This window comes from Pseudarthrobacter enclensis, assembly GCF_030811655.1.
GTDB classification, from domain to species: Bacteria; Actinomycetota; Actinomycetes; order Actinomycetales; family Micrococcaceae; genus Arthrobacter; species Arthrobacter enclensis_A.
On record NZ_JAUSRE010000018.1, the window covers coordinates 1 to 56,821 of the forward strand.

Annotated in this window: 52 protein-coding genes and 1 pseudogene (1 of these 53 cut by a window edge); 16 read left to right on the forward strand and 37 right to left on the reverse strand. The window is 65.6% G+C overall.

Features of this window, described 5'->3' with window-relative positions; translation table 11 throughout:
• Positions 1–131: 131 nt before the first annotated feature.
• Positions 132–911 (forward strand): isocitrate lyase/PEP mutase family protein, encoded by a 780-nt coding sequence (locus tag J2X98_RS15925; protein ID WP_307310062.1) that lies wholly within the window; start codon positions 132–134, stop codon positions 909–911.
• 39 nt (positions 912–950) lie between these two features.
• Positions 951–1,760, forward strand: coding sequence for a YqjF family protein (locus tag J2X98_RS15930; RefSeq protein ID WP_307310064.1), 810 nt, complete (start codon positions 951–953; stop codon positions 1,758–1,760).
• Here J2X98_RS15930 and J2X98_RS15935 read toward each other — a convergent pair.
• On the reverse strand, positions 1,757–2,092 hold the full coding sequence (locus J2X98_RS15935; protein WP_307310066.1) for a hypothetical protein: 336 nt from the start codon (positions 2,090–2,092) through the stop codon (positions 1,757–1,759). The genes J2X98_RS15930 and J2X98_RS15935 overlap by 4 nt on opposite strands.
• 45 nt (positions 2,093–2,137) lie before the next feature.
• On the reverse strand, positions 2,138–4,615 hold the full coding sequence (locus J2X98_RS15940; RefSeq protein WP_307310069.1) for a Tex family protein: 2,478 nt from the start codon (positions 4,613–4,615) through the stop codon (positions 2,138–2,140).
• Between the two features lie 130 nt (positions 4,616–4,745).
• Between J2X98_RS15940 and J2X98_RS15945 the strand changes: the two genes are divergently transcribed.
• Positions 4,746–5,063 (forward strand): hypothetical protein, encoded by a 318-nt coding sequence (locus tag J2X98_RS15945; protein ID WP_141943370.1) that lies wholly within the window; start codon positions 4,746–4,748, stop codon positions 5,061–5,063.
• Between the two features lie 234 nt (positions 5,064–5,297).
• Here J2X98_RS15945 and J2X98_RS15950 read toward each other — a convergent pair whose 3' ends face one another.
• From J2X98_RS15950 to J2X98_RS15960, 4 genes are all read right to left on the reverse strand, one after another.
• Positions 5,298–6,368 carry an alkene reductase gene (locus tag J2X98_RS15950; protein WP_307310075.1) on the reverse strand — a complete coding sequence of 357 codons (1,071 nt, stop codon included), beginning with the start codon at positions 6,366–6,368 and terminating at the stop codon, positions 5,298–5,300.
• A 130-nt stretch (positions 6,369–6,498) separates the two neighbouring features.
• Positions 6,499–7,305 (reverse strand): hypothetical protein, encoded by an 807-nt coding sequence (locus J2X98_RS15955; RefSeq protein WP_307310078.1) that lies wholly within the window; start codon positions 7,303–7,305, stop codon positions 6,499–6,501.
• A 131-nt stretch (positions 7,306–7,436) separates the two neighbouring features.
• Entirely contained in the window at positions 7,437–8,114 is a 678-nt protein-coding gene (locus J2X98_RS22280) for a DUF6318 family protein (RefSeq protein WP_373460908.1), read from the reverse strand.
• Positions 8,115–8,308: 194 nt separating this feature from the next.
• On the reverse strand, positions 8,309–10,036 hold the full coding sequence (locus tag J2X98_RS15960; protein ID WP_307310081.1) for a purine-cytosine permease family protein: 1,728 nt from the start codon (positions 10,034–10,036) through the stop codon (positions 8,309–8,311).
• Between the two features lie 212 nt (positions 10,037–10,248).
• On the opposite strand from J2X98_RS15960, the gene bioB reads away from it, so the two are divergent.
• From bioB to J2X98_RS15975, 4 genes are read left to right on the forward strand one after another with little or no spacing between them, the layout of a single operon-like run.
• Positions 10,249–11,268, forward strand: coding sequence for a biotin synthase BioB (bioB, locus tag J2X98_RS15965; RefSeq protein ID WP_141943375.1), 1,020 nt, complete (start codon positions 10,249–10,251; stop codon positions 11,266–11,268).
• Positions 11,265–11,540: a biotin synthase auxiliary protein BsaP gene (gene bsaP, locus J2X98_RS22330; RefSeq protein WP_444964471.1), complete on the forward strand. Its 276-nt coding sequence runs from the start codon at positions 11,265–11,267 to the stop codon at positions 11,538–11,540. The genes bioB and bsaP overlap by 4 nt, the downstream gene beginning before the upstream one ends.
• A gap of 52 nt (positions 11,541–11,592) precedes the next feature.
• Positions 11,593–12,027: a pyridoxamine 5'-phosphate oxidase family protein gene (locus J2X98_RS15970; protein WP_307310086.1), complete on the forward strand. Its 435-nt coding sequence runs from the start codon at positions 11,593–11,595 to the stop codon at positions 12,025–12,027.
• A 19-nt stretch (positions 12,028–12,046) separates the two neighbouring features.
• Positions 12,047–12,538, forward strand: coding sequence for a very short patch repair endonuclease (locus tag J2X98_RS15975; RefSeq protein WP_307310090.1), 492 nt, complete (start codon positions 12,047–12,049; stop codon positions 12,536–12,538).
• A 108-nt stretch (positions 12,539–12,646) separates the two neighbouring features.
• Here J2X98_RS15975 and J2X98_RS15980 read toward each other — a convergent pair whose 3' ends face one another.
• Positions 12,647–13,858 (reverse strand): glycoside hydrolase family 26 protein, encoded by a 1,212-nt coding sequence (locus tag J2X98_RS15980; protein ID WP_307310093.1) that lies wholly within the window; start codon positions 13,856–13,858, stop codon positions 12,647–12,649.
• Between the two features lie 240 nt (positions 13,859–14,098).
• On the opposite strand from J2X98_RS15980, the gene J2X98_RS15985 reads away from it, so the two are divergent.
• Positions 14,099–14,509: an Hpt domain-containing protein gene (locus J2X98_RS15985; RefSeq protein ID WP_141943383.1), complete on the forward strand. Its 411-nt coding sequence runs from the start codon at positions 14,099–14,101 to the stop codon at positions 14,507–14,509.
• Here J2X98_RS15985 and J2X98_RS15990 read toward each other — a convergent pair.
• The gene (locus J2X98_RS15990) at positions 14,482–15,246 is read right to left on the reverse strand and encodes a response regulator transcription factor (RefSeq protein ID WP_174237535.1); all 765 of its coding nucleotides are present in this window, start codon (positions 15,244–15,246) and stop codon (positions 14,482–14,484) included. The genes J2X98_RS15985 and J2X98_RS15990 overlap by 28 nt on opposite strands.
• Positions 15,247–15,340: 94 nt before the next feature.
• Between J2X98_RS15990 and J2X98_RS15995 the strand changes: the two genes are divergently transcribed.
• Positions 15,341–16,996 (forward strand): sensor histidine kinase, encoded by a 1,656-nt coding sequence (locus J2X98_RS15995; protein ID WP_307310099.1) that lies wholly within the window; start codon positions 15,341–15,343, stop codon positions 16,994–16,996.
• Here J2X98_RS15995 and J2X98_RS16000 read toward each other — a convergent pair.
• The 11 genes from J2X98_RS16000 to J2X98_RS16050 form a co-directional block, all read right to left on the reverse strand.
• Positions 16,974–18,227 carry a 5-methylcytosine restriction system specificity protein McrC gene (locus J2X98_RS16000; protein ID WP_307310101.1) on the reverse strand — a complete coding sequence of 418 codons (1,254 nt, stop codon included), beginning with the start codon at positions 18,225–18,227 and terminating at the stop codon, positions 16,974–16,976. The genes J2X98_RS15995 and J2X98_RS16000 overlap by 23 nt on opposite strands.
• The gene (locus tag J2X98_RS16005; RefSeq protein WP_141943387.1) at positions 18,214–20,445 is read right to left on the reverse strand and encodes an McrB family protein; all 2,232 of its coding nucleotides are present in this window, start codon (positions 20,443–20,445) and stop codon (positions 18,214–18,216) included. Before J2X98_RS16005 ends, J2X98_RS16000 begins: the two co-directional genes overlap by 14 nt.
• Before the next feature lie 81 nt (positions 20,446–20,526).
• Positions 20,527–20,799, reverse strand: coding sequence for a PLD nuclease N-terminal domain-containing protein (locus J2X98_RS16010; protein WP_307310268.1), 273 nt, complete (start codon positions 20,797–20,799; stop codon positions 20,527–20,529).
• 98 nt (positions 20,800–20,897) lie between these two features.
• Positions 20,898–21,314, reverse strand: coding sequence for an acyl-CoA thioesterase (locus J2X98_RS16015; RefSeq protein WP_141943389.1), 417 nt, complete (start codon positions 21,312–21,314; stop codon positions 20,898–20,900).
• Positions 21,315–21,352: 38 nt separating this feature from the next.
• Complete coding sequence (locus J2X98_RS16020; protein ID WP_307310106.1) at positions 21,353–23,431, reverse strand: ABC transporter ATP-binding protein; 2,079 nt, start codon at positions 23,429–23,431, stop codon at positions 21,353–21,355.
• The gene (locus J2X98_RS16025) at positions 23,428–25,161 is read right to left on the reverse strand and encodes an ABC transporter ATP-binding protein (RefSeq protein ID WP_307310109.1); all 1,734 of its coding nucleotides are present in this window, start codon (positions 25,159–25,161) and stop codon (positions 23,428–23,430) included. Before J2X98_RS16025 ends, J2X98_RS16020 begins: the two co-directional genes overlap by 4 nt.
• A gap of 237 nt (positions 25,162–25,398) precedes the next feature.
• Entirely contained in the window at positions 25,399–27,630 is a 2,232-nt protein-coding gene (locus tag J2X98_RS16030; RefSeq protein WP_307310110.1) for an MDR family MFS transporter, read from the reverse strand.
• A complete protein-coding gene (locus J2X98_RS16035; RefSeq protein WP_307310112.1) occupies positions 27,623–28,114 on the reverse strand; it encodes a MarR family winged helix-turn-helix transcriptional regulator in 492 nt (163 codons plus the stop codon). Before J2X98_RS16035 ends, J2X98_RS16030 begins: the two co-directional genes overlap by 8 nt.
• Before the next feature lie 155 nt (positions 28,115–28,269).
• On the reverse strand, positions 28,270–29,958 hold the full coding sequence (locus J2X98_RS16040; RefSeq protein ID WP_307310115.1) for a thiamine pyrophosphate-binding protein: 1,689 nt from the start codon (positions 29,956–29,958) through the stop codon (positions 28,270–28,272).
• 4 nt (positions 29,959–29,962) lie between these two features.
• Complete coding sequence (gene speB / locus J2X98_RS16045) at positions 29,963–31,027, reverse strand: agmatinase (protein ID WP_307310116.1); 1,065 nt, start codon at positions 31,025–31,027, stop codon at positions 29,963–29,965.
• Positions 31,028–31,275: 248 nt separating this feature from the next.
• Complete coding sequence (locus tag J2X98_RS16050; protein ID WP_141943405.1) at positions 31,276–31,851, reverse strand: helix-turn-helix domain-containing protein; 576 nt, start codon at positions 31,849–31,851, stop codon at positions 31,276–31,278.
• 197 nt (positions 31,852–32,048) lie between these two features.
• Here J2X98_RS16050 and J2X98_RS16055 point away from each other — a divergent pair.
• Positions 32,049–32,228 (forward strand): annotated as a pseudogene (locus tag J2X98_RS16055) (sodium:solute symporter); the annotation flags it as partial.
• Between the two features lie 102 nt (positions 32,229–32,330).
• Here J2X98_RS16055 and J2X98_RS16060 read toward each other — a convergent pair.
• A complete protein-coding gene (locus J2X98_RS16060; RefSeq protein WP_141943407.1) occupies positions 32,331–32,558 on the reverse strand; it encodes a hypothetical protein in 228 nt (75 codons plus the stop codon).
• A 264-nt stretch (positions 32,559–32,822) separates the two neighbouring features.
• Here J2X98_RS16060 and J2X98_RS16065 point away from each other — a divergent pair, with 264 nt between their 5' ends.
• Entirely contained in the window at positions 32,823–33,965 is a 1,143-nt protein-coding gene (locus tag J2X98_RS16065; protein ID WP_141943409.1) for a VIT1/CCC1 transporter family protein, read from the forward strand.
• Between the two features lie 39 nt (positions 33,966–34,004).
• Here the strand turns inward: J2X98_RS16065 and J2X98_RS16070 are convergent, their stop codons facing one another.
• Entirely contained in the window at positions 34,005–35,141 is a 1,137-nt protein-coding gene (locus tag J2X98_RS16070; protein WP_141946538.1) for an LOG family protein, read from the reverse strand.
• Positions 35,142–35,456: 315 nt separating this feature from the next.
• Here J2X98_RS16070 and J2X98_RS16075 point away from each other — a divergent pair, with 315 nt between their 5' ends.
• Both J2X98_RS16075 and iolB read left to right on the forward strand, forming a co-directional pair.
• Positions 35,457–36,197 (forward strand): GntR family transcriptional regulator, encoded by a 741-nt coding sequence (locus J2X98_RS16075; RefSeq protein ID WP_141943412.1) that lies wholly within the window; start codon positions 35,457–35,459, stop codon positions 36,195–36,197.
• 17 nt (positions 36,198–36,214) lie between these two features.
• Positions 36,215–37,108, forward strand: a complete 894-nt coding sequence (gene iolB, locus J2X98_RS16080; protein WP_307310128.1) for a 5-deoxy-glucuronate isomerase — start codon at positions 36,215–36,217, stop codon at positions 37,106–37,108.
• An 84-nt stretch (positions 37,109–37,192) separates the two neighbouring features.
• On the opposite strand, the gene J2X98_RS16085 is transcribed toward iolB, so the two are convergent.
• Positions 37,193–38,401 (reverse strand): MFS transporter, encoded by a 1,209-nt coding sequence (locus tag J2X98_RS16085; protein ID WP_307310131.1) that lies wholly within the window; start codon positions 38,399–38,401, stop codon positions 37,193–37,195.
• 164 nt (positions 38,402–38,565) lie between these two features.
• On the opposite strand from J2X98_RS16085, the gene J2X98_RS16090 reads away from it, so the two are divergent.
• Positions 38,566–39,015, forward strand: a complete 450-nt coding sequence (locus J2X98_RS16090) for a MarR family winged helix-turn-helix transcriptional regulator (protein WP_141943417.1) — start codon at positions 38,566–38,568, stop codon at positions 39,013–39,015.
• A gap of 96 nt (positions 39,016–39,111) precedes the next feature.
• On the opposite strand, the gene J2X98_RS16095 is transcribed toward J2X98_RS16090, so the two are convergent.
• From J2X98_RS16095 to J2X98_RS16130, 8 genes are all read right to left on the reverse strand, one after another.
• A complete protein-coding gene (locus J2X98_RS16095; RefSeq protein ID WP_307310134.1) occupies positions 39,112–40,551 on the reverse strand; it encodes a sugar porter family MFS transporter in 1,440 nt (479 codons plus the stop codon).
• A gap of 182 nt (positions 40,552–40,733) precedes the next feature.
• Positions 40,734–41,747, reverse strand: coding sequence for a Gfo/Idh/MocA family protein (locus J2X98_RS16100; RefSeq protein WP_307310137.1), 1,014 nt, complete (start codon positions 41,745–41,747; stop codon positions 40,734–40,736).
• A gap of 32 nt (positions 41,748–41,779) precedes the next feature.
• The gene (locus J2X98_RS16105; RefSeq protein WP_307310140.1) at positions 41,780–42,697 is read right to left on the reverse strand and encodes a sugar phosphate isomerase/epimerase family protein; all 918 of its coding nucleotides are present in this window, start codon (positions 42,695–42,697) and stop codon (positions 41,780–41,782) included.
• 91 nt (positions 42,698–42,788) lie between these two features.
• A complete protein-coding gene (locus tag J2X98_RS16110; protein WP_307310143.1) occupies positions 42,789–44,303 on the reverse strand; it encodes a CoA-acylating methylmalonate-semialdehyde dehydrogenase in 1,515 nt (504 codons plus the stop codon).
• A gap of 32 nt (positions 44,304–44,335) precedes the next feature.
• On the reverse strand, positions 44,336–46,285 hold the full coding sequence (iolD, locus tag J2X98_RS16115) for a 3D-(3,5/4)-trihydroxycyclohexane-1,2-dione acylhydrolase (decyclizing) (protein ID WP_307310145.1): 1,950 nt from the start codon (positions 46,283–46,285) through the stop codon (positions 44,336–44,338).
• A 29-nt stretch (positions 46,286–46,314) separates the two neighbouring features.
• Entirely contained in the window at positions 46,315–47,253 is a 939-nt protein-coding gene (locus tag J2X98_RS16120; protein ID WP_307310148.1) for a Cgl0159 family (beta/alpha)8-fold protein, read from the reverse strand.
• The gene (iolC, locus tag J2X98_RS16125; RefSeq protein WP_307310151.1) at positions 47,250–48,260 is read right to left on the reverse strand and encodes a 5-dehydro-2-deoxygluconokinase; all 1,011 of its coding nucleotides are present in this window, start codon (positions 48,258–48,260) and stop codon (positions 47,250–47,252) included. Before iolC ends, J2X98_RS16120 begins: the two co-directional genes overlap by 4 nt.
• Before the next feature lie 186 nt (positions 48,261–48,446).
• The gene (locus tag J2X98_RS16130; protein ID WP_307310154.1) at positions 48,447–48,851 is read right to left on the reverse strand and encodes a tautomerase family protein; all 405 of its coding nucleotides are present in this window, start codon (positions 48,849–48,851) and stop codon (positions 48,447–48,449) included.
• Positions 48,852–48,997: 146 nt separating this feature from the next.
• Between J2X98_RS16130 and J2X98_RS16135 the strand changes: the two genes are divergently transcribed.
• Positions 48,998–49,354, forward strand: coding sequence for an ArsR/SmtB family transcription factor (locus J2X98_RS16135; RefSeq protein WP_307310156.1), 357 nt, complete (start codon positions 48,998–49,000; stop codon positions 49,352–49,354).
• Complete coding sequence (locus J2X98_RS16140; RefSeq protein WP_307310158.1) at positions 49,351–49,833, forward strand: SRPBCC family protein; 483 nt, start codon at positions 49,351–49,353, stop codon at positions 49,831–49,833. The genes J2X98_RS16135 and J2X98_RS16140 overlap by 4 nt, the downstream gene beginning before the upstream one ends.
• Here the strand turns inward: J2X98_RS16140 and J2X98_RS16145 are convergent.
• The 7 genes from J2X98_RS16145 to J2X98_RS16175 form a co-directional block, all read right to left on the reverse strand.
• Positions 49,791–50,612, reverse strand: coding sequence for a triose-phosphate isomerase family protein (locus J2X98_RS16145; protein ID WP_307310161.1), 822 nt, complete (start codon positions 50,610–50,612; stop codon positions 49,791–49,793). The two genes, J2X98_RS16140 and J2X98_RS16145, sit on opposite strands and share 43 nt — an antisense overlap.
• A 28-nt stretch (positions 50,613–50,640) precedes the next feature.
• The gene (locus tag J2X98_RS16150) at positions 50,641–51,987 is read right to left on the reverse strand and encodes an MFS transporter (RefSeq protein ID WP_307310164.1); all 1,347 of its coding nucleotides are present in this window, start codon (positions 51,985–51,987) and stop codon (positions 50,641–50,643) included.
• Positions 51,988–52,088: 101 nt separating this feature from the next.
• Positions 52,089–52,856, reverse strand: coding sequence for an SDR family NAD(P)-dependent oxidoreductase (locus J2X98_RS16155; protein ID WP_307310167.1), 768 nt, complete (start codon positions 52,854–52,856; stop codon positions 52,089–52,091).
• 47 nt (positions 52,857–52,903) lie between these two features.
• Positions 52,904–53,857: a 3-hydroxyacyl-CoA dehydrogenase family protein gene (locus J2X98_RS16160; RefSeq protein WP_307310171.1), complete on the reverse strand. Its 954-nt coding sequence runs from the start codon at positions 53,855–53,857 to the stop codon at positions 52,904–52,906.
• Positions 53,854–54,348 carry a ribose-5-phosphate isomerase gene (locus J2X98_RS16165; protein WP_141943445.1) on the reverse strand — a complete coding sequence of 165 codons (495 nt, stop codon included), beginning with the start codon at positions 54,346–54,348 and terminating at the stop codon, positions 53,854–53,856. Before J2X98_RS16165 ends, J2X98_RS16160 begins: the two co-directional genes overlap by 4 nt.
• A gap of 12 nt (positions 54,349–54,360) precedes the next feature.
• The gene (locus J2X98_RS16170; protein WP_307310177.1) at positions 54,361–56,082 is read right to left on the reverse strand and encodes a dihydroxyacetone kinase family protein; all 1,722 of its coding nucleotides are present in this window, start codon (positions 56,080–56,082) and stop codon (positions 54,361–54,363) included.
• Positions 56,083–56,118: 36 nt separating this feature from the next.
• Positions 56,119–56,821, reverse strand: partial view of a sugar phosphate isomerase/epimerase family protein gene (locus J2X98_RS16175; RefSeq protein WP_307310180.1) — the 3' portion only. 296 nt of this gene lie beyond the right edge of the window; the window shows 703 of its 999 coding nt (coding positions 297–999); its start codon lies beyond the right edge, outside the window; the stop codon is at positions 56,119–56,121.

The window sequence follows — 56,821 nt, forward strand, 5'->3', positions numbered from 1 at the left end:
CCCCAACCTTCATCCCCCCACCCCACATCGACCCCACCCAAACACCCCAACAAAACCACTACTTCAAACCACCCCCACCACCCCACCCACAAGAATGATCACTGGTGAGAGCCGTCGGTTAGGCTTCACGCATGACTGAATCCAGCAGCGCCAAAGCCTCGGAACTTCTCCGCCTCCACCGCGCCCCCGGGATCCTCCAGGTGGTCAACGTCTGGGACGCCATCACCGCCAAAGTCATCACCGAAGTTCCCGGAACCACTGCCCTCGCCACAGCAAGCCACTCAATCGCCGCAACGCTGGGATACGAGGATGGTGAGAACATTCCCGTCGACGAGATGATCAGCTTTGTGGGCCGCATCGCCGCAGCCACCCATCTGCCGGTAAGCGCGGATCTTGAAGCCGGTTACGGCAATCCGGGCGAGACCGCCCGCAAGGCCATGGGAGTGGGCATCGTCGGGGCAAACATCGAGGACCACATGCGGCCGCTGACAGACGCCGTCAACCAGATGGCAGCCGTCGTTCACGCCGGCGCTGCTGAGGGAATTGACTTCGTCCTGAACGCCCGAACCGACGCTTTCCTGAAAGGCAGGGACCGGGAGCCCGGTGACGTACTGGCGGATGCCATCGAACGCGGAAGGGCATTCCTGGACGTAGGTGCCACCACGGTCTTTGTCCCGGGCCTCCTGGACGAAAGGACGGTGGCTGCCCTGGTGGAAGGCATCGGCTGGAACAAGATCTCTGTCATCAACGTCCCCGGATCGCTGCCGCCTGCCAGGCTGCAGGAATTGGGCGTCGCCCGCATCTCGTACGGTCCCTGGACGCAGCGGGTCGCCCTGACCGCGCTGGCTGACGCCGCCGCCGAGCTTCTTGCGGGTGGCCAGCTCCCTGAGAACACGCGTCAGTTGAACTAGCGGCTGCCGCGGCCGTACCGAGCAAAGGAGCCAAAGACCTTGACGAGGAACTTGAGTGCGGCAGAACTGTGGCCGCTGCCGGCCGCCTTGCCGCAGCCGGTGTTCTCGGACCAGCGGTGGCTCGACGCCGTCTTCCTCCACTGGCGCATCCCGGAAGAAGTGGCCGCCGGCTTCATGCCTGACGGTGTACAACCGGATGTGTTCGACGGCAGCTCGTGGGTTGGCCTTATCGGATTCCGCATGGAGCAAGCCGGGCTCGGACGCGGACCCGGCATCCCCTATCTGGGAAGCTTCAACGAGGTCAACGTCCGGCTCTACTCGCGGGAGCCGGACGGGACCCGCGGGGTAGTGTTCCTGACCCTGGATGCAAATCGGCTGCCCGTTGTCCTTGCCACCAGGGCAGCGGGGATCCCCTACGTGTGGTCGCTGATCCGGCACTGGCCGCCCTTTCCCGGGAACGGCGGCCAGGTCCAGGGGACCACCGGCGAAGCCGCTGGCGGCAACCGTGCCGGTGACTTTCCCCTGGGCTATTCCGTCCACAGGTTCGGCGGCTCGGGGGCACGAAGCGACTTCACTGTGATCCCCAGGCTCCGCACCGCAGCAAGCGATCCGCTGTCCATCTTCCTGACCGCCAGGTTCGGGATGCACGGCCGGTTCCACGGCAGGACAATTTACGTTCCGAATACCCACCACGAGTGGCCACTCTTCGAGGCTGACGTCCACCAAATCAGCGACGAATTGGTCGGAGCGGCGGGCATCCCCGTTAGCGGGCCGCCGGAATCTGTCTTGTACTCTCCGGGGGTCCGGACGAGATTCGGCAGGCCGCGCCTGCTCGGAAAGGGCGGCTAGAAAGTGGCGTCCTGAACGTCCTGCCAGCCGCTGCCCTCCGTGTAGGTACTGACCAACGTGCCAATCCCTGACTGCAGAGAGTTGGAAGGGTCGAAGTACAAGGACGCTGTTGACGCACGGCTGTGGGTGATCAACTGCTCAGCCTCAAGCTTCGCTTCGGGTACGGTGGCACCGATAATTCCGGTCCGCGCCGGCAGATCGGGCGTATGCACACGTTCGGCGTGTGTCTGGGTGAGCGGGACCGTCGTGCCGGAGTTGATTTCGTCGTGCGGGAACTCGAATTCGGCTTCGCCAGGGACGGCAGGAACGCTGTACTCCAGGAAATAGGTCATACCCCACCCTCGCAGAAAAGCCGTCCGCACCAAAAGCCCACTCCGCTACTTCCCCAGCCCAGCCTTCCTCAGCGCCTCGGCCATTGCGGTGTTGACGGGCTGGGGTTTCGGGGCGGGACGCCCACCGCTACCGCCGCTGCCCGGCACTTGCTTTCCCTGCTGCTGCCGGTCCGGCCGGCCGCTGCGCCCAGCCTTTTGGTCCACCGCTCCCCCACGGTTCCCTTGCCCGCCCGGCTTGCCCTGGCCGGCCGGCGCCGTCGTGCCTTGTCCGGAAGGACGGCGGCTGGAACCCGAACCGACGGCGGCAGGTTCGTCGTCGAGCCTTAGTGTCAGGGAGATGCGCTTCCGCTCCGGGTCAGCCTCCAGGACCTTGACGCGGACGACCTGCCCGGATTTCACCACCTCGCGCGGGTCGGACACAAAGCGGTTGGACAGGGCCGAGACGTGGACCAGGCCGTCCTGATGGACCCCCACGTCCACGAATGCGCCAAAGGCGGCAACATTGGTCACCGTTCCCTCGAGAACCATGCCCGGCCGCAGGTCCGAGATCTTTTCGATTCCTTCGGAGAAGGTTGCGGTAGTGAAGGCAGGACGCGGGTCGCGGCCCGGTTTGTCCAACTCGGCGAGGATGTCCTTGACGGTCGGCAGGCCAACGGTATGGTCCACGAACTTGTGCGGGTCCAGGGACGACGCGGGTGCCGGGCCGGCGGCCACCAGGATCTTCCGCGCGACCGCGTAGGACTCCGGGTGCACGCTGGAGGCATCAAGCGGCTCCGCTCCCCCGGTGATCCTTAGGAACCCGGCGCACTGCTCGAACGCCTTGGCGCCCAACCGCGGCACCTTCTTGAGGTCGGTCCGCTTCTTGAAGGGTCCATGTTCGTTCCGGTAGGCCACAATGTTTTCGCTGAGCAGGGGCCCGACGCCGGCCACCCTGCTTAGCAGCGCGGGCGACGCCGTGTTGACGTCCACCCCCACGGCGTTCGCGCAGTCCTCAACCACGGCATCCAGGCTGCGGTCCAGTTTCGATGCCGTTACGTCGTGCTGGTACTGGCCCACGCCGATGGATTTGGGGTCGATCTTGACCAGCTCCGCGAGCGGGTCCTGCAGGCGTCGGGCGATGGAGACGGCCCCGCGCAGGGAAACGTCCATTCCCGGCAGTTCGGCGGCAGCGAGCGCCGAGGCGGAGTACACGGACGCGCCGGCTTCGGACACCACGAGTTTTTGCGGCTTCCGGTCCACTTCGGCCAGCAGTTTGATCAGTTCGGCGGCGAGCTTGTCCGTCTCCCGGGACGCCGTCCCGTTGCCGATGGCCACGAGTTCGACGGCGTGCTGCCGCGCCAAACGGACCAGAGTGGCCAGGGCGTCGTCCCATTTACGTGCCGGTGCATGCGGGTAGACCGTGTCAGTGGCTACCACCTTGCCGGTGCCGTCCACCACAGCAACTTTCACGCCGGTCCGCAGCCCCGGATCGAGGCCCAGCGTGGGACGGTTTCCCGCCGGGGCGGCCAGCAGCACGTCCCTCAGATTGGCGGCAAATACCCGGACTGCTTCGTCTTCGGCTGCCATGAACAACCTGGAGCGGAGGTCCGAGGTGAGGCGTGCCAGCACCCTGGTGCGCCAGGCCACCTGTGCAGTCTGCATCAGCCACGCGTCGGCGGCCCGGCCGCGGTCGGCGACCCCGAGGAACCTGGCCACAGCGGACTCGTAGCGGGCGCGGGCGGCGGTGAGGGCGGCGTCGTCGGACGGGTCGGCTTCGGCAAGGTCCAACTCAAGGATGCCGTCCTTCTCGCCGCGGAACAGCGCGAGCACCCGGTGCGAAGGCATGCGATCGGGCGACTGGGCGAACTCGAAGTAGTCCGCGAACTTCTGGCCTTCCGCTTCCTTGCCCTTTTTGACGCGTGACACCATCCGGCCCTGCGTCCACATCCGGTCCCGGAGGTTCGCGGCGAGGTCGGGATCCTGCGCTACCCGCTCGACCAGAATGGCCCGCGCGCCCGCCAGCGCGGCAGCGGCGTCACCAATTGAGTGTTCGCTGTTGAGGTACTTTCCGGCCTCAAGCTCGGGATCCAGGTCCGGGCGCTTGAGCAGCGAGTCCGCGAGCGGCTCAAGGCCCGCTTCCCGGGCGACCTGGGCCTTAGTCCGGCGCTTGGACTTGAACGGCAGGTAGATGTCCTCGAGCCGTGATTTGGTGTCTGCTGCGAGGACGGCCTCGCGCAGTTCCGGCGTCAGTTGCCCTTGCGCCTCGATCGCTTCGAGAACGGCGCGACGCCGGTCCATGAGTTCGCGGAGGTAGCGGAGCCGCTCGTCGAGGTCACGGAGTTGGGTGTCGTCCAGCGTCCCGGTGGCTTCCTTGCGGTACCGGGCGATGAACGGCACTGTTGACCCGCCGTCGAGCAGTTCCACCGCCGCCTTCACCTGCCAGGCCTTCACGCCCAGCTCTGCCGCGATCTGCGTGAAGATTGCGTGTTCCTCCGAGGCATCGGAGGAAGTGGGAACGGGAGAAGGTGCAGGCACTTGAGTCACCAGAACATCTTGCCCTACCGGCTTGCCGGGCTCCACCGGACGCTGCCTCTATGTGGATGGCGCGGCTGGGAGAGGGTATTCCTTTGGGCCCTGCAAAGTGCTGTAGTGGACATGCCGTTACTGGCGTTCCGTGCTCGAGGAAGAGGCCGTCATGCGGGAGCTGCTTGTGGTGTTTCAGGAGGGGTTCGAGGACGCCAACATCACCATGACCGTCAACGGCAAGGAGGTGCGCAGGGAAGTGGGCGTCTCCACGAATCCCCTGCTGGGCATCGCGTCGGAGGTGTCCGTGGAGCTGCCGGCGAAGGGTGCCCAGGTGGGAGTGGAGGTCACCAACCGGGGACTGAAGGCCATTACCAAGGTCAGCGGCAAGCCTAAGAGTGTGCTGGTCTCCATTGAGGACGGGCGGCTGCAGATGAAGGAAGGCACCGGCCGCGAAGCCGTGCTCTAGACAGTTTTCCCGGTCCGGAAACTGGCTCTGGTAAGAGTCCATTCGTTGGAGTAGCATCTGATCACCGCCGGCTTCCGTTGGAGTCCGGCGGGCCACATGAGTCTTCAGCCGGGGGTCGTCGGATGGCCTCCGGCGCCGCTGCCCGGGACCAGCACCCCAGACAGCCAACGACGGCGGCACCCGTGGTGGGTGCCGCCGTCGTCGTTTTGATGCGGTTGGCCGGTGGGCCCTACTTTAGCCCTGGTACACCGGGTAGTCCGTGTAGCCGGTGGCGCCCTCGGCGTAGAACGTGGAAGCGTCGGGCTCGTTGAGCGGAAGGCTTTCCTTCCAGCGGCGGGCAAGGTCCGGGTTGGCGATGGCGGGCCGGCCAACGACGACCGCATCAGCGTGTCCCCCGTCGACCAGGCTTTCGGCTTCTTCCCGTGTGGTGATCACGCCGAAGCCGGTGTTGACCAGGAAGGTGCCGCCGAAGCGTGCGCGGAGGTCCTGGACAAGCTCACCGGTTGGCTCGTGGTGCAGGATGCTCAGGTAGGCCAGGTTGAGCGGGGCGATGCTGTCCACCAGGACTTCGTAGGTGGCACGGACATCTGCGGCGTCAGTCTCGGCAATGCCCTGGACGTTGTGCTCCGGGGAGATGCGCAGGCCCACCCGGTTCGCACCGAGTGCAGCCACCACAGCATTGACCGTTTCGATGACGAAGCGGGCCCGGTTTTCCGGCGACCCGCCGTAGCTGTCGGTGCGGACGTTGGAGTTCGGGGCCAGGAATTCGTGCAGGAGGTAGCCGTTGGCGGAGTGCAGTTCCACACCGTCAAACCCTGCCTCGATGGCGTTCAGCGACGCGTTGACGATTTCCTGGATGACCATGGGCAGCTCGTCGGTGGTCAGCGCGTGCGGAACCGGGTACGGCTGCTTGCCGGCGGGAGTTCGGACGACGCCGTCGATTGCCACAGCGCTGGGAGCAACGATGGGAAGCCCACCGGTAATGTCGGAGTGGGACACCCGGCCGCCGTGCATGATCTGGGCGAACATGCGGCCGCCCTCGGCGTGGACCGCGGCGGTGACCTTCTTCCAGCCGGCAACCTGCTCCTGGGTCACGATTCCCGGCTGTCCCGGGTAGGCCTGGCCTGCAGGAGTGGGGTACGTTCCTTCGCTGACAATGAGGCCGAGGGAAGCGCGCTGGCGGTAGTGCTCCACCAGCAGCGGGCCCGGGATTCCCTTTTCGCCGGCGCGGAGGCGGGTCAGGGGCGCCATCACCAGGCGGTTGGGAAGTTCAAGTTCGCCGAGGGTGAGCGGGGAAAACAGCATGCGCAGTTCCTTTCAGAGGCTGAAAACGTACTGCCTATGCCAACTGTGGGGCGCGTGCAACTATTCCGATATCGCGCTCATGCGACGGGGATCACAGTATCCGGTGGTCGGGTCTACCGTTCTGCGGCTCTCAGCGGACGCCCCCGGCTCCGACACCCGGGCAGCCCTGGCCTTGCGGATTCACGTGGCAGTCGTCGGCGTAGTTGCGGGTGAGCGAGCGCCACACACTGATGGTTTGCGGCGGGGCGCTGAACTGGCCCTGGCCTGGGATTTGCAGCGGCGGCCCGGAGTTCACGGAATAGGTGCCTTGGAATGAGGTGGTCAGGACAACCTGGAAATCTCCCGTGGCACCGTAGGCGTGGCTGGTCCGCGTCTTCTCACCCCATCGGTCCTGGGGCAACGGGCCCCCCATCGATGGTTGCGGCCCGAATACCGTCCCGTCCCCATAGTTCCAGGCGTACTGGACTGGCGTGGCCACTACGTGAACTTTCTGGCCAAACATGGTGATATCGAACTGCTGCTCAACTGCGTCGGCATAGAAGTTCGTTTCTGCGCCGCGGAGGGTGTTCGGGCTGGGCTGCGCGACGACCCGCCCTGCACTGACCGGGAGGTTCTGGAACTGACGCTGGATGTCCGCGGCGATCCGGGGCAACAGGTCTTCAGGCTTTGGATCGTATAGGCAGGTCGGTCCCGAATGATGTGCCCAAACCGCGCCTGGCACGCCTCGGGGCCGGGACAGCCACATGACGGGGATGCCCTTGGCGCCGTCCTCCCGGTCCTTGCAGTCGAGCTGGCGTGCGAGGCAGGGAGTGTCAAAGTCTCCTCCACCGAGGTGGCACTGGAGTTCGTATTTGTACTCGTTGGGGTCGGTGGAGAGGACATTGGGATTTGCCAGAATAAATTCGTTTCGTTCAGGGTCCCAGGTGTGCCCACCCATACTGAGGCCGGGACTCCAAGCACCACCAAATTCTGGGTCGTCACCGCCTTCCGCATGCGCTGGGTAAGCAGTAAACAGGGCAGAAATGACAACTAGGAGGAAGAGGAGGAGCAGTCGCGAGGGGGACACGTTTATCCAACTATGCTTCCGAGCTCAACCGCTGACCATTTACCCTCGCTAAAGGAAAGGATGAGCAGGTTTCCTTGGTCTGGCGCCTGAGGGTCTGTTCGAGCCACGGTCCCATCAGCCCGCATATACGACAAGGGATCCTGGTGAACTTGGGCTGCGACTTGATACGTACCCTTCGGACCTTTCGTGAACGTCGTATTTGCGACAGGCGTTGATAGCTTCCCCCCGACCAACCAGCGCCCCTCCGAGTGCCAGTCCTTGATCACCTTGCTAACCTTCTGGCACGCATCGGAAGGGCTCGGAGCAATACTCTCGAAGAGTGCAGCATCTCCCGTCTCGTACGCATAGCTCAACACGGAGAACCAATATTTGGTGAAGGCCTCTGCACCCTCCTTCGTCTCCGTCTTAGCGACCTCCGGGAGCACAGGAACGGGGACGTTTTGGGCGGGCCCTGACGCGTCGGCGGGCTTGTAAACAGCGCTGGGTGTCGGAGTGGGAGTGGCAGAGGGGGTGCTCGTTGCGCCGTCTGTTGTAGGAGGCGAGGCGCTGCCGGGGTCTGCAGGGGCTCCGCCCGAGCACCCGGTCAGGCCGAGCGCAGCAGCGACGAACAATGCTCCTGCGCCGGAGCGAAAGGCTCCCGTCGGCACAGCGAGGGACGTAAGGAAGTTCTGTAATGTCATGGGCCGCTATTTCCCCCAGTAGTTTCAAGACGGCTTGCTCCGAACAGTGAGTTAAGGGTAGCCCACGTCACAATTTCGCAATCAAACTTATCCACAGGCACCGCCACCGTTGTAGCACCACAGCCGCACGCACAGAAGTCAAAAAGGAAGCCGGCGCAAAAGCTGCGCCGGCTTCCCCTGGGATGGAAACAAATTTATTGCTGCCTCGGCAGCACCAATTCCCCCGTCTTATCCGTCGACAGGGCGAGCGATGAAACATACTGGGGGCCGCCGTCGGGAGCGTCCTGGGCGGAACGAACCATGTCCGGACGTTCGAACTCCAACCCGGTCACGTGGCACAGCAACTTGGCGTCGCTGGGGTTCCCGTCGGTATCGAACATGGGCAGATCGATTCCGTCGTCAGCACGCCGCAGGTAGTACCGCCCGCGGGTCAGTACCGCCAGGACCGGCGGCAGCACCAGCGCCAGGCCCACCGCGAAGATGGGTGAATACGGCTGGATCATGGCACCAAACGCCCCGAAGAACACCGCGATGGAGACCCCCGCCGACACCAGCATGGACACAAAACCCACCGGGTTCACGGCGTACAGCATGCCGCGGCGGAACTCCGGCACTTTCGGGGAAATCTTGAGGAGGTACTTGTTGATGGCGATGTCGGACGCCACGGTGACCACCCAGGCCATGGCGCAGTTGGCGTAGAACCCAAGGATGGTGTTGAGGAAGTCGAACATGTTCGCTTCCATGAGCACCAGCGCGATCAGCAGGTTGACCACTACGAACACCATCCGGCCCGGGTACGTCTTGGTGATGCGCGTGAAGGAGTTGGTCCAGGCCAGCGAGCCCGAGTAAGCGTTGGTGACGTTGATCTTGATCTGGGAGATGACCACCAGCACCACGGCCAGGGTCATGGCCAGCCACGCCGGCATCATCTCCTGGTAGACGCCCAGGAACTGGTGCACGGGCTCATTGGCGGTGGCGGAAGCGGCGGGGTCGAGCGTGGCGATCAGGTAGATGGCAATGAACATGCCCACGGTCTGCTTAACAGCACCGAAGATCACCCAGCCCGGACCGGCAAGGATCACCGCGCGCCACCACGCTGACCGGTTGGCATCGGTGCGGGGCGGCATGAAGCGGAGGTAGTCGATCTGCTCGGCGATCTGCGCCATGAGGGACAGGCACACACCCGCCGCGAGCATTACAGACGCCAGGTTCGGTCCGCCGTCCCCGGATGCGCCCGTGTAGGCGAAGAAGCTGTCGATGCTTTCCGGATGGGAGACCAGCAGGTACCCCACGGGAACCACCATCAGCAGCAGCCACAGCGGGGTGGTCCACACCTGCAGCTTGGCCAGCGTGTTCATCCCGTAAATTACCAGCGGGATGATGACCATGGTTGACGCCGCGTACCCCAGCCACTGCGGAATGCCGAGTCCCAGCTCCAGCCCCTGCGCCATGATGGAACCCTCGAGCGCGAAGAAGATGAACGTGAACGTGGCGAAGATGACGTTGGTGACCACCGAGCCGTAGTAGCCGAAGCCGGAGCCGCGGGTAATCAGGTCCAGGTCGATGTTGTAGCGCGCGGCGTAGTAGGCCAGCGGAAACCCCGTGGCGAAGATAACGACGGCTGCCACCACAATCCCCAGGATCGCGTTGACCGTGCCGTAGGAGATTCCGATGTTCGCACCGATCGAAAAGTCGGCCAGGTAGGCGATACCCCCGAGTGCGCTGGTGGCCACCACCCCGGCGCTCCACTTGCGGTAGGACCGCGGAGCGAACCGGAGCGTGTAATCCTCAAGGCTTTCCTTCGTGGCGTTGAGCGCGGCCGTGCTGGCCGCCGTCGGGGTTGCCGGAGGATGTCCGACGACGGCGGCACCACCAGGTGCCCCCGGTTCCAGCAGTTGGGTTGTTTCCAAGTCGTTGCCCATGGGGTGCGTCGCTTTCGTTTGGGTCCGGGATTCTGCGACTGACGCTATCCATCCCAAAAGACAGCCCGATCACCGTCCTGTTTCTGCCGTGTAAAGCCTTGACTGGACTTGTCAACAAAACGGTGGGGCCGGCATTGTTCCCACCCAACAAAACTGGCCCGCGACGGCCGAACTAGCGTCGGAGGAGACTTATCCCGAGCAAAAGGACGGCAATGACCATTCCGCATCATTCGGTGGAGCACCCCATCCTGGAAACAGCCCGCCAGCAGGTCCTTGAACAGGGCATCGGCCTGACGGAGACACAACTTGTGGACGTCCTGCGACTGCCCGATGACGCCCTCCCGGCTGCCCTTGACCTGGCACATCAGGTGCGCCTGCGCCACTGCGGGGAGGACGTGGAAGTGGAGGGCATCGTCTCCATCAAGACAGGCGGCTGCCCGGAGGACTGCCACTTCTGCAGCCAATCCGGCGTCTTCGACAGCCCCGTCCGAGGCGTCTGGCTGGATATTCCGGAGTTGGTCAAGGCCGCAAAGGAAACAGCCGCGACCGGGGCGACCGAGTTCTGCATCGTGGCAGCCGTCCGGGGGCCCGACGTCAAGCTGATGAACCAGATCAAATTTGCCATCGACCGGATTCGGCAGGAAGTGGACATCAACATTGCCTGCTCCCTTGGCATGCTCACCCGCAAGCAGGTGGACCAGTTGGCTTCGTGGGGTGTGCACCGCTACAACCACAACCTCGAGACCGCGCGCAGCTACTTCGCCCACGTGGTCACTACCCACACTTATGAGGAACGGCTGGAAACCTGTGCCATGGTCAAGGACGCCGGAATGGAGCTTTGCTGCGGCGCGCTGATCGGCATGGGGGAAACCCTGGAACAGCGTGCCGAACTCGCCGCCCAGCTCGCAGCGCTGGAACCGCACGAGGTTCCCCTGAATTTCCTCAACCCCAGGCCCGGCACACCGCTGGAAAACCAGCAGGTCATGGACGGGAAGGACGCCCTGCGCGCGATCACGGCCTTCCGGCTGGCCATGCCCCGGACCGTACTGCGCTATGCAGGCGGAAGGGAACTCACCCTCGGCGACCTTGGCACCCGGGAAGGCCTCCTTGGTGGCATCAACGCCGTGATCGTGGGGAACTACCTGACCACCCTGGGCCGCCCCGCCTCTGCCGACCTCAACCTCCTGGTGGACCTGAACATGCCCATCAAGGAACTGCAGAAGACGCTATGAGCACGCCGCACCCGTCGCACGCAACTGACGCCCCATACTGCGAACTCTGCGGCCTCCTCCTTCAGCCTCAGCCCACCCAGGTTGACGCGTCCCGGGAGGAGAAGCACGACGGCGGCCACGCACCGCCGTCGTACCACCACTCCAGGTGCGCGGACCTTCTCCAGCTTGAGCCCCCGCGCTACTGTGCCTTTTGCGGCCGCAGGCTCAAAGTCCAGGTTTCCCCAACGGGGTGGTGGGCCAGCTGTGCCCGGCACGGAAGGAACGCCTCGTAACCGGGCCTTCCGGCCTCTGGTGTGTTCCTGCCCGGCTGGGAAGAATGGCCGCATGATGTTTGAACACGCGGACGGCAATCCCGTCCTGGAACTCGATGACGAGCAATCGTGGCGGCTTTTGGCGGCAACCCAGCACGGCCGGTTGGTGGTATCCGTCGCAGGGGAACCTGACATATTCCCCGTGAACTATGTGACCTCCCACCGCAAGGTTTATCTCCGCACGGCGCCCGGCAATAAACTCGCCCAGCTGACAATCAACGCCCAAGTGCTTTTTGAGACAGACGGCATCCTCTCCCAGGAGGCGTGGTCGGTCATCCTCCGGGGGACAGCCCGGGTGCTGAGCAACTCGGACGAGGTCGGCGCTATCGAGGAACTCGGCCTGAAGACCTGGGTTCCAACGCTCAAAGACTTCTACGTCGAGATCGAGCCCAAGTCCGTCAGTGGACGGCACTTCGTGTTCGGCGAACAACCGGAACGGGAGATCTAGGGACTCCTAGACTGGAAGGATGCCGGACCCTTCCAGCGTGGACAAGCGCCCCACAGACAAGCCCAGCGCAGACAGGCTCACACCTGAGCAGCGGAGCTGGAACATGTCCCGTATCCGCGGTAAGAACACCAAGCCCGAGCTGCTGGTCCGGAGGCTCCTGCACGCCAAGGGCTACCGGTACCGGCTGCACGGCAGGTCCGGGGGTGCCAAACTCCCGGGAAACCCGGACCTCGTCTTCGCCGGCCGCCGCAAGGTGATCTTCGTGAACGGCTGCTTCTGGCACTTCCACGAGTGCAGGGTGGGGCTGCACGCGCCAAAGGCCAACGCCGACTTCTGGGCCGCAAAGCGGACCCGGACGCGGGAGCGTGACGCGGGCCAGCGGCGCGAACTGCAGGACGCCGGCTGGGAAGTGCTGACAGTCTGGGAGTGCGAACTTAAGAACCACTCAGCGCTCGAAACCCAGTTGGTGCGCTTCCTCGAAGCCGGCGCCTGGCAGACAGGGAAATCTTGAGGCAATCTTTAGCGGCTGCCGGGGCTGGCCTTGATCCTGGCAAGGCAGGATAAACGGGTTGCCGCGATCAGGCAGCCACTGGAAGTTTCGGAGCAGCTACCCTATCCCCTAGCTCCTCCGGGCCAATAGGGCGGACTTGAAAGCAGCAGCAGACGAATCACTGCTGTTGATGCGCCAGTCTGTTTCCTTCTGCATGTCGAACCAGACGAAGCCCATCACATCGGACTGGGCAGCCAGGTAGGACACCAGGTCCGTGTTCCAGGTGGCTTTGGACCCGCCCAGTTCGCTGGACGCCGTCTCTGCGATCAGGACCGGCTTGCCAGGTGCCAGGCTGCGCAACTGCGAGATGCCGGGGGCGAAGAGATCCACAGGGGAAACCCAGCTGCTCCAGGTTTGTGAGGTGCCCCAGTTGTAGCCGTCCAGGGCCACAATGTCCACGTAACCGGCCCCGGGAAACAATCCGGCAAGGTCGGTGGAGCCCCAGTAGGGCACGTTCGGCGACCAAACCCACTGGACGTTCGTAGCACCGGTGGCGGCGACCACGTCATGCACGTGCCGCCAGGCGGCCACGTAATCTCCCGGCTGGTTGCCGTTGACGCCCTCAGCCCACGGGTACCAGTTGCCGTTCATCTCGTGCGCAAAACGCAACATGACCGGCTTGCCCCAAGCGGCGAAGGACTGGCCCCACTGGGTGATGTACGCATCAAAGTCACCTGCCGTGATCCGGGCCAGAGCGTATGCCGGCTGGTCCACGCCGCCTCCCCATGCCCAGGGTTCCCAGGTGACCAAGGGTGTTGCTCCGCGGGAACGGACAGCGTCCATCTCGGTAATCGGCGGAGACTGCAGGAAGTCCTTGTAGCTCATCACGATGGACGGGCTTTCCCCTGCAAGGGTGGCAACCTCGTCCAGCTCTGTGCTGGCCAGCGGTCCTCCGGCAGTGGCCACGCCAAAGCGCAAGGCTGCTGTGCTTACGGCCGGCGGCTGCGGGGCTGGAGCTGCCTGCACCACAAACGTGGCAGAGGCCTTGATGGAGGATGTCTTGGCTGTGATGGTCAGGTTCCCGGTGGACCCGGCGGGAATCGTGATGCCGGTGCTGAAGGCGCCGGTTGATGTGGTTTGGAACGCGAAGGTAGTGGAGCCCACAATCACGGTGCCTGTGGTAGTGGCCTTGAAGCCTGTGCCGGCAACTGTGACAGCTGAGCCGGCCGGCCCGAGGGGCGGATTGAGCGTGATTTGCGCTGACGCGGCTGCGCTGGCCGGCTGGACGATGGACAGCGCCAACCCAGCCCCGATTATGAGCGCGACAAATAAGGTCCTCATGGTTCGGAACACGGCAATCTATCCCCAGATTGAAAGGCGGCAACGGCCGCAGACGGCATCAATGCAGAAAGCATTGGCCTCGATTTTATGGGCAAAAATCCGCAGTCCCATCAAGAAAGCCACAATTCTTGCCGAGTCTTCTGCCAGGAAAAGGCATCAGTCCTAACCTGAAAAAGTACTCGGCACCACCCCCACAAACCCCTGTTTCCCCCGCCCGCAACACCAGCAGAAAGGAGTGTCATGAGCACATCGGATGATGCGCCCAGGCCGCTGGTGGACCAGTCCGTCCTGGACCGGCTGCGGGAGGAACTCGAAGAGGAAGAAGGCTACAGCCGCGTCTTCGTGGGGAACTTCATCGAGTACCTGCCACAGCGGCTGGGCCGGCTGCGGCTGGCCCTGACCACCGGTGACCTTGAGGGCTCCCTGGACGCCGTCCTGAGCCTCAAGACGTCAAGCCAGATGGTGGGAGCCGAGCGACTGGCTGGACTGGCGCTCGAACTGGAGAACGAGATCCGGGCCGAAGCCCGGCACGCTGACATGGCAGTGGTATTGCCCAGGCTCGCGGCCACATTCCTGCGGCCCATCACGCAGTGCAGCAGGCAGACCATGCACCGGTTGCAGGCTCAGTGCTGTCCCGGTGCCAAGCGGTAACCCACCCCGCGGACGGTCTGCAGCCAGCGCGGCTGCTGCGGGGAGTCGCCCAGCTTTTTGCGCAGGTTCCCCATGTGGACTTCCACGGAGCGTTCGTCGGCTTCGCTGATGTAGCTGCCGACGTCGTAATCCTCGTCGCGGAGCCGGCGCACCAGGTCTGACTTGGTCCGCACCGTCCGGCCAGCTTCGAGGAGCGCATAGAGGAGTTCGAACTCGGTACGGGTCAGGTTCATCTCCCTGCCGTCGACGGTGACGGTGCGTGAGGCGTAGCTCAGGTCCAGCCCGTTGTGGCTGAAGTTTCCACGCTCGGGGTGTGCTGCGCTGTCCGGCGACGAGTCAACAGCCACGTCAGCGGGGTCCGGAACCGACCGCGGCCGGCGCATCATGGCCGCCACCCGGGCCCGCAGCTCACGCGGGCGGAACGGCTTGGTGAGGTAGTCATCGGCCCCGGACTCGAGCCCGATCAGGGTGTCCAGCTCCTCGGTACGGGCCGTCAGCATCACAATGTAGGCATCGGAAAACTCGCGGATCTGACGGGAAACCTCAAAGCCGTCAATGTCCGGCAACCCCAGGTCCAGGGTGATGACGTCCGGGTTGAGGCTCTTCGCCATCAGCACGCCTTCCGCCCCGCCGCTGGCGACGGTGACGTCAAACCCAGCCTGGGTCAGCACAGTGCGAACCAGTTCCCGAATGTCGTGGTCATCCTCGATGACCAGACCCACACGTGCCTCACTCATAGAGCCCCCTCAGTGCCAACGTCAGAAGTATAGCTGCCTGCGGATATCCTGCTGGTATGGTCCCGCACACCCCCACTTCCGCGTGCCCGGCGCCATGACCATCCCCACGGCCTGGTCATCGGGACGGCTGCGGTTTTTCAAGCGCCCCTTTCACGAATACCGCCTGACGGACAGGGTGGCCATGAGCCAGATGCCCCTGTTCGTGACCACCATCCTGACGGCCGCGCTGATGTGGGCGTTCTTCCCGGACACGATGAACAACCCCCTGTTCGTGGCGTTCCTCGTCTCGCAGCTGGCGATCATGGTGCTGTGCTACGCCATCCCGTGGGACCGGCTGCCCTACACCAGTTTCCTTGCCATCCCGCTGCTTGATTTCGTCTCCATTGCCGCGGGCAGGGAAGGCGGCCAGGACGGCCTGACGGGGATCAGCCTGCTCGCCGTGTTTCCGGTCATCTGGTTCTGTGCGTCCGGATACCACGCGCGGGCGGCCCTGTGGTTGTCCTTCCTGGGACCGCTGGCCATCATCTGGGTGCCGCTCGTGCTGAACGGCGACCACAATCCACAGGATTTTGCGCGGTCCCTGTTGCTTCCGGTCATGATGCTGGGCATCGGCGTGTCGGTGAGCGTCCTGACCCTGAGCATGATGCGCCAGCAAAAGCAGCTGGAGGAGAAGGACGAGCTGCTGCGGGCCAACCTCCGCACCAGCAAACGCCAGGAATCACTGCTCAACACCATTCTGGACACCGTGCACCTGGGCGTCCTGGCCGTGGATGCGGACGGCCACGACGTCCTCATGAACCGTAAGCAGCGCGCAAACCATGAGCTGGCCCGGCCCAAAGACATCGCGGACCCCAACGAGTCCCAGCTGCTGGTCTTTGGGCAGGACCGGAAGACGTTGATCCCCGTCCAGGAGCGCCCGGTCCGACGGGCCGTTCTTGGCGAAACCTTCACGGACTACCTGGTGTGGCTGGGTGAAGGGAAGGACCAGCGCGCCCTGGTGACGACGGCGCGTGCCATGAAGGATTCCGACGGCAACTTCACCGGCTCCGTCATCGTATTCAGCGACGTGACGGATCTGGTGAACGCGCTGGCCGCCAAGGACGACTTCGTCTCGAACGTTTCCCACGAATTCCGGACCCCGCTGACGTCCATCCTTGGCTACGTGGAGATCCTGCTCGCCGATCAGCCGGACGAATCGCAGCGGGACATGCTGGAGATCATCCGCCGGAATTCGGAGCGGCTGCTGACCCTGGTCTCGGACCTGCTGTCCAGCCGGAATGGGCAGCTGATTGTCACGCCCCATGCGGTGGACGTGGCCGAACTGGTGCGCAGCAGCGTGTCATCGGCAATGCCACGGGCGGCGGCCGCCGGAGTGGAATTGCGGGCCGAAACCCCCGAGCGGCTGGAAGCCCACGTGGACAGTGCCCGCATTTCCCAGGTCCTGGACAACTTGGTGTCCAACGCCATTAAATACTCGCCCGACGGCGGTGAGGTGGTGGTGTCGCTGGCACAGGAGGACGGGCACCTTGCCTGCCACGTTTCGGATACCGGAATGGGCATGAGCCCGGAGGACGCTTCAGAGGTGTTCGCCAAGTTCTTCCGCACCAGCAGCGTGCGCCGCACGGCCATCCCCGGCGTGGGCTTGGGGCTGCCCATCAGCAAAGCGATCGTCGAGGCGCATGGCGGCACCATTGGCGTCGACAGCAGCCTGGGCAAGGGAACGACCTTTACGTTCCGGGTGCCGGTGTAGTCCCCACCCGTACCCTAACCACTTCGCCCCAGGACTGGCGGGCAAGTTCCTGGATCGAGGCAAGAATGGCCGACGGCGGCTGGCTGAGGTCCAGCGGGTACTCCACGATGTCGATGTCGGTGTTGAGGATGCGGCGGAGCTTGACCTCACCCTTGCCGGCGTAGACGAGCCAGGCAGTGGGCACGGCGAGAGCGGTGCAGTGGGCCAGCATTTGGTAGTGGTCAGCCGTCAGGGAGGCACCGGCGTCCGAGGCGGCCTTGTACTTGGCGTTGTACGCCACCACAGGTCGGCCGCCGAGCATGTGGACCGCGTCCGGACGCACGGACAGGCGGTCGGCGTCGTTTACGGCCTCGCTGAGCAGGACGTTGAAGCGCAGCCGCAGCTCCCCTGGGTACGCGGCCATTGCGCTGCGCAGCGCGGTGCCCACAAAATCGCCGAACACCTGCGCCATGTCCACGACGAACGAGGCCGTCTGCTGCTTGCCCTCGCGGGCTTCCGCCGATGCGTTCCGCAGGATCAGGTCGGCCAGGCGAAGCACGGCGTGGTAGCGCTGGTTCATCCGGGTGGCCTGCCAGGCTGGGACCGGGGCGCCGGACGGAAGGCGGGTGACGCCGTCGAGCTTTCCCTTTAGCTGGCGCAGCCGGCCCAGCACCTCGGGGCGGACACCAGGCACCTGCCCCATCCGCTCAAGCGCGGCGCGCAGTATCCGGTTTTCGGCGATGTCCTCGGTGAATTCGTCGTACGACACCTCCAGGGGAACCAGCATGCCGGGGCGCCGGGAGATCTGGTCGGAGATCCGGATCCGCCCCTTGACCGTCCGCAGCGACTCGTCCACGGTGAGATAGCCCTGCAGGACACCCCGGCCCAGGGCCCGTTCGGCGAGCTGCGCCAGCGATTCGGCCAGCGCACTCCAGAGGTCCTGTTCCTCCTCCGCTGCCACCAGGCCGGGCCGGAAGCCCTGCTCCCCCGCGTAGCTGAGCAGGAACAGGAGCCGGCTGAGGCCCAGCCGGTCCTTGGGCCGCACGTCCAGCTGGATGGTCGGCGTCCGCACCGACCCCACCTTGCCCACCGGCTCGATGCGGTACAGGCCCATGCCCAGGGGCGATGCCTTGGCCAGCCCGCTGGAGTTCAGGAATGAAGCGCTGGGCGCGTCCAGCCGTTCCACCAGGCCGCTGGACAGTTCGTCCAGGACCAGGTGCCGAACAGACGCCCGGGGATCAGCGCGCTGCAATGCGTCCCAGCAGCTGGTCCAGCCCGAACCGCTCCTCCAGCTGCGCCCGCGTCAGCTGGCCGTGGTAATGCTCCTCCAGCAGCGGCATCAGCTCGTACTTCCAGATCCGGCGCAGCCCGGCAGGGGTCTGGGCGGCGGCCTTCATGAAGTAGGACGGTCCGATCATCAGGTCGCGGTCCCATTCGTCAATGGCCCCGTTGAGCGCATCCAGCAGCAGCGCCGGGGTGGGGTCGAGCTGGCGGGCCTGCAGGAACCGGTGGAGGGATCCCTTCACCGGCTCGGTCTGCGGGTGCAGTTCAATGAAGGAGAACCGGCGCCGGATGGCGGCGTCCATCATGGCAATGGACCGGTCCGCGGTGTTCATGGTGCCGATGATGTACAGGTTGTCCGGCAGCGTGAACGGCTCATTGGGGCTGTACTGCAGGTAGATGCGGTCATCGCGGTATTCCAGCAGGAAGTACAGCTCGCCGAACACCTTGGCCAGGTTGGCCCGGTTCATCTCGTCGATGATCAGGAAGTACGGTTTCTTCTCGTTGCCGGGCTTCGCGGCTTCCTCCGCCAGCCGGCGCAGCGGGCCGGCCACGAGTTTGAATGACACCTGGCCTTCGTCGGTTTTGTCCGGCCGGTAGCCCTCGAAGAAGTCCTCGTAGGCGTACGACGGGTGGAACTGGACGAGTTTGACCCGCTCGTCCGTGCTGTCGTCCGCCAGCTCGGCAGCAAGGTGCTTGGCCAGGTATGTCTTGCCGGTGCCGGGTGGACCGTAGAGGACCAGCTGCCGGTTTTCCTCCAGCAGGTCGGCGATCTCCTGAAGCGGTTCCAGTTCCATGTGCAGCGACGCGGCGAACTCCCGGGTCAGCGGGCGGAAGCCCTCCTGCACGGGAGGGACGACGGCGGCGCCCTCCGTGTCGGCGTCAGGTTCGGTCTCCGCTTCCGGCGGCAGCAGCGCCTGCAGCGCCTGGACCACGCGGGTCACGTCCACCACGATGCCGGGGGTGGCCAGCTGGCGCTGGACGTGCCGGGGCAGGCTGGTGGTGGTGTGGCCGTCATCGAACCAACGCACCTTGCGCCGCAGCCGGCGGTTGTCGTCGTTGTACTCGGGCTCCCCCAGCACACCGCCGAGGCGTACCGTTCCGGCGTGCTGGTACAGCACCAGGTCGCCCGGCTTCATGACGGTCAGGAAGGCGAAGACCGCCGTCTTGGTGTCCTCGCGCTCCACGTAGCCCAGGTGCTTGTAGTCCTCGTCCACGGCGTGCTGAACCACACCGGCGGTGACGCCGGGGTCCAGGTGGCGGAGATGTTCGACGTCGAGAGTCACCTTTTCCTCGCCGTGCCACGCGGTGAGCAGCTCGGCATGGTCGCTGTGCGTCCGCAGCAGCCACGCGCGCCGGCCGGGGTCGCCCACCTTCCGCCACTGGCTGACCAGTTGCCGGGAGTACCAGTCGATGCGCTGGCCGGCCTGCTCGTCCAGGTGCCGGCGGATGCGGTGGATATCGGCCGTGATGTCTTCTTCGGTGTCGCCGTTGGCCCCGCCCACCAGCGAGGCGAACGCGTCCCGGATCTCCTGCCGCTCCACGTCCGCCACCACGGGCTCGAAGTAGCTGGGCCACGCCAGGAATTCGATGCTGCGGCGGATGGCGGGCTGGTCCTCCGGGGTGGACGCGGCCAGGTGGTGGAACTGCAGCGGGTCCTTGATGGCGGCCTGCACCACGGCGGCCGGGCGCTGCGCAACGTTCCGGACAAACCGGCACAGCCACTTGAGGTGGTCCCAGATGGTCCAGTTGAACTCGGCGGTCCGGTCGCGGATCACACCGTGGTCCGTCATGCCGGCGTACAGCTCCTCGGGGAGCTCAAGCGGCGGTTCCAGCCAGCCGGCGGCTTCAGCCACGCGGGCGCGTTTGACCTTCAGGGACTTCACTTCGTGGGCCAGCGGCAGTGACTGCAGGAACAGCAGCTCGACGGCGAGCTGCTTGGCCCCGCGCGTGGCACCATCCAGGTTCTCCCGGAGGTTGGTCATCATCGGGGCCTTTGGATCCGGGATGCCGCGGTCCAGCCGGTCAAGCAGCTCGGCGGCCGCCGGAACGGACCAGGTCCTGGTGCGGCCGTCCAGGGGTGACGCTTTTCCCTGCAGGCCGGGCCCCAGCACGAACCATGCAGCGTCCTCGATCTCCTTCGAGATGCCGAGGGCGCGGGTCATGGCAGCAGTGGCAGTGGGGGTCATGCCCTCAAATTTACAGGGTGAAGCTGGACGCCCGCTCCACGGCACCTGGCCGCCCCTGCGCCGCCAGGGTTCCGGACCTGCCTATTTGCCGGTGGCGGACCGCCTCCTGCCGAACACGAAGTACCCCATGGGACCGATGAAGTTAACAAAGGACGCGGCCCGCCACGCAACCTTGGGGCCGTTGATGAGCTCGGCGGGCCGGCGCGAGATGTCCCGCTGGGCGGCAACCAGCAGGGATACCTGCGCCACGGCGCCGAGGATGGTGCCCGCCTTGCGTGAAGGCGACATCTCTTTCCACGTCTTCTTCTGCCTGCCTGCGTGGGCCTTGTTCCTGCGGCTCCTGTTCAGTGCCATCTTGTTCGGGGCCTTGCTCTCGTTCCGGGCCATCGGGCTTCCTTTCGCTCTGGTGGTTGTTCCAGTCCAATGTGTCCGGTGCAGGCCTGACCAGAGTCTTAGTGCCTGTAGGGCGCCATCCGGTCTTTTTGTTCCTGGGTAATCCGCTGCACCCGGCCGGTGGCTTCGTCCACGAACGCGAGGTGGCTGCTGGCCTTCACGCAGTCCTCCCTGGTGACAGGGTCCTGGAGCAGGTAGTGGATATCGAAGCTCGCGCCTTTTACGGCACCAATCCACACCTGCACCACCGCCGGCACGTTGCGGTACTCCAGCGTCCTGACATACCGGATCTTGTGGTCCACCACCAGCGCCAGGGTTCCGTCGGGGACGTCGTTGAACAACGACACGGGAGGTTCGATCCCCGGAAGCCCTGCTCCCCGCGGTGGCCCGAAGGCCGCGATCCTCGCTTCCTCCAGCATCCGCACAATCTGGACGTTGTTGATGTGGCCATAGGCGTCCATGTCACCCCACCGCATGGGTACCAGGACTTCGATCCTCTGGCCGCCGTGCACGCTCAGCTGCGCACCGCCGTCGAATCATCCGCGGTCTCCCCCGCGTCCGCACCCGCAAACTGGGACATGTAGAGGCGATGGTAAGCACCGCCCGCCCCCAGCAGCACCTGGTGGTTGCCCTGTTCCACGATTCGTCCGTTCTCCATGACCAGGATCGTATCGGCATCGCGAATGGTTGAGAGACGATGCGCGATCACGAAGCTGGTCCGGTCCGAGCGCAGGGCCGCCATTGCTTTCTGGACCAGGAGTTCGGTGCGGGTGTCCACGGAACTGGTGGCCTCGTCCAGGATCAGCAGCGATGGGTTGGCCACGAAGGCGCGGGCGATGGTGATCAGCTGCTTTTCGCCGGCGCTTACGTTGTTGCCCTCTTCATCGATGACGGTGTCATAGCCCTCGGGCAGGGCCCGGACGAACCGGTCCACGAACGTTGCCTTGGCCGCCGCCATGACCTGTTCCTCTGTGGCCCCGAGGTTGCCGTAGCGGATGTTGTCGTAAATGGAGCCGCCGAACAACCATGCGTCCTGCAGGACCATCCCCACCTTGGAGCGCAGCTCGGAGCGGCTGAGGTGGGTGATGTCCACGCCATCCAGCAGGATGGACCCGGAATTGAGCTCATAGAACCGCATCACCAGGTTCACCAAGGTGGTCTTGCCTGCTCCGGTGGGACCGACGATCGCCACGGTGTTGCCGGGCTCGGCAGTAAAGGAGAGGTTTTCGATGAGCGGCTTGTCCGGGGTGTAGCTGAAGGTGACGTTCCTGAAGTCGACGTGCCCGTCGGTCTTGGCCGGCAGGTGTTCGGTGGCGGTCTCCTGGTCCTGTTCGTCGGCGTCCAGGAATTCGAAAACTCGTTCCGAGGACGCCACCCCGGACTGGAGCATGTTGGCCATGCCGGCCATCTGGCCCAGCGGCTGGGTGAACTCGCGGGAGTACTGAATGAAAGCAGTGGCATCGCCCAGGGACATGGCCCCGGATGCCACGCGAAGACCGCCCACTACGGCGATGCCCACATAGCTGAGGTAGGAAACGAACTGCATGACGGGGAAGATGATCCCGGACACGAACTGCGCCCCGAAACTTGCCTTGTAGAGCGCCTCGTTGCGTTCCTCGAACCGTTCCAGCATGTCAGCGTCCCGGCCAAAAACGCGCACCAGGTCGTGGCCCGAGAAGGATTCCTCGATCTGGCCGTTCAGTGACCCGGTGTTCTTCCACTGGGCAGCGAAGAGTTTCTGGCTACGGGCACCGATGATGCCTGCTGCCACCCCTGACAGCGGCAGGGCAACCAGGGCGATCAGGGCAAGCTGCCAGGAAACGATGAACATCATGATCACGATGCCCACCACGGTCAGCACGGAGTTGACCAGCTGTGCAAACGCCTGCTGGAGTGCCTGCTGGATGTTGTCGACATCGTTTGTCACCCGGGACAGCACGTCGCCGCGCTGGCGGGTGTCGAAGTAGTTCAGCGGCAGGCGGTTCAGCTTGGTTTCTGTGTCGTCGCGCAGCCGGCGGATGACCTTCATGACGATGCGGTTCAGGACGTACCCCTGCAGCCACATGAAGATGTTCGCCACGAAGTACATCAGCAGGACGATGGCAATGAGCATGGTGAGCTTGTCGAAGTTGATGCCGGTGCCGGGCACCACCTCCATCCTGGACAGCATGTCCGCGAAGTTGTCCTGGCCCTGCTGGCGCAGGCCGGCAACAAACTGTTCCTTGCCCGCGCCGGCGGGCAGTTGTTTGCCCACCACCCCGGCGAAGATGACGTCCATGGCCTGGCCCAGGATCTTGGGGGCAATGACGTTGAGGACCACGGAAATGACTACAAGGCCCACCACTGCGGAGATGCCCGGGGCCTCGGGCTTCAGCAGCCCCATGAGCCGTTTGGCGGAAGGCCAGAAGTGCTGGGCCTTCTTGGCGGGCATGGCGCCGAACATGCCGCCGTCGGCTTCGGTGGGTTGGAATTCATCCTCGATGAAATCGTCGTCCGACGGCTTTTGCGTGGCGGGCTGGGCCTCCCCCGGAACAGGCTGGGCGGTCAGCAGTATCTCCTCTACGGGAGCGGCGTCCTTCTTCCGGAGCCTCATGCCACTTCCTCCACGCTCAGTTGGGATTCGACAATTTCCTGGTAGGTGGGCGACGTTTCAAGGAGTTCCTCGTGCGTGCCGCGGTCCACGATCCGTCCGTTGTCCAATACCAGGATCTGGTCAGCCCCGGTGATGGTGGAGATCCGCTGGGCCACGATGATCACCGTGGCGTCGGTGGTGGTGTCCTTGAGTGCGGCACGGAGCCGGGCGTCGGTAGCGACGTCCAGTGCGGAGAAAGAGTCATCAAAAAGGTAGACGCGCGGCTTCGTGACGAGGGCCCGGGCAATGCAGAGGCGCTGGCGCTGCCCGCCGGAAACGTTGGTGCCGCCCTGGGCGATCCGGGAATCCAGCCCGTTTGTCTTCTCCCGGACAAAGGAGTCGCCCTGGGCCACCCGGAGGGCATTCCAGAGTTCCTGGTCTGTTGCCTCGGTCCTGCCGAACCGCAGGTTGTGCGCAATGGTTCCGGAGAACAGGTAGGGACGCTGCGGGACCAAGGCCACGCGTTTGGTGATTTCGGCACGGTCAAGTTGGTCCACGGGCACTCCGTCCAGCAGCACCTGGCCCTCCACGGGGTCGTACAGCCTCGGCAGGAGGGACAGTAGAGAGGTCTTGCCGGCGCCCGTTGACCCGATGATGGCGATCGTCTGCCCGGGACGGGCAGTGAAACTGATGTTACTGAGAACCGGAGACTCGGCGCCCGGGTAGGCGAAGGTGACGTTGCGGTACTCCACCACGCCGGCGAGCGAGGCCGGCGATTGCGGATGCCTGGGCTCGTGGATGGAGGGTTCGACGTCGAGCACCTCACCGATGCGGTCGGCGCACACTGAGGCACGCGGGATCATCATGGCCATGAAGGTGCCCATCATGACGGCCATCAGGATCTGCAGCAGATACTGCAGGAACGCGGTCAGCGATCCCACCTGCATGGCGCCGGCGTCCACCCGTTGCCCGCCGAACCAAAGCACGGCGGCGGTGGAGAGGTGCAGGATCATGGTGATGGCCGGAAACATCAGGACGAACAGGGCGCCGATGCGGAGCGACACGTCCGTGAGCTCCTGGTTGGCAGCGCCGAAACGTTCCGTTTCATAGGGTTCCCGCACGAACGCACGTACGACGCGGATGCCGATGATCTGCTCGCGCAGTACGGCGTTGATGCGGTCGATCTTCCGCTGCATGGAACGGAACAGCGGGATAAGCCGGACCACCAGGTAGCCCACCACCACGCCCAGGAGCGGCACTGACACCCAGACAAGCCAGGACAGGTTGAGGTCCTCGCGGAGCGCCATGACGATGCCGCCTATGCACATGATGGGTGTGGCCACCATGAAGTTCAGCCCCATGAGCAGCAGCATCTGCACCTGCTGGACATCGTTGGTGCCGCGGGTGATCAGGGTGGGAGCTCCGAATGCGTTCACATCCTTGGCCGAGAAGCTGGTGACCTTCCGGAAGACTGCGCGGCGCAGGTCCCGGCCCACTGCCATGGCGGCCCTGGAACCGAAGTAGACGCCGGCGATGGCCGCAGCCACCTGCGCCAACGCCACCAGGAGCATCAGCGCACCCGTGCGCCAGATGAAATCGGTGTCTCCACGAGCCACCCCTTCATCGATGATCTGCGCGTTCAGGCTGGGCAGGTAGAGCGCGGCGATGGTGGATGCGAGCTGGAAAATGACGACAGCCAGGATGTACGGCGCATAGGGCTGGGAATAGCGCCGTATCAGGGTGAGGAGCATGGACCCAACTCTAGTGACGACCACCGACAATGGTCCCCCTGGACAACAATTTCCCCGTGGAAATCCTGCACGGAACGCACGGCTGCACCGGCCGGGGCCACGGCCTCCCACCACGCAGGAAAGCCGCGGTCCGACGCCGGAAATCATCCGGCGCGGACCGCGGCCGTCACGTTGATGCAGTCAGCCTGGCCGGCCTGCGCAGCCTGGCTGCGCACCCGGTGGGACAGCTGCTGCCGACTACAGCCCCTGGCTCGAATCCACAGCGGAACCGGCGCCCGGCTCTGCCGCTGGCTGGACCGCGGCGCTGTGCCTGCCGTGGCCGACCAAGTACAGTGCCGCGGCAGCCTGGAGTTTCCGTTCCTTCAGGAGCTTGCGCTGCAGCCTGCTGAGCTCTGCCGCCGTGGCGGCCTGCTTGGCGGCCACCTCCCGCTGGGAGCGCAGCTGTTCCTGGATGTCCAGGACCAGGCTGCCCAGTTCCGCCTGCTGGCGCGCCAGCAGGTGCTGGGTTTCCTGCAGTTTCTGCAGCGTGGCCGCGGCACTGGCAACCGCGTCCGCAGCCTTTTCAACGCTGTCAGCGGTTCCCAGGCCCAGCCCGTCGGGGCTGCCCAGCCCCTCGGAGCTGAAGCTGCGTGCGAACACTTCCTCAAAGTCCTCCGTGGCCAGCCGGCCGGATGCCGCGGCGGCTGCGGCAGCACCGCCGTCGTACCTCTTGGCGGGTGCAGCGGCCGAGCCTGCGCGGACTGCACTGCGGCCAGTCATCGCGGCGGGAAGGTCCCCTTGCGGGGCGTTGCCGGAGACCATGGGCAGTTGGCCGGTCATCGCCGTCATGCCCGCTTCGCCGGCCGCGTTTGCCTGAAGGCTGGCTTCCGGGGTGATGTCGACGGTCTTGCGCAGCGGCACTTCCTTGATGAAGATCACGGCGATCAGGGCAACCGCGCTGACTACTGCGGAGATCATGAAGATGCCCGCCGTGGCGTCGCCGTAGGCAGCGCGCATGACGTCGGCGACCGGCGCGGGAAGGTCTGCCAGGTCCAGGCTGGCACCGCCGTTTCCGCTGGCCGGGATACCCAGCTTCGCGAGCCCGTCAGTGGCAAGGTCTTTGACGTGGTTGGACATGACCGCGCCCAGGACGGACACGCCAATGGCGCCGCCGAAGGAGCGGAAGAAGGCGACCGAGGCACTGGCTGAACCGATGTCCGTGGCACGGACGGTGTTCTGGACCGCAAGGACCAGGTTCTGCATCAGCATGCCCAGGCCCACGCCGAAGACCGCGGTGTAGAGCCCTGCCAGCCAAAGATCGGTGGTGTGGGTCAAGGTTCCTGCCATCGCCAGGCCGCCGATCAGCAGGATGGTGCCGCCGATGAGGAACCGCTTCCACTTGCCATAGCGGCTGATGAGCTGGCCGGAGACCACGGAGCCCACCAGGTTGCCGGCGATCATGGGCAGCGTCAGCAGGCCGGCTTCGGTTGGGGTCGCGCCGCGGGCCACCTGGTAGTACTGGCCCAGGAAGGTGGAGGAGCTGAACATTGCAACGCCGACGGCAACCGAAGCCACGATGGCCAGTGCGGTGGTGCGCTCGGAGATGATCTTCAGCGGGATGATCGGCTGGGACACCTTGGACTCAACCAGCACCAGCAGTGCGAGCAGGAGGACGCCGCCGCCCACCATCACCACGGACTGCCAGGACCACCAGTCGTAGTAATCGGGGTTGCCGGCGAAGGACACCCAGACCAGGAGCAGGCTGACGCCGGTGGTCAGCAGGATGGCACCCAGCCAGTCGATCTTGGCGGGACGCTTGACGTGCGGAACCTTGAGCGTGATCTGGAGCAGGATCAGCGCGACGACGGCGAGCGGCACGCAGACGAAGAATGTCCAGCGCCAGCCGAGTGAGCTGTCCACGATGAAACCGCCCAGCAGCGGGCCCCCGGCGGTGCCGACAGCCATGACGGCACCCATGTAGCCGGAGTACTTGCCGCGTTCGCGGGGCGGGATGATGGAGCCGATGATGGCCTGGGCGAGGGCCGTGAGGCCGCCCATGGCGATGCCCTGGATGACACGGGCGGTCAGCAGGAACGGGATGTTCTCGGAGAAGCCGGCCATGACGGATCCGGCCACGAAGATCACGATGCTCAGCTGGACGAGGACCTTCTTGTCGAAGAGGTCGGCGAGCTTGCCCCAGATGGGGGTGGTGGCTGCGTTGGCGAGCAGCGCGGCCGTGATGACCCATGCGAAGTCCGTCTGGGTGCCCTTGAGCTCGGACATGATGGTGGGCAGCGCGTTGGCCACGATGGTGCTGCTCAGGATCGCGGTGAAAAAAGCGGCCAGCAGGCCGGTCAGGGCCTCCATGATCTGGCGGTGGTTCATGGGGGCGCCGGGTTCGTGGCGCTTGGATTGCCGCGATTCCTGTTTGGCGGTGCGTTGGCGCTGGCGCTCCTGCTCCTGGTCCGCGGCGGCGGTGACGTTAGCCATTGATGGACTCCTGCGTGTGATCGTTGATGGTCCCGGCCGCCCTTGCCCGGATGGAATTCTTCAGGGACGTGGTGAGCTTGTTCAGCATCGCGGCCGTGGCCACGGCGTCGTCCTCATTCCAGTCGGAGAGGTAGGCCTGCAGCGTTTCCGCCCGGTGCCGCACCAGCTCCGCCAGCTTCTCCTTGCCCCTGGGGGAAAGGGCCAGCAGCTGGGCGCGGCCGTCGTCCGGGTCCGGAGTCCGCAGCACCAGGCCCGCGTCCGCAAGCTCGGCCACGTGCCGGCTGAGTACCGGAGCGCTGACCCCCAGCCGTTCGGCGAGGTGCGCGGCGCGGGTTTCCCCTTCGCCGATGAACTTGAGCACGCCTTGGAGTGCGATGCCCGTGTCCTGACCTTTGACGTTGACCATGGTGACGCAGCGCAGTGCGCGCTGGAGGTCATAGATATGGCTGACGAGGTCGGCTGCGGTGGCCGGTGCGACAGACATGATCCTCCCTAAAGAATTAGTTGCTGCAAGCAACTGTAACAGAAAAAGGTTGCTTAGGGAAACGAATTTCTTCTGTTGGGCCGTTAAAGCACAACGCTCCCCCCATTTCCGCGGACTGCAGGAAAGGGAAGGAGCGCGTGACGCCGGGTGGCGGTTCAGGTGGCCAGGTGGGTGGGGCCAAACATCTTCAGCAGGGTCTCAACGACGACGACGTTGGGGCCGTCCGCAGCGAATCCGGCCCTGAGCGCGTCCCCCACGTCCCCGGTAGCCACCCGGGTGGCAGGCACGCCAAAGGATTCCGCGAGCTTCACGAAGTCCGGGCGGGCGAGTTCGGTGGCGGTGGCCTTGCCGAAGGCACCCACCATGTACTCGCGCAGGATGCCGTAGCCGCCGTCGTCAACAATCAACCAGGTCACCGGGACATTGTGCTGTTTAGCGGTGGCAAGCTCGGCAATGGAGTACATGGACGAGCCGTCGCCGGAGACCGCAAGCACCCGGGCAGGTTTGCCCACAGCTTCCAGCCCAACGGCCGCGCCAATGGCTCCGGGAAAGGCATAGCCCAGGCCGCCCGCGCCCTGGGCCGAGTGGAACTGTCCCTGCCGCGCGTCCCAGCAGGACCAGCCCCAGTACGCAGCGATGGTCATGTCCCAGAACGTCTGCATGTCCGCTGGCACCGCCTCGCGGATGTCGGCCATGAACTTCAGTTCCTTGGCCAGGTCCTGCGATTCCAGCCGGGCCCGGACCTTGGCGAGGGACTCCCTGACAAGATCTTCCGGGGTGCTGCCGTGCCAGTCCGGCGTGGTTGTCCTGCCCTGTTCGAGTGCCTCATCCAGGGCGGCCAGCGCCTGGCCTGCATCGGCCCGGATGCCCAGGCCCGGCCGGTTGGACTCCAAAACCCGTGGTTCGGCGTCGATCTGAATGATGCGGCCGCGCGGCTCGAAGGTGAAGTAGTTGGACGTAACCTCACCCAGGGAGGAGCCGATCACCAGCAGGACGTCCGCATCCTCCAGGACGTCGGTCATGTACCGGTCCTCGATCCAGGACTGCAGCGACAGCCCGTGGTTCCAGGGGAACGCGCCGTTGCCGCCGGGGGTGCAGATCACCGGCGCCCGCAGTTTTTCGGCAATGGAGAGCAGCGACTTCTCCGCCTTGCCGCGCCGGGTACCGCCGCCAGCGATGATGGCGGGGCGTTTGGCCGCTTCCAGCCACTTCACGGCCTCGCGCACCAGCTCGATGCGCGGCGGGTTGTCCGCCGCCTCGGCCAGGGCGTCCTCCACGGGTGGCACCATGATCGGATCCAGCAGGACGTTTTGCGGGATCTCCAGCCATACCGGGCCCTGCGGCGACGAGATGGCCTCCGTCCAGGCATCCTGGATCGCGGACGGGATGCCGGAGGCGTGCTGGATCAGCCGCTGGCTCTTGGTGACGTTGGCCGCGGAAGCCTTCTGGTCATCAAGCTGATGCAGCATGCCCTTGCGCCGCGCACCCAGGCCTTCCAGCGGAATCTGGCTTGCCACCACCACCATGGGCACCCCCGTGGCGTACGCCTCCTGGAGTCCGGCCAGCGACGTCAGCGCGCCGGGGCCGGTGGACAGGAACAGCACGCCCACTTCGCCGGTGGCGCGGGAGTAGCCGTCCGCGGCGAACGCGCTGTTGTTCTCCACCCGGGAGGAGATGAACTGCAGGTTGCCGCGGCCCATGGCGTCGAAGAGTCCGAGGGCATGCTGTCCAGGGATGCCGAAGACGGTCTTCGCCCCCAGCGCCTCGAGGGTCTCGACGACCAGGTCGCCGCCGTTCCGCACGCCGCCAGCCTGGATCGGGACGGGTGCACCCAGTTCCGTCATGGCCCTACTCCTTGGCGGCTGCGGCGAAACCGGCGGGGCGGCGGGCTTCCCGCCCCAATGCTTGGGCCTGGTAGCCGGTGTCGGCTCCGAAGCGGTCGCCGGGCGTGGCATTGTCGGCCATGAGGGTCACCAGTTCGTAGGCGACGTGGCTGGCGGCGACGCCCGTGATCTCAGCGTGGTCGTAGGCAGGTGAGACCTCCACGACGTCGGCGCCTACAAGGTTCATGCCGCGGAACCCGCGGATGATTTCGAGGAGTTCGCGGCTGGTGATGCCGCCGGCCTCGGGGGTGCCGGTGCCCGGGGCGTGGGCAGGATCGAGGACGTCGATGTCCACGGAGATGTAGAGCGGGCGGTTGCCGATCCGGTCGCGGACCTTGGCCACGGTTTCCAGGACGCCCTGGTAGTAGACGTCCGAGGAGGTGACGATGCCGAACCCAAAGCGGTGGTCGTCGTCGAGATCTTTCTTGCCGTAGAGCGGACCCCGGGTGCCGATGTGGCTGATGGCTTCGGTGTCCAGGATGCCTTCCTCCACCGCGCGGCGGAAAGGCGTGCCGTGGGTGTATTCGACGCCGAAGTAGGTGTCCCAGGTGTCCAGGTGGGCATCGAAGTGCAGCATGGCAATGGGTCCGCCGGCACGCTCGGCGGCGGCGCGCAGCAGCGGCAGCGCGATGGTGTGGTCCCCGCCCAGGGTCAGCAGTTTGCTCCCGGCGGCCGTGAGGTCCAGTGCGTTCTGCTGGATGGTCTCGATGGCTTCGTTGATATTGAACGGGTTGACCGCCATGTCCCCGGCGTCGGCCACCTGGATGTTCTCGAACGGGCTGACGTCCCAGGCAGGGTTGTACGGACGCAGCAGGCGGCTGGCCTCACGGACGTGGTTGGCGCCGAAGCGGGCGCCCGGCCGGTAGGAAACCCCCGAGTCGAAGGGGACGCCCACTACGGTGACGTCGGCCTTGTCCACCTGGTCCAGGCGCGGAAGGCGGGCATAGGTGGCAGCTCCGGCGTAGCGGGGGATCCGGGATGAATCGATGGGGCCAAGGTTGCCGTTGGCTTCAATGCGCAGCTCTTCCATTGGAGGCCTCTCCTTCGAGGAGTTGAGGGGACGTCTGTGACTGCCATCATACACCTTGGTTTTCCAATGAGCATCAAGTGTTTACCTTTGCGTCCTTCCAATGGGCATGCCAGCGTCACGCAGAGCACGCTTTGGGCAGGCGGGAGCGGAAGGATGCCCTCGTTTGCAGGCGTGCGCGGGCGCAAAGCCGGCGAAAGGATGCCCTGCGTGACGCCGGGCCGGAGCAAAACAGGGCGGCCGGCCGAGGGCTACCGGCTGGCGGCGGGCACCAGGACCCAGAGCACCTCGACCGGCTTGTCCGTCATGTTGACCCAGGTGTGGGGTTCGCGGCCGGGGAAGGTCACCGTATCCCCCGTATCGAGGTCATACTCCTCGTTGGTGAGGATCAGCTTGATGGACCCTTTGATAACGTGCAGCACATCCACGTCGCAGTCCACCGCATACAGCTCAGACTCCCCGCGGCCGTGCGGCTCGATGACCGCCTGGATAATCTGGACGCGGCGTTCGGAGCGGGCGGTCAGCAGCCGCTCCACGATGCCCTGGCCGCCCAGTGAAATGCGGGGCCCGTCGTTGCGTTTGGTCAGGTGGGTTTCCGGGGCCGCGAAAAGGTCGCCGATGGAAATGGACAGCACCTGGCAGAGCGTCACCAGGGAAGCCACGGAGGGAGAGGTAAGGTCCCGCTCCACACGGCTGAGGAAGCCCTTGGTGAGCCCGGTGGCCTCGGCAACCTGCTCGATGGTGAGCCGCTGGGACTGCCGGGCGGCCCGGATCCTGGAGCCAATGGCTACGGGAACGTTGCTCGGCTCAACTGGCAGTGCCTTCATCTACGAACCTTTCATGGCCGGCAATCCGGCTCCACTCTGGAGCCATACTAATGGGCGCCGGTTTTGTGACGCGCCCATGCCACACGGGTGGAAGCGGGCCGTTTCCACCCCTGACGGCCGCAGCCGTCACAGCCTAGTCCTTGGAAACCTCTGTTGCCTATAGGGCAATAGAACACCACTCCCGTCTTCCCGCGGCGCTGAAGGGCATTTGCGCCAACGAGCCCATTTACTACGGCCTCATCGCCTCGGCCGTCGTCTACGTCGCGGACTCGCTGCTCAGCCACCCCACCGATCCCGGGGTGATGCGCGCCTGGCACCTCCGCATTGCCGGCCAGGAGCAGGACGGAATCCCTGAGGAAGTCCTCGCCGGCCTCTGAGCTTGTCAGGCAACAGCAAAGACGTAAGGCACGACGACGGCGCCTCCTTTCGCATCCCGGCGAAAGGAGGCGCCGCCGTCGTAAGTCCTGCTTTCCTTGTCCCTACCCCTCGGTGTCCCGCGGCTCGTCGTCATCCAGCGGGACCTCGCGGTCCTCGGCGTCGATGACCACCGGCGGCGCCTGCACCACCGGCTCTTCCTCGTCGATGGACTCGTCCTCCGCGTCCCAGTCCGCATCGTCTACCGGTGCATCCTCGGCGTAATCGTAGGCGGGATCCGCCTCGACGGCGTCCAGGTGCGGCATGTCCGGGTGCTGTCCGGTGGTGCTCATGATTCAACCTCCGTATATTCGCCTGACGTGCTCTTTCAGGTAGGGCGCAGCCCGCGCCTCCCCTTCATCACAGCACCGCCCACCTAACGGGTCAATAGCTGCGGCGGTCCGTGGACAGGTGCAAAGCCAGGACGCGGACAGCCGCCGATTTAAGGCAAACCGAAACTTCGCAGCGAGGTTTGCCAGCCAAAAAACCGCGGAAAATCGCAGTAGGCTTGCAGGGCAAAGGCGCGAGTACATGCCCTTTCAAGCCCAGGAGTTACAGTGTCGCAGCACGCCCGGTCCGAATCCCATGCCACGCCCCCGGAGGTCCCTACCGGCCCAAACCAGCCCTCGCCGTCGAACATCAAACGGTGGCGGCAGTACCTGGCCGACGAGCGCGCCGAAGCCGCCGTCTACAGGGACCTTGCACAGAACCGTGAAGGCGAGGAACGGGACATCCTCCTGGCCCTGGCAGAGGCGGAAGGGCGGCACGAAGCCCACTGGCTGGCCCTGCTGGGGGAACACGCGGGCAAACCAAAGCGGGCGTCCTCGCGCAGCCGTTTCCTCGGATTCCTGGCCCGGCACTTCGGCTCCGTGTTCGTGCTGGCCCTTGCCCAGCGCGCTGAAGGCCGCTCCCCCTACGCCAAGGACCCCAACGCCACCGACGCCATGGCCGCCGATGAACAAATCCACGAGGAAGTGGTGCGGGGCTTGGCAACCCGCGGCCGCAACCGGCTGGCCGGCACCTTCCGGGCCGCTGTGTTCGGCGCCAATGACGGCCTGGTCAGCAACCTTTCCCTGGTCATGGGCATGGCCGCCTCCGGAGTGGCCAGCAGCGTGGTGCTGCTCAGCGGCATCGCCGGGCTGCTGGCAGGTGCCATGTCCATGGGCGCCGGCGAATTCATCTCTGTCCGCTCGCAGCGCGAATTGCTCGCCGCCACCCGGCCCACGCAGGTCACGCTGGCGGCCGCGCCCAAGCTGGACCTGGAACACAACGAACTCCTCCTGGTCTACCGCGCCCGCGGGATGTCCCTGGAAGCGGCCGAACACCGGGTGGCCGAGCGTATGGGGCTGCTGTCCTGCGACTGCGATCCCAGCCTGTCCCTGCAGCCGGACCTGCCGGAGGAAGTGGACCAGCACGAGGCTGTTGGTACTGCGTGGGGAGCGGCGCTGTCCAGCTTCTGCTTCTTTGCCTCCGGCGCCATCGTTCCCATCCTGCCGTTCCTGTTCGGCCTGACGGGAGTCACCGCCCTCGTGGTGGCAGGTGCCCTGGTGGGGATCTCCCTCATGACCACCGGCGCCGCTGTTGGCCTGCTGTCCGGCACGTCCCCGCTGACCCGCGGCCTGCGCCAACTCGCCATCGGGCTGGGCGCGGCTGCCATCACCTACCTGCTGGGCCTGCTGTTTGGCACGGCGGTCGGCTAACAGCGTCCCGAATATATAGTGGAGGTTCTCCGGCGGCACTCAGCGCCGCTGGAGGACCTCCACTGCTTCATCCACGGTGTCCACCAGGAAAATGTAGTCCGCCATCGCACGCCCCGCGGCGAGGCTGCGCAGCATGGGCCACGCCGGATACTCCTGCTCCCAGTGGCTCCGCCCCACCAGGACCATGGGTGCCACCTTTTCACGCGCACCGTAGTAGTTTTCGCAGGCATCCTGGAAAATCTCCTGGACCGTGCCTGCGGCCCCGGGAAGGAAGACAATCCCGCCGTGGCACAGTTCCAGCAGGATGGCTTCGCGGATGGCGTTGGCGAAGTATTTGGCAATGTGCGTGGCAAAGTAGTTTGGCGGCTCGTGCCCGTAGAACCAGGTGGGGATGCCGATCGAGGGCGTCCCGCCCGGATGGCGTTCGACGACGGCCGCCGCCGCACGCGCCCACGCCGACACCGAGGGACGGAACCCGGGAACAGCGGCGAGCGCTGAGAGCGCGGCCTGCACGTCGCCGTCGGACGCCTGGCTCAGGTATGCGCCCAGGTTGGCCGCTTCCATGGCCCCCGGCCCGCCCCCGGTGGCCACGGTATAGCCGGCGATGGCAAGTTTCCTTCCCAGCAGGGCGGCCTGGGCAAAGTCCGCGCTGCCCCGCGGCGCCGCATGCCCGCCCATCACACCGACGATTGACCGGCGGGTCCACGTCCCGGTGCGGGTCAGCTCATCCAGGGCGTCTCCGATGGCGTGGTCGTGCAGTGCGGAGGCAAGGGTTGAGTCCACGCGGTGGCGCTGGCCCGGCTGGATGCTCCAGTGGTAGATGCGGGCGTCCGGCAACGCCTCGTAGGGGGACGTGGCTAGCCCGGCGTAGAGCTCGGCCGGTGAATACAGTGCGGCCCGGTAGGGGTCGAAGGGGACGCCCTCGAGCCGCGGAAAGATCAGGGCACCGCGGCTGCGGAGGTTTGCCTCCATGCCCTCGTCAAAGGTGCAGCCCAGGAACAGCGCGCCTTCGACACTGACGTTCTTCAGCGCAGCGGAGCGGCCCCGCAGGTCCAGTGACTGGGCATGCCATCCGTGCAGGTTGACCGCTCCGCCGGCCACCAGCCGGTCAAAGCTGGCCAGGTCCTGGACCTCTAGGTTGCGGGGACGGGGACCAAGGCTGCCGGCAAAATTCATGGCTGCTGCCCCGCGCTCCTCATCATGGAGCCAGCCTAGGCAAACCAGCACGAAAAGCGGGGCCGGACCGTGCCGGTCCCGGCGCCCGGTTGCCAGGGCGCTCTCGTATTGATCGTCAGGAAAAGTCCTGATGCCAGCACTATTAACTTCCATAACGTTCCCTCATGCCTGCAGGCCCTCTTGACCGCGGCAACCGGGCTGCTACGATCGAGGAAGAAAGTATGTCCTATCAAGCGAACATATAGCGGCAAAGTGTCCGCTGGCGCCGCCGCGTGCCGGACGGAGGCGCAGACACCGAAAACGAGGGAACGCACCGTGGCGAACAACCTGGGACTCACAATCGACCGCTCCTCCCCCGTGCCTCTGTACCACCAAGTGGTCCAGGGCATCGAGGCAGCGATCTACAGCGGGGTCCTGGAGCCCGGCAGCAGGCTGGACAACGAGATCGACCTTGCGGCCCAGCTCAACCTGTCCCGGCCCACCATGCGCAAGGCCATGGATGAACTGGTCCGCTCCGGCCTGCTGGTCCGCAAGCGTGGCGTCGGAACGCAGGTGGTCTCCAGCCAGGTCCGCCGGCCCCTGGAGCTTTCCAGCCTCTACGACGACCTCACCAACAACGGCAAGAAACCCACCACGGAGGTGCTGAGCTTCTCGCACCTGGAGGCGGACGACGCCACGATCACCACGCTGCAGCTTCCCGCGGGGTCCAAGGTCTACCACTTCACCAGGCTGCGGCGGGTGGGTGGCAAGCCACTTGCCCTCATGGAGAACTGGGTGCGCGACGACATTGCGGAGATGGACGAGGCCATGCTGGCGGCAGAGGGTCTTTACTCGATCCTCCGCCGCGGGGGCGTGAATTTCCGGTTGGCCAACCAGCGCATCGGCGCCATGAACGCCAACGATTACCAGGCTTCCATGCTGGACACCGCGGCAGGATCAGCGCTGGTCACCATGGAACGCACGGCCGTGGACGACACCGGCCGCCGCGTCGAAACCGGCAACCACGTCTACCGGGCCGATTCCTACAGCTTTGAAATGACTCTCGTACAGCGATAAACCAAGGAGCCACCTCCATGACCAACTGGGTCTACCCCCTGGGCACTGCCGCGGACGGCACATGGGACGTGTCGATCGGAACCTCCGATTCCGCCCTCACCGTGGACGGCTGGGCCCATACGGGACTGAAGGTTGCTACCCTCGCCGCGGGCGCTGCCGTCGAACTTCCCGCCGCGGACGAGGAACGGATTGTGGTGCCCCTCAACGGATCCTTCACCGTGACCGTGGACGGCGCGGAATACCCGCTGAACGGCCGCACCTCCGTATTCTCCGGTCCCACGGACGTGCTCTACTCCGGCATTGGGCGCGCCGTCAGCATCAGCTCGTCCGACGGCGGCCGCGTCGCCGTTGCCACTGCCCCGGCCAAGGCGTCGTACCCCACCCGGCTGGTGCCCGCGGCGGAAACGCCGGTGGAGCTGCGCGGCGCGGGCAACTGCTCGCGCCAGGTCCACAACTTTGGCACGCCGGCGGCACTGGAAGCCGACCGCTTCATCGTCTGCGAGGTGCTTACCCCCGCCGGAAACTGGTCCTCCTACCCTCCGCACAAGCATGACGAGGAGAAGGACGGCGAGACCTCGCTGGAGGAGATCTACTACTTCGAAACGCAGGTTGCGGCCGGGGGTGCCGCACCCGGCGACGCCGACGCCATCGGCTACCAGCGCGTGTATGCCTCGGACGAGCGGCCGATCGACGTCTCCGCCGAGGTCCGCACGGGTGATGTCGTGCTGGTCCCCTACGGCTGGCACGGGCCGGCCATGGCAGCACCGGGGTACGACCTCTACTACCTGAACGTGATGGCGGGCCCCGGGCCCGTGCGCGAGTGGCTGATCAGCGACGACCCGCACCACGGGTGGGTGCGGCAGACGTGGGAGAACCAGGACATCGATCCCCGGCTCCCGTTCGGCGCATAGGCGTCCTTCCAGCCAGGCCGGGCAGGCCGTGACCCGGAAGCTTGAACCAGCGTTGATGGTGCGCCGCTCCTTCGACCCGTCCGCCTAGCGGATGACCAGTTCCTCCGCGGCCTGGACCTCATCCCGGTCACCGCCCCGCTGTTCGCTTTTCCTGGCCCCAGCCGCGGCAAACGCCATGACGGCAAGGCCCAGCAGGGTGATCAGCGCGCCGGCCCAGATGGGCGAGGTGTAGCCGAAGCCCGCGGTGATGGTAACCCCGCCAAGCCAGGCACCCAGGGCGTTGCCCACATTGAAGGCACCAATGTTGGCGCCGGACGCCAGCGTGGGGGCACCGGGGGCGTACTTCATGACCCGCATCTGCAGGCCGGGCACGGTGGCGAAGCCGAAGCCGCCCATGAGTACCAGGGAGATGACCGTCAGGACAGGATTGGCGGCCGTCAGGGCAAAGGCCAGCAGGACGAGGGTCAGCACCGCGAGCACCACGAGCAGCGTCCGGTCCACATTGCGGTCGGCGGCCTTACCGCCCAGGGTGTTGCCGGCAAAGAGGCCCACACCGAAGACGATGAGCAGCCACGGCACGGTGGAAGCGGCAAATCCTGAGACCTCGGTGAGGGTGTAGGCGATGTAGGTGAACGCACCGAACATGCCGCCGAAGCCCAGAATGGTCACCACAATGGACAGCCATACCTGGCCGGACCGGAAGGCGCGGAGCTCAGAGCGGAGGCTGCCCCCTTCTTCCGTTTCACCGGCCGAGGCGGGGACGAGTGCGAGGATGCCCGCGAGCGCGGCCACGCCAATGACGGTGATGGCCCAGAAGGTGGCGCGCCAGCCTGCGGCCTGGCCCAGCAGGGTTCCGAAGGGCACGCCAAGGACGTTCGCCGCCGTCAGCCCGGTAAACATCAGGGCAATGGCGCCCGCCTTCTTGCTGGGCGGGACCATTCCAGCTGCCACCACGGCCCCAATCCCGAAGAAGGCGCCATGTGAAAGGGCTGCGATGACGCGGCCCAGCATCATGGGCCAGTACCCGCCCGCAGTGGCGGAGAGCAGGTTTCCTGCGATGAACAGGACCAGCAGGGCAGCCAGCACGGGTTTGCGGGGGAACCGGGTGACGGCCGCCGTGAGGCCCAGCGCTCCCACCACAACGGAGAGGGCGTAGCCGGAGATGAACCAGCCGGCGGACGCCTCACCGACGCCAAAGTCGGCTGCCACCTGCGGAAGCAGGCCGGCAATTACGAATTCAGTAAGTCCAATACCAAACCCGCCCAGGGCGAGTGCTATCAAGCCAACAGGCATGGGAATGCTCCTTTGAGCTGTGGGTGTGGTTGTCGCGGAGACGGGAAGGCGCCTAAGATAGTTGCAGGCGCGGTATTTATTGTTGCACATGCAAGTATCCCGCGCAAGCAACTATCTCTGTCGGCCGCAAGGGGTGGCCTCTATCCATCCATGAAGGAGCAAGCGTGGGCATCAAGGACGACGCTGTTGAAGTCCGCGCCCAGGGCTGGCGTACCCTGGCAGCACTGCACGGGCTGATCGAAAACGAACTGGAACGCTCGCTGCAGGCGGAGTCAAAGCTGTCGGTGGTGGAGTACACCGTCCTGGACGCCCTCAGCCGGCAGGACGGGTGGCACATGCGGATGCAGCAGCTGGCCCGTGCCACGGCACTGAGCCCCAGTGCCACCACCCGCCTGGTGAACCGGCTGGAGGACCGCGGGCTGCTGACCAGGATCCTGTGCGACGACGACCGCCGCGGCATCTACACCGAGCTCACCCCCAGCGGAAGCAGCCTGCTGGCGGAGGCACGGCCGGTTCACGACGCCACCCTGGAGCGCGCCCTCGAGGAGGCGACGGCTATTCCGGAGCTGGCACCACTGGTTGATGCCCTGCCGCGGCTGCACGCCCGAATGTAAGATTGCCCGCACCAACAGCAACGCCCCGTGAGGATCCTCGCGGGGGCGTTTCGGTGTCCGGACGTGTGGCTGCTCCGGTCAGGGTGCCTGGTCCGGTCAGGGAACGGTGGCCCCGGCGGCCTGCGGCGCGTTGCCGGCGACGTTCTTGAAGTGGTGCTCCAGGTCCTCAAGGCTCTTGTCCTTGGTCTCGGGCACATACTTGGCGGCGAAGGCGATAGCGGCCACGCCCAGGACGGCGAACACGAAGAACGTGTTGGAGATGCCGATGGCGGCCAGCAACTGCGGGAATCCGAACCCGATCAGGAAGTTCACGATCCACAGCAGGAACGCCGACGCGCCCATGCCCAGGCCCCGGATCTTCAACGGAAAGATTTCCGAGAGCATCAGCCAGGTCACCGGGGAGATGGCACCCTGCTGGAACGCCAGGAACGTCACGGTGAGGGCCAGGATGACGAAGCCACGGGCTGTGCCTTCCGGCAGGATCAGCGAGAAGAGGCCGATCAGCAGCAGCGCCGTCGTCGTTCCCACCTGGCCGGTGAGCAGCATCCGGCGCCGGCCCACCTTGCCCAGCAGCCAAATGCCGACGAAGGTAGCCAGGACCGAGATCACACCGTTGGCGATGTTGGCCGTAAGCGCAGCCTCGCGGCCAAAGCCGGACTGCGCCAGGATCTGGGTTCCGTAGTACATGATCGAGTTCACGCCGGTGATCTGCTGGATTACTGCCAGGCCCAGGCCCGCGAAGAAGATCCGGCGGAGCCACGGGATGCCCAGATCCTTCCATGAGCCCATCTTGGACTTGTAGTCCTCCACGGCCATGGCCTTGACTTCCTCGAACTCCTTGCGGGCCTCCGCCTGCGACCGTATGCGCTGCAGCACGCTGAGCGTCTCGCCGAAGCTGCCGCTGGAGGCCAGCCAGCGCGGGCTCTCGGGCATGAAGTTCGTCCCGATCCAGAGCGCGATGGCCGGCAAAGTGGCGATGACCAGCATCCAGCGCCAGATCCCATGGGGCTCCCCAAAAGAATTGCCCAGGTAGGCGTTGAAGACGAAGGCCAGCAGTTGGCCGGTGACGATCATCAGCTCGTTCTGGGTGACGATCCGCCCGCGGCGGTCGCTCGGCGACACCTCGGCAAGGTAGACCGGGACAGTCACGGAGGCGCCGCCCACGGCCAGGCCCAGGACGAACCTGGCCGCGATCATCACCTCGGTGTTCGGCGAAAAAGTGCAGGCAAGCGTGCCGGCGAGGAAGAGGACCGCCAGCACCATGATCATCTTCCGGCGCCCGTTGCGGTCCGCCAGCCGGCCACCGAACAGGGCACCGAAGGCTGCGCCAAACAGCAGGGACGACGTGACCAGGCCCTCGGTGAGCGGCGTCAGCCCGAGGTCCTCCTGCATATACGGCAGCGCACCATTGATCACACCTGTGTCGTAGCCGAAGAGCAGGCCGCCAAAGGTGGAGATGATGATGACGGTGCGCAGGACCCGCTTGTGGTTTCCGGGCCGGCCGGCCGTTTCCTTCCCAGGAACAGGCGCACTCACAGGCTTACCTTCTGGACGTACTGCTTCATGGCTTCCGGGCCGGATTGCCCGGCTGTTTGGTGAAGTACCGCAGCCCGTACGACGCATGGTGGTCAAGAGTGAATTTCACATAAACAGTCCATTGTGGATGAGTCAGGACAGGGACGCAAAAGGGGACGGACGGCTCCGCCCCCTTTCCGGTCCTACTTGTAGAGGTCGGGCTTGGCCGCCAGCTTCACGGCGACCTTTTCGCCGTTCTTTTGCGCTTCAACACCTGCTTCGCAGCACGCGGCGGTGGCGTACCCGTCCCAAGCGGAGGGGCCGCCTATTTCGCCCTTAAGCGCCGCGTCCACCCACGACTGGATCTCGACGTCGTACGCCGGACCGAAGCGCTCCTCGAAGCCGGGAGTGACGTGGCCGCCCCAGCGGCCGGAGCTGCGGGTGTAAGGTCCCCCGTCGCCGCCGATGCTGACGATGCCGTCCTCGAAGGAGGCCTGGGTGGCCACCTCGTAGCCGAACTTGGCGTTGACGTAGATTTCGACGTCGGCCAGGACGCCGGACTCGGTCTCGATCAGGACGTGCTGGGGATCGTGCTGCCCGTTCGGGGCGTTCCGGGTGGGCTTGCCCAGGCGTACCTGGACGCTGGTGATTTCCTCGCCGGTGAAGAACCGGATGGCGTCGAATTCGTGGACCACGGAGTCGTTGATGAGCATCTCGTTCGTGAAGCCGGCGGGGGTGCTCGGGTTACGGTGCTGGTGGTGCAGCATCAGCAGTTCGCCCAGTTCGTGGTTGCGGATGATCGAGCCCAGCGTGGCGTATTCAGCGTCGAAGCGGCGCATAAAGCCCACCTGGATGCGTTTGTGGCCCAGCGCCACCTCGGCCTCGACGATCTTCCAGGAGGATTCGGCGTCGGGAGTGAGCGGCTTTTCGCAGAGGATGGGGATGTCCTTGGCAAGGGCCTTGAGCAGGATGTCCTCGTGCAGGAAGCCCGGGGTGGCGATCAGGACGGCGTTGACGTCGCCGTTGTTCAGGGCCTCCTCGGCATCCGCCAGGGCCACGGCGCCCGGGATTCCTTCAGTGGCGGCCTGGGCGCGGGCGAGGTCGACGTCCACGACGGCGGCAACGTCGGCTCCGTGGATGCGCTTGCTGAGGCGCTGGATGTGGTCGGTGCCCATGCGGCCTGCGCCGATGACGGCAACGCGGAGGGTTCCAGTCATTGTTCTGTCCTTTGTGGTCTCAGTGGCGGGGGTTAGCTGACGGCGGTGCGGGAGCCGCAGGACAGCAGGTAGTTGCGGGTGCGCTTGGCGATCGGCATGGGAACGTCGAAAGCCACCGGGTACATGTCCTGCTCCACGATGCCGAAGATGGGCCGATCCAGGGCCTCCACGGCTTCGACGACCGCGCGGAGGTCCGGCAGGCCGTTGGGCGGTTCGGTCATAACGCCGGCCAGGTTGGCTGCTGCCCAGGTCATGTTTTCCTCGTTGACCTTCCTGAGGATCTCCGGGTTGACCTGCTTCAGGTGCAGGTAGCCGATCCGGTCCGGGTAGTTCTTGATCAGGTCCAGGCTGGAGGCGCCACAGTATTCCACGTGTCCGGTGTCCAGGCAGAGGTTCAGGTACTGCGGGTCGGTGGCGGCCAGCAACGTTTCGATGTCCGACTGCGCACCCACGTGGGAGTCGGCGTGGGAGTGGAACTGCTGCTTCAGCCCGAAGTCCTCCAGCAGGGTCTTGCCCAGGCGGTTATGGCCGGCGAACAGGTCGCTCCATGCCTTTTCGCCCAGCGTGCCGCTTTCCACGGCTTCGCCGGTGACGTCGTCGCGCCACATCGCCGGGATGACCACGATGTGCTCGCCGCCCATGGCAGCGCTCAGCTCAGCCACTTTGCGGGCCGGCTCCCAGGCGGTTTCCCACTGGTCCAGGCCCCGGTGGAAGGCGGTAAACACGGTGCCGGCGCTGACCTTCAGGTCCCGCTGCTTCAGTTCCTCCGCCAGGCGGGCGGGATCGGTGGGCAGGTAGCCGTACGGTCCCAGTTCGATCCACTTATAGCCGGACTCGGCCACCTCGTCGAGGAAGCGTTCCCAGGGGGTCTGCTGGGGATCGTCCGCGAACCACACGCCCCAGGAGTCCGGCGCCGTGCCGATGATCAGCTTGTTCTCTACGTCAGTCATTGCCTGTTCCTTTGAATCGATTGCTCCGCAGTTGTCGTTTTGGTCGTTCAAAACGACAGGTACGGAGCAATCGATGGGTTGTAGATCGGTGTCAGTTGGAGGGGAAGTTGTAGGAGGCGCCTGAGGCGTGGTGGGTTTCGGGCCAGCGGGAGGTGACGACCTTGCCGCGGGTGTAGAAGGAGACGCCTTCGGGGCCGTAGATGTGCTTGTCGCCGAACAGGGATGCTTTCCAGCCGCCGAAGGAGTGGTAGGCCACCGGGACGGGCAGGGGCACGTTGATGCCGATCATGCCCACGGTGACGGAGCGCTGGAATGTGCGGGCGGCGGCGCCGGAGGAGGTGAAGATGGCCGTGCCGTTGCCGTAGGGGTTGGCGTTGATGAGCTTGATGCCGTCTTCGAGGGTGTCCACGCGGACCACCACCAGGACGGGTCCGAAGATCTCCTCTTTGTAGGCGGTCATTTCGGTCTTCACGTGATCGATCACGGTGGGACCGACCCAGAACCCGTCTTCGTGGCCGGGAACGACGAGGTCGCGGCCGTCCACGACCATGGCTGCGCCGGCTGCTTCGGCTTCGGTAACGATCCGGACGATGCGTTCCTTGGAGGCGGGGGTGATGACCGGTCCCATTTCGGCGTCGGGGGCGGTGCCGTTGTTGACCTTGACGGCCAGGGCGCGCTCTTCGACCTTCTTGACCAGCAGGTCGGCGGCGTCGCCGACGGCGACGGCGACGGAGATGGCCATGCAGCGTTCGCCGGCGGATCCGAACGCGGCGGCGGCGAGGTGGTCGGCGGCGTTGTCCAGGTCGGCGTCGGGCAGGATGATGGCATGGTTCTTCGCCCCGCCCAGGGCCTGGACGCGTTTGCCGTGCTTGGTGGCGGTCTCGTGGACGTACTGCGCGATCGGGGTGGAGCCGACGAAGGAGATGCCGTCCACGTCCGGGTGGGTCAGGAGACCGTCGACGGTTTCCTTGTCGCCATGCAGTACCTGGAACACACCGTCCGGCAGGCCGGCTTCCTTCCACAGCTTGGCCAGGAGCAGCGAGGCGGAGGGGTCGCGTTCGGAGGGTTTGAGGATGAACGCGTTGCCGGTGGCGATGGCCATCGGCGCCATCCACAGCGGCACCATCACGGGGAAGTTGAACGGGGTGATGCCCGCAACGACGCCGAGCGGCTCGCGGAAGGAGAAGACGTCGATGCCGGTGGAGACCTGGTCCGAGTAGTCGCCCTTGAGCAGGGTGGGGATGCCGCAGGCGTATTCCACTACTTCCAGGCCGCGGCCGATCTCGCCCTTGGCGTCGGAGAGGACCTTGCCGTGTTCGGCCGTCACCAGCTGCGCGAGGTCGTCCACGTGGGCGGCGACGAGTTCTCGGAACTTGAACAGCACGGCGGTGCGCTTGGCCAGGGAAATGTCGCCCCAGGTATCGGCGGCCTTGCGGGCGGCGGCGACGGCGGTTTCCAGGTCGGCACGGTTAGCCAGGCGCAGTTCGCCGGACACGGCACCGGTGGCCGGGTTGTACACGTTCGCGGTGCGGTCACCCGCGCCAGGAGTCTCGGCTCCGTTGAGAAAGTGGTTGATGACAGTCGTCTCAGTGGTGATGGCAGTCATGGGACTCTTCCTTGAGTAGTGAAAAAGTGTGGTTAGCCGAGCAGTTTGCGCTGGCGTGACTTGTGGTCGACGTACGTCTGGAAGGCCTGCATGGTGGATTCCAGTTCGGAAACCTGGGAGACGGGGACGTCCCACCAGGACTCGGAGGACGGGGCGTCCAGGAGCGGATCGGACTCGACGTGGATCAGGATCGGACCTGTGCCCTCGGGGGCGGCCTTGGCGTCGCGGATGGCCTGCTCGAGTTCGGCGATGACCTTCTCCCCGGGTTCGATCCGGATGACCTTCACGCCGAGGGACTGGGCGTTCAGTGCCAGGTCCACGGGCAGGGTCTCGCCGTCGTCGAAGCTGTGCTGTTCCTCGTCCAGCGCCCGGTACTTCGTGCCGAAGCGCTGCGAACCGACGGATTCAGACAAAGAGCCGATGGAGGCGTAGCCGTGGTTCTGGATCAGGACCACGATCAGCTTGATGCGTTCGGCGACGGCGGTGACCAGTTCGGTGTGCATCATGAGGTAGGAGCCGTCCCCCACCATCACGACGACGTCCCGCACCTGTCCGCCTGACGCGCCGGCCGCCGTCGTGCTTGTCGCTTCGGCGATCGCTGCGCGCTTGACGCCCAGGCCCCCGGGGATTTCGTAGCCCATGCAGGAGTAGGCGTACTCCACGTGGTAGCCGAACGGGTCGCGGACCCGCCACATCTTGTGCAGGTCCCCGGGCAGCGAACCCGCCGCGCAGATGACGACGTCGCGGGCGTCCATGGCCCGGTTGGTGGCGCCGATGATCTCGTTCTGCGCCGGCAGCGGGGTGTAGCGGGTGTCGAAGGCCTCGTCCACGGTGGCGTTCCAGCGCTTCTTCTCCGCCGCGACCTTCTGCTCCAGGTCCGCGCCTACACGGTAACCGCCCTGGGCTGCGTTGAGCTTGACCAGGGCCTTGCGGGCGTCGGCCACGATCGGCAGCGCGGTGCCGTGCTTGTAGGCGTCGATCGGGGACACGTTGATGTTCACGAACTTCACGTCCGGGTTCTGGAACGCGGTCCGGGACGCGGTGGTGAAGTCCTCGTAGCGGGTGCCGATGCCGATGATCAGGTCCGCTTCGGCGGCGATGGCGTTGGCCGCCGTCGTGCCCGTGGAGCCGATGGCGCCCAGGGAGAACTCGTGATCCCAGGGGAGCACGCCGACGCCGGCCTGGGTGTTGCCCACCGGAATCCCGGTCATCTCGGCGAACTTCGCGAGTTCGTCGTTGGCGTAGGCGTAGAGGACGCCGCCGCCGGCGATGATGAGCGGACGCTTCGCGGCGCGGATGGCTGCGGCGGCGCGGGCGATGTCGTCGTCGTCAGCGTCGGGGCGGCGGATCCGCCACTCGCGTTCGGCCAGGAACTCGGCGGGGACGTCGAACGCTTCGGCTTGGACGTCCTGCGGCAGGGAGATGGTCACCGCGCCGGTCTCGGCGGGGTCGGTGAGGACGCGCAGGCCGTTGTGGAACGCGGAGAACAACTGCTCCGGCCGGTTCACGCGGTCAAAGAACTTGGACAACGGCCGGAACGCGTCGTTGACGGTGACGTCGTAGGCGTAGGGCTGCTCCAGCTGCTGCAGCACGGGGTCGGCGGCGCGGGTAGCGAATGTATCGCTCGGCAGCAGCAGCACGGGCAGCCGGTTGGTGGTGGCCAGTGCCGCGCCGGTCAGCAGGTTCGACGAACCCGGCCCAATGGAGGTGCTGACCGCGTAGGTCTGGCGGCGACGGGTGTGCCGGGCGTACCCGACGGCCTGGTGGACCTGGGCCTGTTCGTTCCGGCCCTGGTAGTACGGCATCAGGGCGGGGTCCTGCTGCTGGTACTGCTTCAGCGCCTGGCCCACGCCGGCCACGTTGCCGTGCCCGAAGATCCCGAAGGTGCCGGGAATGAGCCGCTCACGGTAGTCAACGCCGCCCACCGTGTCCACGGTGTACTGCCGGGAGAGGTATTCGACGACGGCCTGCGCCACCGTCATTCTGCGTGTTCCTGTTGTTGTGGCCATGGCTAGTTCTCCAGGAGTTCTGTGGTGTGGTGCAGGAGCGAAGCTGCCGCGGCGACGGCGCCGGCGACGTCCCCGTCTGCGGGGTAGAGCAGGGTCCGGCCCACCGTGAGGCCCTGCACGCCGGGCAGGGCCAGCGCGGCACCCCAGGTGGCGAAGACCTCGTCCTGGGACCCGTCCGGGTCACCGCCCAACAGGACGGTGGGCATGGTGGTGGCAGCCATGACCCGTTCCATCTCCGCGACGACCGGCAGCTTCATCCAGGTGTAAGCGCTGGTGGAACCCAGGCCCTCGGCGATCGCGATGGACTTGATCACGGCGTTGGGAGACAGGTCGTTGCGGACCCGCCCGTTCTCACGGACCGACAGGAACGGCTCCACCATCGCGATCAGCTTCCGTTCGGCCAGGGAGTCGATGGAACGTGCCGTGGCCTCCAGGGTGGCAACCGTGTCCGGGTCGCCCAGGCAGATCCGGGTCAGCATCTTCCCGCCATCCGCGCCCAAGGCCTCCAAAGCGGCGGCAGTGTGGCCCGTGAACCGGTCATCGAACTCGTTGACCAACCCGGCCAGGCCGCCGCGGTTCATGGAACCGAACAGGAGCTTGCCGTCCAGGGCACCCAGCAGGAGCAGGTCATCCATGATGTCCGGGGAGGCCAGCACACCATCAACGGCAGGGTTCGCCAACGCGATCTGGAGGCGGTCCAGCAACTGCCGGCGGTCCGCCATCGCCACAGGATCGGAACCGACAGCCAGGGCGCCGCGGGCCGGGTGGTCAGCGGCGACAATGAAGTTCTGCCGGCCTGCCTTAAGGCCCGGGTGGCGGCGGCGTGCCTTCGCGGCGCGGGCCACCGCGCCTGGGTCTTCGAGACGGATGATGCTCAGGTGCTCATAGCGGCGCGGGTCATCATCCACGGCATTGTTCGACGCTAAAGGTGTGAGGGTCACAGTGCTGCTCCTTCGGTGGCAAGCTGAACGGTGCCGGGTACGGCGCGGCCGCGTTCGGCCAGCAGCGAGGTGACCTCGTCCGGCGTCGGCATCGCATCCGCGCAGGACAGGCGGGAGGCCACAATCGCGCCCGCGGCGTTGGCATAGTCCAGGACCTGGGCCAGCGGCCAGCCGGACAGCAGCCCGTGGCAGAATGCGCCGCCAAAGGAATCGCCGGCACCCAGTCCGTTTAGGGTTTCCACCGGCACGGGCGCGGAAACCACGCGCTCCGTACGGGTCTTCGCCATCACGCCCTCCGGACCGAGCTTGACGACGGCGATTTCCACGCCGGCCACCAGCAACCGGTCCGCCTGCTCATCCGGCGTCCCCTCACCGACGGCGACGGCGCATTCCTTGTCATTGCCGATGGCGACCGTGACGTGCGGCAGGATCTTGGCGACCTCGGCACGGGCCTCTTCCTCGGAGGCCCAGAACATGGGGCGGTAGTCCAGGTCCAGGACGGTGAACTGTCCCTCGGCAAGTTCGGTCCGGGGACGGGCCTCGTGCGCGGCGATGTGGGCGGACCGGGACGGTTCCTGGGACAGGCCGGTCACCGTGGACCAGAAAATCCCCGCCTTCCGGATGGCGTCCAGGTCCAGCTCTTCGGCCTTGATCTGCAGGTCCGGAGCGGTGGGAAACCGGCCGTAGAAGTACAGCGGGAACTCATCGGTGGCCGGCTTGATCGCACAAAACGTCGCCGGCGTCTGCAGGCCGGCGACCGGCGTCACGAACGAATCGTCCACATTGAACCTGCGCAGTTCGCGATGCAGGTACGCACCGAAGGGATCATCCCCAGTCCGGGTGATGACGCCGGTCCGGCGGCCGTGCCGGGCAGCGGCGACGGCGACATTCGACGGTGAACCACCCAGGTATTTGCCGAAGGACTCGACGTCCTCCAGGCCAACCCCGATGTCGTTCGGGTAGATATCAACGCTGATGCGCCCGATCGTAAGAAGCTCGTGGGTCACGGGAATCGTGGACCTTTCTTGTGTGGAACTCGAGTCCTTTGAGGGGCAGGAACTCCGGAACTGGCAGGCCGTGGTGTGGGCCACAGCACTACTCTGCACTAGTTCCAATGTCCTGTCAAAGGTTTGTACTGACATACTTACAACAAGCGTTTGAGGTGCCCATCCCCAACGAATGGGTGCGCCACTTTACTTCTTGGGCACAGCCAATTCGCCGGTGACGTACTGGGCGCGGCCGAATCCAAATGACCAGTCGCCGGCCGTGTTTTCGATATAGCCAATGAAGACGTCCTCGCCGGCAACCCCCACGCGGGCCAGCTTTTCGGCGACAGCGGCAAAGAGCCGCTGCTTGGCCTCTAGCGAACGGCCGCCCTGCGTAAAGATCTGGATCATGACCACACCGTCGGCGCGTTCGAACCCCAGTCCCGCATCCTGGGCGAAAATCCGTCCCTGCGGGTGCTCGGTGAGGATGTGGAAGTAGTCGCGTTCCGGAATTCCATATTCGGCGAGGATGGCGTCATGGATTCCGCGGCTCAGCTGCTGCAGTTCCAAGGACGTGCGTCCTTCGTTGACATCAATGCGGACCAGCGGCATGAAAGTTTCTCCCTCAACTAGTTTGTCCTGACATAATAACAAACAGGACCTGAGGGGGGACAAGACCCCTTGAAAGGGAACAGCAACGGGGTTACGCTTAATCAATCAATAAGTTGATAAACAAGAAGGTTGATTAGGGGCTCGACATGACTGATAACGCCGAGCTGGACTCAGCGTTCCTGGCCTTGGCCGTCCCAGTCCGCCGCAGCATCATCGCCCGTTTGAGCCGGGGGCCGGCCACGGTCAATGAGTTGGCGGAACCCTTCGAGATTTCCAAGCAGGCAGTCTCGAAGCACATCCAGGTACTCGAGCAGGCGCAGCTGGTGACTCGCACCAGGGATGCCCAGCGCAGGCCCGTCCACCTGAACCCCGCACGGCTGGAGGCGCTCACTGCCTGGATTGACCAGTACCGGTTGGTCCGCGAGGAGCAGTTCCGCAGCCTCGATGCCGTGCTTGAATCCAGCGCCGGGCAAACGGCGCCAACGGCAAAGGAAGACAAATGAGCAATCCACTGAAAATTACGGCGCCGGAAGGGCTCCCCTACATCGACTTCGAGCGGGAGTTCGACTTTCCAGTGGCGGATGTGTTCCGCGCCCACAAGGACCCCGAATTGGTGGCCCAATGGCTGGGACCGCGGGGCATGAAGATGGAGATGGACCACTACGATTTCCGCACCGGCGGGAGCTACCGGTACATCCACACCGGCCCCGACGGGGTGCCGTACGAGTTCCGGGGAATCTTCCACACGGTGCGCGAGAACGAGTTTGCCCTGCAGACTTTCGAGTTTGGCGGCTATCCGGATTCGGTCAGCCTGGAGTCCATGACCTTTGAGGAGCTCGACGGCGGCCGGTGCCGGTTGCGGGGCCACGCCATGTACCAGAGCATGGAGGCGCGGGACGGCATGCTGCACTCAGGCATGGAAGGCGGCATGTCCGAAGGCTACGAGCGGCTGGATGAACTCCTGGCGGGCGCGTCGGCCTGACGCAGGAGGAGGGCTTCGTCCAGTACGCGGCCCAGGTTCGCGGCGTCGTGGGCAAATCGGCCCAGGAAGAGTCCGTCCGCAGCCGGCAGTTGGGGAAGCAGCCCCGGCCCCGCGCTGCCGCCGTAGATGAGGGGGCAGTCCGGACCCAGCTCGGCACGGATCTGCGCCAGGACGGCGTTGACATGCTTCGGCGGGGCCGGCTCCTGCGCCCCGATGGCCCACACCGGTTCGTAGGCCAGAACCAGGCGGCGCAGCAAGCCAGAGTCGCCGCCGGTTGCAGCACGGACCTGCTCCACGCAAAAGGCGGCGGCTGCTCCGGCGTCGATCCTCTCCGGCTCCCCAATGCAGAGCAGCGGGGTGAGTGATTGCCCGACGGCGGCACGCACCTTGCGTGCCACCACGGCGTCGTCCTCACCGAAGAGTTTGCGCCTTTCGGCATGGCCTATCTCGACGAGTGAGACGCCGAGTTCGGCCAGCATCCCGGGGCTGACTTCCCCGGTGAGCGGCCCGTCCCCCCACGCGCAGTTCTGCGCGCCGAGGAGTACCGGCGAGCCGGCCAGGATGCGGGTGGCAGGCTCGAGGACCGGGAAGGACGGGATGACGAAGACCCGGATGGGGGAATCCTGGACGCCGGAGCCCGTACCCAGTCCCGGCCTGTCATCGACAATGGAACGCACCTCCGACAGCCAGCGAAGGCTCGCCTGGTACCCCATGTACATCTTGGTGCTGACACCGATGTAGAGGGGTCCGTTGCCTGTGCTGCTGCCGGAGGTGCTCATGGTTTCCTTGCCTGGATGGGGGGACGGCTCAGTCGAGCAGGTCGTCGGCCTTGTTCTTGAACCGCTTGGTGGCGTACATCATCGCGGCGGCCACGAACGGCAGGACACCCAGCGCGTAGACACCCATGGAGCCGGTGGGCGATTGGGTTGCCTCGTTGACGGCAGTCCGGAGGATCGGCGCCACGAAGCCGCCCAGGTTACCCAGCGAGTTGATCAGGCCGATGCCGGCTGCGGCGGCTGAACCGGCGAGGAACGCTGTGGGATAGGACCACACCACCGGTCCGACGGCCAGGAAGCTGCAGACAGCCAGGGTTATGAAGATCATGCCCAGGAACGGCTGGTGGTTTGTGCCCGCCCAGGCCGAGCCGAAGATGCACAGGCCGGTGGAGATGAACAGGATGGTGCCGAACTTGCGGCGCTTGGCCACCGTGTCCGCGGCCTTGCCGATGAAGTAGCAGGCGAAGATGCCGAAGAACCACGGCACGGCGATCAGCAGGCCGACGGCGAGCCCCACCTTCTGTCCGGTCAACGACGATACCTGCTGCGGCAGGAAGAACGTCACGCCGTAGACGGCGATCTGCAGGCAGAAGTAGATCAGGGTGAAGTACCAGACGCGGCCGTTGCGCAGGGCCGCGAGGATGCCGCGCGGGCCGTGCTCGTCCTTGACGGTGTCCTCCAGCGCCATGACTTCCTTCAGCGCGTATTTCTCGTCTTTGCTGAGGAACTTGGCCTTCTCCGGGCCATTGATCAGGAAGAAGAACGCCGCAATGCCTGCCAGCACGGCCAGCATGCCTTCGACGAAGAACATGACCTGCCACCCGCGCAGGCCGGGCACCTGGTCACCGATGTTAATCAGCCAACCGGAGAGCGGGTTGCCAATCATCTGGGAGAAGGGCTGAGCCAGGTAGAAGATGGCGAACATCTGCACGCGGACCTTGTTGGGGAACCACTCTGCGAGGTACATGATCACGCCGGGGAACAGGCCGGCTTCGGTCACGCCCAGCAGGAACCGAAGGACCACGAACGAGGTCTCACCCTGGACGAAGGCGAAGCACGCGGAGACGATGCCCCAGGTGATCGCAATCCGGGCCAGCCAGATCTTGGCGCCCACCTTCTTGAGGAGCAGGTTGCTGGGGATTTCAAAGATGGCGTAGCCGATGAAGAAGATGCCTGCGCCCAGGGCGAAGGCTGCGGCGGACACTCCCTTGTCCGTTCCCAGGGCCGCCTCGGCAAAGCCGACGTTGGTGCGGTCAAGGAACGAAACGACGTAGAGGATAACCAGCATCGGCATGAGCCGGCGGGCCGCCTTGTAAATCGCGGACTTCAGGACCGGACGGGCCAGAAGCTCCTTGGATGTTGCGGTGGTTTCTGACACAACACTCTCCTTCGAGTGGTGACGTTGGTGGTGCCCCGCAGGCCGGCGGCCGGCGGGTTTTGGATGGCGCCTGCTTTCCTGACAGCGGAAGGCGGGTGCCGTTAGTGCATGTACAGGCCGCCGTCGACGTTCAGCGTCTGGCCGGAGATGTAACCGGCGTCCTCGCCGATAAGGAAGGAAATGGCCGCCGCGACATCCCGGGTGGTGCCCACGCGGTTCACCACGAGGTCCTTCACCAGCTCATCCTTGCGTTCCTCGCTGAGGGTGCCGCCCATGATGTCCGTATCGATCGGGCCCGGCGAGATGGCGTTGACGGTGATGTCGTACTCGCCCAGTTCGCGGGCGGTGGCACGGGTCAGGCCGATGACGCCCGCCTTCGCCACGGAGTACGGGGTTTTGCTGAAGGTTCCGCCGCCGCGCTGCGCCGAGACGGAGGAGATGTTGACGATCCTGCCGAGCCGGTTCTTCGCCATGGACTCGGCGGCCCGGCGCGTGGCGTAGTGGACGCCGTTCATGTTGATGTTGACCACGCGGTCCCACTCGGCCCCGTCGAGTTCCAGGTAGGGAACCGGGGAGCTGACCCCCGCGATGTTCGCGAGCGCCACCAGCTGGGGCAGTTCGGCCTCAATTTCGTCGATGGCGGAGCGGACGGACGCCTCGTCACCGATGTTGGCCCCGGCGCCGTGGGCTTTGACGCCGTGCTTTTCGGCCAGTTCCCTGGCGAGATTCTTGCTGGCCGCGTCATCGAGGTCGATCACGCCGATGTTCCAGCCGCGCTCGGCAAGGTAGTCGGCGGTGGCACGGCCGATGCCGCGTTCGGAGACGGCACCGGTAACGATGACGGTGCGGTCTACGGGAAATGCTGTCATGAAGTGTTCCTTTGTATGGAGGGTCGGCGCGCTGCAGTCCAAAAAGCTCAGGACAGCGGGGCCGGGCCCAGTTCCTCGATGAGCTTCTGCATGGCCACGTACGCCTTGTTCCGGTAGGCCACCAGGGCTGCGGTGCGGTCGGCGGGGACGTCGAGGAAGCCGGAGCCGGTCTTGGTGCCAAGCTGGCCGGCGTCGACCTTTTCCTGGAGGATCTTCGGGGTGGCGAACCGCTCCGGGAAGCCGGTCTGCAGCGACTTGTAGCAGAAGGCGTACACGTCCAGGCCGGCCATGTCGGCGATGGCGAAGGGGCCGAAGAAGGGCAGGCGGAAGCCGAAGGTGGTGCGGACCAGGGTGTCCACGTCTTCGGCGCTGGCGATGCCTTCCTCCACCACCTGGGCAGCTTCGTGGAAGAGGGCGTACTGGAGCCGGTTCAGCACGAAGCCGGTGACGTCCTTGACGGTGGCGGTTTCCTTGCCGGTCTCCCCCACGATGGTGCGGGCGGCCTGGACGGTTGCCTCGGAGGTCCCTTCATGCGGGATGACTTCCACGCCGGGGATGAACGGGGCCGGGTTGGAGAAGTGGACGCCCAAGAAGCGCTCCGGGTTTTCCACTACCTCGGCCAGCTTGGCGATGGAGATGGTGGAGGTGTTGGAGCCGATGATGGCGTCAGGCCGGGCGGCGGCGCTGATGCGGCCCAGGGTGGCGTGCTTGATCTCGAGGACTTCCGGCACGGCCTCCTCGATGTGTTCGGCATCCGCCACTGCTTCTTCGATGTCCTTGGCGGCCCAGAGGTTTTCCTTGAGCAGGTCCGTGGCGTTGGCCGGGAAGAGGCCTGCCGCGACGAACTCGTCGGATTCCTTCAGCAGCCGTTCGTAGTTGCTCTGGGCGATTTCGGCAGAGACGTCCGCCAGAGCCACACGGGCTCCGGCGAGTGCCAGGACCTGGGCGATTCCGCCGCCCATGTAACCGGAGCCGACGACGGCGATGTTGCGGGTGCTCATTTGGTTTCAAGTCCTTCCGACGCGCCCTCATAGGAGCAGATGGCGTCTACTTTGGCCGCGGATGCGGAGTTTTCATCGAAGCGGTAGTTGAGCCATTCGCCCACCAGCTTCTTGGCAAGTTCCAGGCCGATGACGCGCTGGCCCATGGTCAGCACCTGTGCGTTGTTGGACAGCACCGAGCGTTCCACCGAGTAGCTGTCGTGCGCGGTAACGGCCCGGATGCCCGGGACCTTGTTGGCTGAAATGGCGACGCCCAGCCCGGTTCCGCAGATCAGCAGGGCGCGGTCCGCTTCGCCGGCGGCCACCTTGCGGGCCGCGGCGACTGCCAGGTGGGGGTAGGCCGTGGTGTCGTCGGCGCCGACTCCCACGTCCTCCACCGAGGCAACGCGGGGGTCCGCCTCCAGCAGTTCACGCAGGGCGTTCTTGTATTCCACGCCGGCTTCGTCGTTGCCGACGACGATGCGCCAGCCCGGCTGGGATTGCTCAGTCATGAGGGTTCTCCTTTAGTGGCTTTCGATGGTGGCGGCGTAGTCGGCTACCCTGCGGGCGATAAGGCCGAAGGACACGGCGCCGGGATCCGGGTGGCCCAGGCTCTTCTCTGCCAGAGGACGGGCGCGCCCCTTCTTCGGGCTGAGCGCGGCAGTCGCGTCAGCGGCCTCTGCCGCCGCCTCCGCTGCCGCACGAAGGCTGCCGGCCAGGCTGCCGCCGTCGTCAAGTGCCTTGGCGAAGGTGTCAGCGAAGGGAAGCAGCGCGTCCACCATGGTCTTGTCTCCGGCTTCGGCCTTGCCCAGGGTGACAATGGCGTCGCGAAGGGCGTTGACAGCCGCCGCTGCGTCTGCCGATGTGTAGGAATCCTTGCTGCCCAGGGTCCTCCCGACGGCGGTGACGGCCGCGCCCCAGAGGGCACCGGAAGTACCGCCGGCACGTTCGGCCCATTGCTCCCCCGCCGCCGCGAGGAGTTCCTCAAGGCCGGCGCCAGCAGCGTGCGACTTTTCCGCGGCGGCAACGGCGGCGTCCACACCGCGGCGCATGCCGATGCCGTGGTCCCCGTCCCCGGCAATGGCGTCCAGCTTCCCGAGTGCCTCCTCATGTTCGACGACGACTGCCTGGGCTTCCTTCAGTGCGCCCACCGCGGTGGCGGCAAGGGCTGTCGAGGCGGCGGTCGCGTCGAGGGCGGGCGCGGTTGCCTCCTCCGCCAGGGACGCCACGGACCGTGCCTTGCGGGGCGCCAGGTTGCCTTTGCGGAAGGCGGGCGTGTCAGCCGGGGCGGACCAGAACTTCTCCAACTCATCGTCGAGCCAGAACAGCGTCAGGGACAGGCCGGACATGTCCAGGCTGGTGACCAGCTCACCGCACTCGGGTTCCACGATTTCGAGTCCGGCCGCAGTCAACAGGGCCTCGATCCTGCCGAACAGCAGGAACAGTTCGTCATATTTGACCGTGCCGAGGCCGTTGAGGATCGGCACAACGCGGGTGCCTGCGTTTTCCGGCTTGTCCTTCAGCAGGCCGTCCACCAGCAGCCGGGCAAGCTCGCTGGCGGTGGGCAGCGGCTGCTCCGAGATGCCCGGTTCGCCGTGGATGCCAAGCCCCACGGACATCATGCCTTCGGGCACCGTGAACAACGGCTCCTCCGCTCCGGGAAGGGTGCAGCCGGCGAAGGCCACGCCAAGTGAGCGGGTGTGGTGGTTGGCCTTGACGGCGAGGCGCTCCACCTCGTCAAGGTCCAGCCCGGCCTCCGCTGCAGCTCCGGCCACCTTGAAGACCGTGAGGTCGCCGGCGATGCCGCGGCGCTTGCCGATTTCGCCGGGCGGAGCGCTGGCGATGTCATCGGTCACCAGGACCGTGCGGGTTTCGATGCCCTCGGCGTTCAGTTTGTCCTGTGCCTGGCCGAAGTGGAGGACGTCGCCGGCATAGTTGCCGTAGCTGAGCAGGACCCCGCCGCCGGCTTGGGAGGCCTTGGCCACCCGGTACACCTGGCCGGCGGAGGGGGAAGCGAACATGTTGCCGCAGGCACTTCCGGCAGCGAGCCCGGCTCCCACCAGGCCGGCAAAGGCCGGGTAGTGGCCGGAGCCGCCGCCGATGACCAACGCCACCTGGCCTGCGGGTGATTCGGTGGACCGGACGACACCGCCGTCAACGCGGGCCACGTACTGCCGGTTGGCGGCGACGAAGCCGTCGAGGGCGTCGTCTGCGAACTGCGCTGGATCGTCAAATATCTTTGTCATGATTCCTCGTTGAACCTGTGGGGATGGCTCTGCCGGTCAGCGTGCGGGGACAGCCGCGGGGGCCTGCCGCCCCTGGGCCACCAGGCTGGTGCCCAGGGCATAGCTGTCACGCTTGGGCAGGACCTGGCGCCGCAGGTAGTCCTGGTTGGCGGCCGTGACGCTCAGGCCGTCTCCGCCGTAGTGCTCGGTGCAGATGACGCCCTGGAAACCGACGGAAAGGGCGAACTGGAACGCCTCGCGGTAGCTGATGAGGCCGGATTCCATGGGGGCCGGGATGGCGACGTAGTGGTCGCGGGCCTGGTCCTCATCGCGGATGTAGTTCTTCACGTGCCAGTAGTTGGAGTACGGCAGCGTCTTGTGTACCAGTTCGCGCCAGTCCTCGATGGGACGGTGCAGGCGGATCAGGTTGCCCAGGTCCGGGTTCAGCCCGACGTTGGGCAGATCGATGTCCTGGACCAGCTGCACCGAGGAGTCCCCCGTTCCCAGATAGGTGTCCTCATACATCTCCAGCGACACCAGGAGCCCGAGTTCAGCCGCGTGCTTGCCTACTTCGCGGATGCGGCTTACGGCGTTGTTCCACGCCTCCTTGTCCCCCACCGGGTCCTTGTGGCCCTCAACCGTCCAGAACCAGAGCTGCTTCTGCTGCTCCGGGGTGATGGCCTGGTGCAGTCCGATCGAGACAACCTCGCAGCCGAGCTGGGCTGCGGCCTCCAGGGTGCGGTGGGTGTAGGCGAGGTTC

Coding starts and splice junctions, on each gene's coding strand:
- J2X98_RS15925 (WP_307310062.1), top strand. CDS start 132: ATGACTGAATCCAGCAGCGCCAAAGCCTCGGAACTTCTCCGCCTCCAC.
- J2X98_RS15935 (WP_307310066.1), bottom strand. CDS start 2,092: ATGACCTATTTCCTGGAGTACAGCGTTCCTGCCGTCCCTGGCGAAGCC.
- J2X98_RS15950 (WP_307310075.1), bottom strand. CDS start 6,368: ATGCTGTTTTCCCCGCTCACCCTCGGCGAACTTGAACTTCCCAACCGC.
- J2X98_RS15955 (WP_307310078.1), bottom strand. CDS start 7,305: ATGGGTGGGCACACCTGGGACCCTGAACGAAACGAATTTATTCTGGCA.
- J2X98_RS22280 (WP_373460908.1), bottom strand. CDS start 8,114: ATGACATTACAGAACTTCCTTACGTCCCTCGCTGTGCCGACGGGAGCC.
- J2X98_RS15960 (WP_307310081.1), bottom strand. CDS start 10,036: ATGGGCAACGACTTGGAAACAACCCAACTGCTGGAACCGGGGGCACCT.
- bioB (WP_141943375.1), top strand. CDS start 10,249: ATGACCATTCCGCATCATTCGGTGGAGCACCCCATCCTGGAAACAGCC.
- bsaP (WP_444964471.1), top strand. CDS start 11,265: ATGAGCACGCCGCACCCGTCGCACGCAACTGACGCCCCATACTGCGAA.
- J2X98_RS15970 (WP_307310086.1), top strand. CDS start 11,593: ATGATGTTTGAACACGCGGACGGCAATCCCGTCCTGGAACTCGATGAC.
- J2X98_RS15975 (WP_307310090.1), top strand. CDS start 12,047: ATGCCGGACCCTTCCAGCGTGGACAAGCGCCCCACAGACAAGCCCAGC.
- J2X98_RS15980 (WP_307310093.1), bottom strand. CDS start 13,858: ATGAGGACCTTATTTGTCGCGCTCATAATCGGGGCTGGGTTGGCGCTG.
- J2X98_RS15985 (WP_141943383.1), top strand. CDS start 14,099: ATGAGCACATCGGATGATGCGCCCAGGCCGCTGGTGGACCAGTCCGTC.
- J2X98_RS15990 (WP_174237535.1), bottom strand. CDS start 15,246: ATGAGTGAGGCACGTGTGGGTCTGGTCATCGAGGATGACCACGACATT.
- J2X98_RS15995 (WP_307310099.1), top strand. CDS start 15,341: ATGACCATCCCCACGGCCTGGTCATCGGGACGGCTGCGGTTTTTCAAG.
- J2X98_RS16005 (WP_141943387.1), bottom strand. CDS start 20,445: ATGACCCCCACTGCCACTGCTGCCATGACCCGCGCCCTCGGCATCTCG.
- J2X98_RS16010 (WP_307310268.1), bottom strand. CDS start 20,799: ATGGCACTGAACAGGAGCCGCAGGAACAAGGCCCACGCAGGCAGGCAG.
- J2X98_RS16015 (WP_141943389.1), bottom strand. CDS start 21,314: ATGCGGTGGGGTGACATGGACGCCTATGGCCACATCAACAACGTCCAG.
- J2X98_RS16020 (WP_307310106.1), bottom strand. CDS start 23,431: ATGAGGCTCCGGAAGAAGGACGCCGCTCCCGTAGAGGAGATACTGCTG.
- J2X98_RS16025 (WP_307310109.1), bottom strand. CDS start 25,161: ATGCTCCTCACCCTGATACGGCGCTATTCCCAGCCCTATGCGCCGTAC.
- J2X98_RS16030 (WP_307310110.1), bottom strand. CDS start 27,630: ATGGCTAACGTCACCGCCGCCGCGGACCAGGAGCAGGAGCGCCAGCGC.
- J2X98_RS16035 (WP_307310112.1), bottom strand. CDS start 28,114: ATGTCTGTCGCACCGGCCACCGCAGCCGACCTCGTCAGCCATATCTAT.
- J2X98_RS16040 (WP_307310115.1), bottom strand. CDS start 29,958: ATGACGGAACTGGGTGCACCCGTCCCGATCCAGGCTGGCGGCGTGCGG.
- speB (WP_307310116.1), bottom strand. CDS start 31,027: ATGGAAGAGCTGCGCATTGAAGCCAACGGCAACCTTGGCCCCATCGAT.
- J2X98_RS16050 (WP_141943405.1), bottom strand. CDS start 31,851: ATGAAGGCACTGCCAGTTGAGCCGAGCAACGTTCCCGTAGCCATTGGC.
- J2X98_RS16060 (WP_141943407.1), bottom strand. CDS start 32,558: ATGAGCACCACCGGACAGCACCCGGACATGCCGCACCTGGACGCCGTC.
- J2X98_RS16070 (WP_141946538.1), bottom strand. CDS start 35,141: ATGAATTTTGCCGGCAGCCTTGGTCCCCGTCCCCGCAACCTAGAGGTC.
- iolB (WP_307310128.1), top strand. CDS start 36,215: ATGACCAACTGGGTCTACCCCCTGGGCACTGCCGCGGACGGCACATGG.
- J2X98_RS16085 (WP_307310131.1), bottom strand. CDS start 38,401: ATGCCTGTTGGCTTGATAGCACTCGCCCTGGGCGGGTTTGGTATTGGA.
- J2X98_RS16100 (WP_307310137.1), bottom strand. CDS start 41,747: ATGACTGGAACCCTCCGCGTTGCCGTCATCGGCGCAGGCCGCATGGGC.
- J2X98_RS16105 (WP_307310140.1), bottom strand. CDS start 42,697: ATGACTGACGTAGAGAACAAGCTGATCATCGGCACGGCGCCGGACTCC.
- J2X98_RS16110 (WP_307310143.1), bottom strand. CDS start 44,303: ATGACTGCCATCACCACTGAGACGACTGTCATCAACCACTTTCTCAAC.
- iolD (WP_307310145.1), bottom strand. CDS start 46,285: ATGACGGTGGCGCAGGCCGTCGTCGAATACCTCTCCCGGCAGTACACC.
- J2X98_RS16130 (WP_307310154.1), bottom strand. CDS start 48,851: ATGCCGCTGGTCCGCATTGATGTCAACGAAGGACGCACGTCCTTGGAA.
- J2X98_RS16135 (WP_307310156.1), top strand. CDS start 48,998: ATGACTGATAACGCCGAGCTGGACTCAGCGTTCCTGGCCTTGGCCGTC.
- J2X98_RS16140 (WP_307310158.1), top strand. CDS start 49,351: ATGAGCAATCCACTGAAAATTACGGCGCCGGAAGGGCTCCCCTACATC.
- J2X98_RS16145 (WP_307310161.1), bottom strand. CDS start 50,612: ATGAGCACCTCCGGCAGCAGCACAGGCAACGGACCCCTCTACATCGGT.
- J2X98_RS16155 (WP_307310167.1), bottom strand. CDS start 52,856: ATGACAGCATTTCCCGTAGACCGCACCGTCATCGTTACCGGTGCCGTC.
- J2X98_RS16160 (WP_307310171.1), bottom strand. CDS start 53,857: ATGAGCACCCGCAACATCGCCGTCGTCGGCTCCGGTTACATGGGCGGC.
- J2X98_RS16165 (WP_141943445.1), bottom strand. CDS start 54,348: ATGACTGAGCAATCCCAGCCGGGCTGGCGCATCGTCGTCGGCAACGAC.
- J2X98_RS16170 (WP_307310177.1), bottom strand. CDS start 56,082: ATGACAAAGATATTTGACGATCCAGCGCAGTTCGCAGACGACGCCCTC.